This window comes from Pokkaliibacter sp. CJK22405 (assembly GCF_046614695.1).
In the GTDB taxonomy this organism is placed as follows: Bacteria; Pseudomonadota; Gammaproteobacteria; order Pseudomonadales; family Balneatricaceae; genus Pokkaliibacter.
The window spans coordinates 285,191-342,861 of record NZ_JBKKHQ010000013.1; the positions used below are offsets into that span (position 1 = coordinate 285,191).

Below are 57,671 nucleotides of genomic sequence, written 5' to 3' on the forward strand. Positions count from 1 at the left end.
AGTGGGCCGCTTCCAGCCCGGTGATATCGCTGATCTCGACCCGGACATTGAACATCAGCCCATCGCCGATCGTGATCAGGACTGCATCTGCCTGATTGCCACCGATGCCCCGCTGAAGTTCAGTGGTTTCGTACCCCGACTGCTACAGCCCTTCTTCGGCTTGTAAGCCAGTCACTCGATCAGGCCGAGCAGACCCTGTTGATAAAAAACGGTGTCTGCTCGTTGCTTTTACGCCAGGCGCTTACCTTCCCCCGACTTATCACGCCAGCAGCCACCTAACCTGCTCCAGATCAAGATTGCCTGTCTTTCATCGCTCTAGACTGACTCCAGCTTTTTCGCCAAGGCACGTCCGAAGCCTGATTCGGACCGGCACATCTGGAGGTGACTGCCATGAGCATCAACGAATTCTATGTCCCGACGGTTTCCCTGATGGGCGCTGGCGCGTACGCCAGGCTGCCTGAACGCATCGCCGCCCTCGGCGGTCGCAAGCCGCTGGTCGTGACCGATAAAGGCATGACGTCACTGGGCTACACGGCCAAACTGGTGGAATTACTCGGCAAAGCCGATATTTCCTGCGTGGTGTTTGATGAAACGGTGCCGAACCCGACCGATGCCAACGTTGCGGCGGGGTTGAAGGTGTATCAGGCCGAAGGCTGCGACATGCTGATCTCCTTTGGTGGCGGCAGTGCCCATGACTGCTGTAAAGCCATTGGTCTGGTCGCCACCAGCGGCGGCACCATTCATGACTTTGAAGGGCTGGATAAAGCCACAGCGGCGCTGCCTCCCTACATCGCCGTCAACACCACCGCCGGTACAGCCAGCGAGATGACGCGCTTTACCATCATCACCAACACCGCCAACCACGTGAAAATGGCCATCGTCGACTGGCGCGTCACACCGGATGTGGCCATCAATGACCCGGAACTGATGGTGGATATGCCGCCTTCGCTGACCGCAGCCACCGGCATGGATGCCCTGACCCACGCCATTGAAGCGTACGTTTCCACCGCAGCCACGCCCATTACCGATGCCTGCGCACTGCAAGCCATCAGCCTGATCGGCCAATACCTGCGCCGTGCGGTGGCACGCGGAACGGATATGGAAGCCCGCGACCGTATGGCCTACGCCGAATACCTCGCCGGTATGGCCTTTAACAATGCCAGCCTCGGCCATGTGCATGCCATGTCTCACCAGCTCGGCGGTTTCTACAACCTGCCGCATGGTGTCTGCAATGCCCTGCTGCTACCCCATGTCTGCCGCGCCAATCTGATGGCCCGCCAGCAGCGTTTCGCCGATGTGGCGCGGGCGCTGGGTGAAAACACAGAGGGGCTGTCCGTACGCGCCGCAGCGGCGCAAGCCATTGAAGCGATTGTCGCGTTGTCCAGGGATGTGGGCATACCCGAGCGCCTGAGCGATCTGGGTGTGAAGGATGAAGATATCGAAACCATGGTGGTGAATGCCCAGAAAGACGTCTGCGGCCTGACCAATCCACGCAAGTTTACCGATGCTGAAGTCGCCGCGATCTACCGCGCCGCGATGTAAACCTGCCTGATCAATAAAAAAGCCACGTCCTGGAACGTGGCTTTTTTTGTCAGTGAATGAGTCACCCTCTTTAGAAAAACGGCTCATTGTCTTCTTTTGGTGTCGGTTTCTGCTCGACCTGCAGCTTTTTATCTTCCTCATTACCGATAGTGCCGCCGGTTTCCTGCCCGGTTTTAATGGCCTGTTCGGCTTTTTTACTCAGCACCAGAATATCAATACGGCGGTTTCGCGGGTCGTTGGGGTCTTTGGGGTTAAACAGCGCCGAGGAGGCATAACCTACGATGCGGGTAATCTGATTTTCCGGATAACCCCCCTCGACCAGCGCACGGCGCGCGGCATTTGCCCGCTGGGTGGATAGCTCCCAGTTACTGTATTCGGCGGTGTCGTAATAGGACTTGGCATCGGTGTGGCCGCTGATGCTGATCTTGTACGGCAGGGTTTTAATCACATCGGCCAGGTTCATGATCACATCTTCAAAATACGGCAGCAGCTTGTCGCTGCCTTCCTTGAACATGGGCTTGTCCTTGGCTTCCTGAATCTCGATGCGCAAACCATCCTGGGTCAGCTCGAACTTGATCTGATCCTGATAGGGCTTCATTTCCGGGGTGTTTTCTACCTTGGTCTGCAATTCACGCAGCAAGGCCGCAAGGCTGGACTGGTCCTGCTGATCCTGTTTTTGTTCTTCGCTGACGTTATCTGCCTTCTTGCTGTCGAGGTTATCCACCGGCTGGGGGTCACTCGACTGCTTGGTCATCTGCTCAACGCCGGATTCCGTTTGGGTTTGCTGAGGGTTAAGTGTCTTTTGCGGAGCGACCGTGGGCGAGCCACCCAGATCAATCACATAAGGACTGGCATCAGAGAAGCCGATCGGGTCCTGAAAGTAGCTGGAGATGGCCTTGAGCTGCTCATCGGTCGCGCCACCCAAGAGCCAGAGCACCAGAAAGAACGCCATCATGGCGGTCATAAAGTCCGCAAAGGCAATTTTCCAGGCGCCACCGTGGTGGCCGCCAACCACCTTCTTGACGCGCTTAACAACAATAGGACGGTTATCCATCAGCCCGACCTGTTAGCGCTTGGTCGCTTCACGGATGGAAGCATCGAGTTCCTTATAGGAAGGACGATGGCCGGGCATCAGCACTTTACGACCAAACTCGGCCGCAAGCGCCGGTGGCAGGCCGGAAGAGAACGCCACCATACTGGCCTTGATGCTTTCATAGACGTTGAGTTCTTCCTTGGCATCGTGTTCCAGCAGGTTGGATAGCGGGCCGAAGAAACCGTACGCCGCCAGAATACCGAGGAAAGTCCCGATCAGCGCCGCTGCCACGTGGTGACCCAGGGCTTCCTTATCGCCATCGCCGATCATGCCCATGGTGACAACCACCCCAAGCACCGCCGCAACGATACCAAAACCGGGCAAGCCTTCAGCCACCTTGTTCACGGCGTGGGCCGGATGATCCAGCTCTTCCTTAAGGCTGTTGATTTCCATATCGAAGAGGTTTTCAAACTCATGGGGCGCCATGCTGCCCATGGACATGATGCGCAGGTAATCACAGACAAAGGTGATCAGGCGTTCATCTTTAAGAAGGTCCGGGTATTTGCTGAAAATGGTGCTGGAGTTGGGGTCATCCAGTTCATCCTCCAGCGAGAGCAAACCGTCGCGGCGAGCCTTGTTGAGGATCTCGTACATCATGCACAGCACCGAGGTGTAATACTCGTGCGTGAAGCGCTCCTTGAACATGCTGGGGGATTTGGCCAGAACGATCTTGAAGATCCGGATCGGGTTGGCCTGCAAAAAAGCACCGAGTGCAGAACCGCCGATAATCAGCACTTCGACCGGCTGCACCAGCACCATCAGTTGCCCGCCTGCCATGACAAAGCCACCCAGCACACAGGCAAAAATAACCGCCATCCCCACCAGCTTGAACATAAACGCGCCAAACTCCGGACAAAATCTTGTGATTCACAGCGCCGTCAGATCCTGAAAACGACGCCATCGAGTTTTGAGAATCGCACAAAATGCCGCCGGGTGTGAGAGAGAAAATCGAATAAAGATGCCTTTTTATGTGACCCGCTGTTTACATAAGTAAAAGCGATTATTTACCCCGCATTCAGCGTAATTATTGATAGTTCAGCAAGACAATAAACCTCTCATGGCTGGAGGGAGAAAACTGCGCACTTTTTAACCATTTTTGCCGCTCGCCCGCTTCCGCCGTTATCGACTCACGGCTATACTCCGCGCCATTCCATTCTCGAGTAAACCCTCCATGCGCCTGGTCTCCTTTGATGCCTTTCGCAGTCTGCGTCTTCCCGACACGACCTACATCAAACCCGAACTCTTTTTCAGCCAGCTGCCCACGGTTCAGGAAGCTGACTGGGTGGTGTATCCCGAATACTGGCAGGTGAATTCGCTGGTGTTTGGTCTGAAAAAGCGGATTTTCCCCAGCCTGTCGAGCTACCTGCTCGGCCATGACAAGATCGAAATGACCCGTGCATTTATGAGCGTCGCGCCGCGTCATGTGCCCGACACCGAGATCATGGGCAATACGCCGGAAAATGCCGAGCTGGTATGGGACAGGATGCTGCTGCCGTTTGTCGCCAAAATCCCGCGCAGCAGCATGGGTCAGGGGGTGTTTCTGATTGAGAACCGCGCCCAGTGGAATCAGTACCTGAGCCAGACAACGGTGCTTTATGTGCAGGAGCTACTGCCGATTGATCGCGATATGCGCATCGTCTGGATTGGCAAGAAGGTGCTGGGGGGTTACTGGCGTCTGCAATCGGATCGCAGTTTTCACAACAACGTTGCGCAGGGCGGCCAGCTGGATTACAGCCCGCTGCACCCGGCGGCAGTGCGTCTGGTGGAAGAAGTCGCCACCAGGCTGGGGATCGACCATGGTGGCTTTGATGTCTGTATGGTGGGCGATCACCCTTATCTGTTCGAGTTCAACCGCCTGTTCGGTAATCAGGGCCTTGGCCCGCTAAACCAGCAACTGCCTGAGGCCATCATGCAGTATCTGGAAAGTCTGGATGATCAGGATGACCCGGACGATCCCCTGCATCCCAATCCGATCCTGCCGCTGGCGATGTAAGACTCAACGGGATAAGGACGGTCAACAGGCGTTAATCGTCCTCATCATCATCGATCACGGCATCCACACCGGCACCGACAATTTTCACCGGAATCGACACCACATCAATTGCCAGACTGGCCGTCGAACCTACCGCACTGGCCACACCGCAGCCTTGCAGGCTAACCACAGCACTCACCAGGCAGCAGAGCCAAACCGCTTTTTGCAGCCACGGTGAGTGTCCGGTCTTGGCATCAAAGCTCACATCGTTACCCCTCGCTGGCGCGTTTAGTCACAGGAGCTGTCACAGGACAGCCGCGGGAACAAGGGTTATCCCCTGTAGCATCACTCAAGGCAAGGGATGCACCGGGTTTACGACCTGATTCGGGGCAGAACTGGCGGCATCATCACACCGGCAACCATCAATCGTTGTCTCAGGCTTCCACCATCTCGGCCAGCTGGCGACCCTGTTGCTGCAGGCGATACATGCGCTGATAGCGGCCATCATCCAGTGCCATCAGTGCCTGATGATTGCCTTCCTCGACGATTTCTCCCTGCGACAGCACCAGAATGCGATCAGCTTCCTTGATGGTCGACAAGCGGTGCGCCACCACGATCAGGGTTACCTTGCCATGCAGGGCACGCAGCGCCTGCTGCACGATTTGCTCGGTTTCACTGTCGATATTGGCGGTGGCTTCATCCAGCAGCAGAATGCGCGGCTGGGCGGCCAGTGCGCGGGCAATCGCCAGCTGCTGGCGCTGACCTGTGGATAAACGCGTGCCACGCTCGCCCAACAGCGTGTCATAGCCTTCCGGCATGCGCTCGATGGTCTCATGCAGGTGCGCAGCACGCGCCGCTTTCTCGATATCCGCCTGCTCCAGACCACGATTCATATCGATATTGTCGCGGACACTGGCGGCCAGCACGAAAGGCTCCTGCGGGATCAGGCCAATACCTTCGCGCAGGGTGTCGTGGGCATAATCACGCAGGGTGACATCATCAATACGCAGCGCCCCCTCGGTGACCGGATAGAACCCCAGCAGCAGGCTCAATAAGCTGCTTTTGCCACTGCCGGTATGGCCGACGATGGCGAGCCATTCGCCGGGTGGCACCTCAAGATTCAGCTGTTTCAGCACCGGATGTTCACCGTCATAGCTGAAGCTCACATCCCGCAGGCTCAAACTGCCGGCGCTGATCGGCGTGGTTACCGTGCCAAACTGCCCTTCTTCCTGATCCAGCAGACGCTGAATGCGCTCACCCGCCACCATCGCCTGTTGATAAAGATTAAAGCGCTGGGTGATTTCCATCAGTGGCTCGGTAAAACGGCTCAGGTAATTCACAAAGGCATAGAGCACACCGATTTCGACCACGCCGTTAAGGGACTCCCAACCGAATACGCCGATGACGCCTGCCAGCACCATGACAGACAGAAAATCGATGGCCGGGCGCAGCAAAATCGCACCGATCCGGATGGTGCGCAGCTTGGCGCTGTACAGGTCGGTATTGGTGGTATCAAAACGCTGGCGAAAGCGGCGCTGCTGGTTGGTCGCCTGAATAATCCCCATGCCCTGAATCGACTCGCCCAGATTGGCGTTGATGTCCGAGCGCAGCTGGCGGCTCTGTTCCACCGCCACACCGCTGAAGCGCTGGTAGAGATAGATAATGCCGAGTATCAGCGGAATCAGCGCCACCGCGATCAGCATCAGCTGTACATCCAGCAACGCCATGGCGATCAGAATACCGATCAGCATGATGGTGTTGCCAAGCACCGTGGAGAGGAACTGCACATACAGATCCTTGATCGCCTCGGTATCGTTGGTGATTCGGCTCACCAGCTGGCCGGTGACGGCATGGTCAAAGTAGGACAGCGGCAGGCGAATCACGCGGGCAAACACCCGCTCACGGATATCCCGCACGGCATTGAGCGCCAGGGTACTGAAGGTCAGGGTCTGGCGATAACGCACAACCGCCGCAAGGCCCTGGGTAAAGACATAGGCCAGCGTCAGTCCGGCCACCGGCCAGAACGGGAAGCTGTTTTCGGTCAGGTAATTGTCGATAAACACCTTGGCCAGGAGCGGCCCGGTCACATCAGCGGCGGTGGCGATGATCAGCATGCCGATGGCGAACATCAGCAGAGGCCGGTCCTTGTAGACGTAACTCAGCAGCAGGCGAAAAGCATTGCGGGCGCTGGAGGATGAGGACTTAGCCATGGGTATTCTCCTCCGTGACAGCGTGCGCGTGGGATTCTTCCGCCAGAGATTGCTCCAGTTGCTGATAGCGCCACATCCGCGCATACCAGCCTTCCTCGGCCAGCAGCTGGCGGTGATTGCCCAGCTCACGGGGCTGACCGGCCATCAGCACCAGAATCTGCTCGGCGGCGACCAGTGCCGACAGGCGATGGCTGATGATCAGCGTCGTACGGTCTTTGCGGGCTTTTTGCAGATGCTGAAGGATATGCGTCTCGGTGTTTACATCCACCGCCGACAAGGCATCGTCCAGCACCAGCACAGGCGCATCCTGCAGCAGCGCCCGGGCAATGGCGAGGCGCTGGCGCTGGCCACCGGAGAGCGTCACTCCCCGCTCACCGACCAGGGTGTCGTAACCTGCTGGAAAACGCAGGATATCGTCATGAATGGCGGCAATTCTGGCGACTTCTTCGACCTTTTCACGGCTCGCTTCAGGATTGGCCAGGGCGATATTTTCAGCAATGGTGGCGGTAAAGAGGAACGGGTCCTGCGGCACATAGGCAAAGCTTTGGCGCAAGGTGCGCAAGCGATAGGCCGGTAGCGGCTGATCACCCAGCAGAATCCGGCCGGAGGTGGGCTCCAGCTGGCGCATGATGAGCTGGATCAGGGTACTTTTCCCCGAGCCTGTCGGCCCGACGATCCCCAGAGTCGTACCGGCAGCGACATCAAGAGCAATCTGCTGCAACGCCGCAGGGCCGTTGGCATCGTGATGAAAGACAACGTCCTGCAGGCGCAGACTGGCGCTGGACAGCGTTTCCAGCGTGCCCTCATTGCTCAGGGTATCCGGCTCCTGCAGTAGCTCATCAACCCGGTGATAGGCCGCACTGCCACGCTCGATAATGTTCATCAGCCAGCCCATGGCGAACATCGGCCAGATCAACTGCCCGAGATACATAGTAAAGCTGGTGAGCTGCCCCAGGGTTAGTTCGCCCTGATTGATCAGCCAGGCGCCAAAACCCAGACTTAACAGAAACGCCGAGGACATGGAGAGCTGAATCACCGGGTCATACCAGGCTTCGGTACGCTGCACGGCGTAGTTGGCTTCCGCGGCCTTATCCGCCACGGCGTTGAACATCCGGCTTTCCTGCGCTTCGCGACCCATGGCCTTCAGCAGCCGCACTCCGGCAATGGCTTCCTGAGTACGGTTATTCAGGGCAGAGAACTCCTGCAGGGAGCGCTGGAAATGGCGGTGCATGATGCGGGAAATACGGTAGAAGCCCCAGGCCATAAAGGGAAAAGGCAGCAAGGCGACCAGTGCCAGACGCCAGTCGATGACGACAAACATCATGATCAGCACCAGCACAAAGGTCAGCAGTCCATCAAAGCCGGAAAGAACCCCTTCACCAGCGGCCATCTCGATGGCATCAATGTCATTGGTGGCGCGGGCCATCAGATCGCCACTGTTATGACGGTGGTAAAACGAGGCGCCAAGACGGCTTAAGCGGTTATAGAAGCGGCGACGAAGCTCGGTGCCCAGCTGGTAGGATGCGCCATAAAGCCGAACGCGCCAGCCATAGCGAAAGCCGTAAATCAGGCCGCCGATCAGCACCATGGCGCCCACACGCCAGAGCAACTGACGGGCACTCAGGGTGCCATCGCGAAGACCATCGACGGTATGCCCGGCGATGTAGGGAATGGTCATGCTCATGACGGCCACGGCCGCCAGCATCATCAGGGCAATCACATAAGCGCGCCGGTGATCGAGGAAGAACCAGCGCAGCTGTCGAAATAAATCCATGATTCTCTCAGGTTCTGCATTACCTACAGTGGCTGTGGGTAAAAATCGCAGGAATGACAAGTGAACGGTCGTTCAGTTTACCCTGTGGGGAATTCGGTTTCAGTGCCAATCCCTGCAACATCCTGATTTTTTACTGCGACAGGCAGAGCTTTAGCCGTGTTTTGCGGCAAGTTCGCCAACACTTCAGCCAGAATGGCACCGGCATCCACCCGCGCGCGCAGCTTGCCCAGCAACAAATACAGCCCCGCCAGACGGCGATGCAGGAACAGCGCATCCGCAGGTGGCGTGTGCCAGCGGCCCTGCTGCATGCTCAGAATCCGGCCTTTTTGCTGTAGGCGCGAGGCCAGGGTCGACTGGCCAAAATCATAGGCTCCCGGCGTCGTCAGTGGCTCACAGGCCAGGGAGAACAACGCCAGCACAGCCGCTTTCTGGCTGCCTTCCACCTCGCCGGCAAAATAGCCAATCCCCTGCGCCGCCGACATCAGCGCCTGCGGGTCCTGCGCAATCACCGCAGAGAACAGCTGCCGGTAGGCGGTTTTCAGGTTATCGCCATAGCGTCTTGCCGCGCCGAAATCGAGCAGCACCAGTTCATCGCCCTGCGCCGTCTCGCGGATCAGGTAGTTGGCGTAGTTCGGGTCCGTCTGCACGATGCCCAGCTCAAAGAGTTCACGCAGACACAGGCGTAACAGGGACGCCCCTAAAGCATCGCGACGAGGCTGACTCCAGTGGCAAGCCATATCCACCGGCATGGCATCGATGTATTCCATCACCAGCACATCGGTTGTGGATAATTCCGCTACCGGCGTGGGCGCCGATAACGCCGTTTCCTCACTCAGCCAGTGGTGATATTCCGTAAGAAAACCCAGTTCCTGTTGATAATCGGCTTCCTGACGCAGCTGAAGTTTCAGCTCTTCCAGTAGCGGCGCAATCGCCACACCTTTGGGTACCGCGCCAGAGAGGCGAATCAGCGTGCCGAGATTTTTCACATCGGACTCGATACTCTGGCGCACCCCCGGATACTGCACCTTGACCGCAACCTCGCGGCCATCCGTCAGGGTGGAGCGATGCACCTGACCGATGGAAGCCGAGGCAATCGGGGTGAAATGAAAGCGGCGGAAATGGCGCTGCCAGTCTTCGCCCCATTCACGCTCCAATACCTGATTCAGCGCCAGCATCGGCATGTGATAGGCATCCGCACGCAGCCCTTCCAGGGCTTGCGCCAGTGGCGTCGGCAGAAATTCTCCGGCATCCAGTGATAGCAGCTGTCCAAGCTTCATGGCAGCGCCACGCATGGTGGCCAGCGTTTCAGCCAAACGCACCGCGTTAGCCGGTGTCATCAAAATATGCTGGGTGGAGGGAAATTCGCCTTTACTCAGCCGTCTTGCCCCTTCCCAGGCGGCGGCTCCGGCCACCCGTCCGGCCAGAGAACCCAAATGCGCCAGTCGGGACAAACGCTGTTGAGGAAGAGTGCGGGATTTATGCTCGCTCATGGCAATACCTGTGATGATTGCGCGACGGGCGATGCCCTCCGTGGTTCATCACCTTTCACAATTCAGACTCGATGAGTGCAGAAAGAAGAAAAGAGTTATTTTATAACCATTCGCCTCGGGCCCACGTAGCTTCCACTGGTGTCAAAGCCACGCAGTCTGTAACCACGACCGGCATTTGGCGCAATTACTGTTGACCCTGACTTCTCCGGCACCGCAAAATGTGCAAGCTTTATGGAATACCGGTCTTTACCCGCGAACCCTGTGCTAAAACGTTGGCTTAACCGTCGGCCAGCCCTATAAGTTCAAGGATTTAGGTCGATTTAGGGACAGTCCTGCACCGGGGGCAGGATCGGCTGGAGAAAATTTCTGTGATTTTGGTCTGGATTGTACTGCTACCGCTGCTGGGAATCGGAGTCACCCTGTTGTGCAGTCGGCTGCCTCGCAGTCTGGCCGCACTGGCAACGGCGATTGCCCCGCTCACCGCCCTCGGACTGACCCTGAGTCAGGCGCCGACCGTGCTTAAGCATGAGGTGATCCGCTTTGTCTGGCCCTGGCTGCCGGACCTTGAGCTGAACATTGCCCTGCGTATGGATGGCCTGTCCCTGCTGTTCATGTGCCTGGTGCTGGGGATCGGCGTGCTGGTCATCCTCTATGCCCGCTATTACCTCTCCTCCAATGATTCCATGCCACGCTTTTACAGCTACTTCCTGCTGTTTATGGCGGCAATGCTCGGCATCGTCATGGCCGATAACCTTGTACTGCTGTGGATGGCCTGGGAAATCACCAGCATCAGCTCCTTCCTGCTGATCAGCTTCTGGTGGCATTCCACCGATGCCCGCAAAGGCGCGCGAATGGCATTAACAGTGACCGCCGCCGGTGGTCTCGCTCTGCTGGCGGGCCTGTTATTGCTGGGTCAGGTGGCGGGCACCTATTCGATTCATGACCTGCTAGGCAAAGGCGACCTGATTCGCCAGAGCGAGCTCTATCCCTGGATTGCCGGGCTGATCCTGCTTGGCGCCATGACCAAATCCGCCCAGTTTCCCTTCCATTTCTGGTTACCGCAGGCGATGGCGGCACCGACCCCCGTCAGTGCCTATCTGCACTCTGCGACCATGGTAAAAGCCGGTATTTTCCTGTTGCTGCGCTTTTATCCGGTGCTGGGTGGTACGGATCTCTGGTATTCCGTGCTCAGCCTCTGCGGCATGGCGACACTGCTGCTCGGCGCCTACTTCGCCCTGTTCCAGCATGACATCAAGGGGCTGCTGGCCTATTCAACCCTGAGCCATCTCGGCCTGATCGTCCTGCTGATCAGTATCGGCTCGCCGGTCTCCACCGTGGCGGCGCTGTTTCACATCATCAACCACGCGATCTTCAAGGCCAGCCTGTTTATGGCGGCCGGTATCATCGATCACGAAAGCGGCTCGCGGGATATGCGCAAGCTCAACGGCCTGTGGAAATACATGCCCTACACCGCCACCCTGGCGATGGTTGCGGCGCTGTCCATGGCCGGTGTTCCGCTGCTGAACGGCTTCCTCTCCAAAGAGATGTTCTTCGCTGAAACCCTGAACCAGTCGATGCTCGGCTCGCTGTCCTGGATGATTCCGGTGCTGGCGACGCTGGCGGGCTTGCTGTCCGTGGCCTATTCCCTGCGCTTTATTCACGATGTGTTCTTTAATGGCGAACCTGTTGGCCTGCCCAAAACGCCGCACGAACCACCGCGTTACATGAAGCTGCCGGTCGAGATTCTGGTCGCCCTCTGTCTGCTGGTTGGCCTGTTGCCGGATGCCACCGTGCGCCCGATTCTGAGCGCCGCCTCTGCAGCCGTGCTGTCAGAAGTGCCGGATTACAGCCTCGCCCTCTGGCATGGGATTAATCTGCCGCTGGTGATGAGTCTGCTGGCCATGGCAGGCGGTATTACGCTCTACAGCCAGCGCAAAAAGCTCTTCATGTTTCAGCACCAGTTTGAAGCGGTGGATGCCAAGCAGGAATTCGAGCGCGGCGTGCAGCGGGTGGTCAGTATTGCCAGCCAGCTGTGGAGCAAGATTGAGAACGACTCCCTGCAACGCTATCTGACCTTACTGATCGTCTTTGTGCTGGTGGTACTGGGGATTGGTCTTCGCGAATTGCACCCGCTTGGCGGCGACAAACCCCTGCTGGAAGTCGATGCCGTCACTTTCGCCGGTGGCCTGATCATGATGCTGTGCGCCATTGTCACCGTGGTGCTGAACCGCAGCCGCTTGCTGTCGCTGCTGTTTTTGTCCGTCACCGGACTGATGGTTTCCCTGACCTTCGCCCGCTTCTCGGCGCCGGATCTGGCCCTGACTCAGCTGGTGGTGGAAGTGGTCAGCGTCATTCTGCTGATGCTGGCGCTGTTCTTCCTGCCCTATCGCACGCCGAAGAACTCCACGCCGCGCCATCTGGTGCGGGACATCTCCCTGGCGCTGATTGCCGGTGCGCTGATTGGCAGCCTGAGCTACGCCATGATGACCCGCGATATCAGCAGTCTGTCGCAGTTCTACCTCGACCACGCCAAAACCGAGGGTGGCGGTAATAACGTGGTGAACGTGATTTTGGTCGACTTCCGTGGCTTTGATACCCTCGGTGAAATCACCGTACTGGCGCTGGCAGCCCTTGGTATTTATCGCCTGCTGGAATACCTGAAACTCTACAAACCTTCTGCCGATGCCACTGGTCGGCGCTTTGAGTACAAGCGCGACTCGGTGATTCTCAACATTGTGGCTCAGGGCGTATTACCGCTGGCGTTGCTGGTGTCGGTGTATATCTTCCTGCGGGGCCATAACGAGCCGGGCGGCGGCTTTATCGCCGGTCTGGTGACTGCCTGCGGCATCATGCTGCAGTACATCGCCCACGGTGTGCAGTGGCTGAAATCCCGACTGGTGCTGCGCTATCCGTTAATGCTGGGCCTGGGGGTGGGTATCGCCAGCCTGACCGGTCTTGGCAGTTTTGTGTTTGATCGCCCCTTCCTGACGTCCTGGTTTGACCATTTCCATATCCCGCTGATCGGCGATATCGAACTGGCCTCCGCCATGGCTTTTGACCTGGGTGTCTACCTCACCGTGGTGGGAGCCACGCTGATGATGCTGGCCAACCTTGGCAAGCTCACCACGTCCCACCGTCCTCATGATCAGGAGAACCTCTGATGGAAATGCTGCTTTCCGGCTGTATCGGCATTCTGACCACAGCAGGCGTGTTCCTGTTACTGCGGGCACGAACCTTTCCCGTGGTTATCGGCCTGACCATGCTGTCCTACGCCGTTAACCTCTTCCTGTTCAGCAGTGGCGGGCTGAGTGAGGCCTCAGCGCCGATTCTGGGTGAAGCCAGTGTCTTTACCGACCCGCTGCCTCAGGCGCTGGTGCTGACGGCCATTGTTATCGGCTTTGCCATGACCGCCTTCGTGATCATCCTGGCGATGCGCGCCCGTGCCGACCTGGGTAACGACCACGTCGATGGCCGTCTGCCGGATGATGCACTGGATGAACAGCCCGTGCCTGTCCGCGAAGCCACGCGAGCCACCCATACACCGAAATACAACAGTGGCATCAAGGCCCGTAAACCCGGTGGTGCGGAGTACAAGGGATGATGCATTTACCCATTTTTCCGATTCTGCTGCCGCTGCTGGTCGGCGTTGTGATGTTGCTGCCGCCTCTGTCACGCTCGCGCAATGCCACTCGTGTGATCGCCGTTCTGAGCCTGCTCGGCCAACTGGCGCTGGCGCTTTGGCTCGGTCATGCCGTTAATGAAAATGGCATTCTGCATTACGCCCTTGGCGACTGGCAGGCACCCTTTGGTATCGCACTGATGGTCGACAAGCTGAGCGTGCTGATGCTGGTTGTGACTGCCGTTCTGGCGCTGGGTGCCCTGCTGTTTTCTCTGGGCGGTAGCGATGGCGAGGGCAGCTTCTTCCATCCGCTGTTTCAGTGGCAGTTGCTGGGTCTCAATGGCGCCTTCCTGACCGGCGATCTCTTTAACCTCTTCGTCTTCTTTGAAGTGCTGCTGATGGCCTCTTACGGGCTGATGATGCATGGCGATAACCGTCAGCGTACCCGCGCGGCATTGCATTACGTGATTCTCAACCTGGCCGGCTCCAGCCTGTTCCTGTTTGCCCTCGGCACCCTTTATGCGAGCCTCGGCACACTGAACATGGCCGATATGGCCGCGAAAATTGCCGAACTACCACAAAGTAACCTGCCTCTGGTGCATACCGGCGGTTTGCTGCTGATGATCGTTTTCGCCCTGAAAGCTGCCGTCCTGCCCTTGCACTTCTGGCTGCCACGCACCTACAGCGAAGCTCCCGCCGCCGTCGCCGCGCTGTTTGCCATCATGACCAAAGTCGGCATCTACTCCCTGCTGCGCGTGTTCAGTTTGCTGTTCGGCAATGAGGCAGGCCCGCTGGCCGGAATCGAAACCCCCTGGCTCTGGCCACTGGCGCTGCTGACCATGGCTGCCGGTGCCATTGGCGCCCTCACCAGCAATAACCTGCGTCGCCTGAATGCCCACCTGATCGTTATGTCCGTCGGGACGATTCTGGCGGTGATTTCCCGCCAGTCGATTGAATCCACCTCAGCGGCGCTGGTGTATCTGGTGCATTCGACGCTGATCAGCGGCGGACTGTTCCTGCTGGCCGCACTGATTGCCGAGCAACGTGGCCGCAGCGGTGACCAGTTCGTCGCCGGTCGCCCGACAGCGCAGCCCCGGTTATTGGGCAGTCTCTTTATCATCGGTGCGATGGCGATGGTCGGCATTCCGCCGTTTTCCGGCTTTGTCGGCAAGGTGTTGATGATGATGTCGACCCGTGAACAGGGTCTGGATACCGCACTACTGTGGAGTACGCTGCTGGGTGCCAGCCTGGTGATTCTGGTGGCGCTATCACGCGCTGGCAGCACGCTGTTCTGGCGTGTGAATTCCGATAAGCCCGCTGGCCACAGTGCAGCGCTGCCCCTTTTGGGCGTGCTGGTTTTACTGGCCGCCGCACCGCTGATAACGCTGTTTGCCGGTGAACTGCATGCCTACACCAACGCGATTGCCCAGCAACTGGCGCAGCCGCAGGATTACATGCGCGCGCTGCTGTCTGATCAGGGAGTCACGCCATGACACGCTTACTGCCTTCACCCTTTTTCAGCCTGGTACTGCTGCTGACCTGGCTGGCCCTGAATAACTCAGTTGCACTGGGCCATTGGGTGCTGGGGGCCATCATCGGCTTTGGTCTGCCGATTCTGCTGCGCCCGTTGATGGACCAGCGCACCTATATCCGCTCCTTCAACGGCATGCTGCGCTTTATTCTCAACCTGCTGTATGACGTGGTGATCGCCAACTTTGAAGTCGCCATTCGGGTACTGCGCTCACCCAAACGCCTGCAACCGGCGTTTATTCGTTTCCCGCTGGAGCTGACCCACGATCTGCCCATCACCGTGCTGGCCTCCACCATTTCCCTGACTCCCGGCACCGTCAGCGCAGATATCACCGAGGATCGCCGGTTTCTGGTGATCCACGTGCTGGATCTGCAGGAGGATGAAGAAACATTGATCGCAGGCCTTAAAAAGCGCTACGAAGCCCCACTCAAGGAGATCTTCGCATGCTGAAAACCGTCCTTCTGATCGTCATGCTGATGGTGACACTGGCGCTGATCCTGAACCTCTGGCGCATGTTTAAAGGCCCGGATGTCGCGGATCGTTTACTGGCGCTTGATACGCTTTACATCAATGCCATTGCGCTGATCGTGCTCTTTGGTCTGTGGCGGGACAGCTCCTTCTATTTTGAGGCGGCATTGCTCATCGCCTTACTGGGCTTTATCAGTACGGTGGCCCTGTGCAAATACCTGCTTCGCGGCGACATCATCGAGTAAGGAGTGATCATGAGTCTGTGGATAGAAATACTGATCGCGGCGCTACTTCTGATCGGCGGCGTCTTTACCCTGATCGGTGCTTACGGTCTGGTGCGCCTGCCGGATTTTTACACGCGCCTGCACGCACCGACCAAAGCCACTACCTTAGGCCTCGGAGCCATCCTGATTGCGTCGATGATCGGCGTATCGGTTGAACATGGCGGCATTAGCGTCCATGAAGTGCTGATCACGCTGTTCCTGTTTATCACCGCACCGGTCAGCGCCCACATGCTGGCCCGCACCGGTATTCACATGGGCACCGAACCTGTGGAAAAAACCCGCCATGCCGATGACCGTTTTATCGCTGCGGGCTTGCAACACCGGGGGAATCCATCGGTTCTGCCGAACGATCCCCCCGAGAGCGCGCCAAAAGAATAACTTTTCACGGCGACAGGCCTTCCTCAGGTTTCAGTGATAAGGAGCTGTGCCATACTCACAGCCTCGGACAGCCCTGCGTGAGCTGTCAGTTTTCGCCAAGAAGAGCGCATACACCGCTTTAAGCCCATGCGCCCTCGGCACAATCAGGTCGAGCCATGCGTAATATTCTGGTTATTGAAGACAGCCCACTGGTGCTGAAAGTACTCTCCCGGCAATTCAGCCTGGAACGTGGTCTGTCGCCCATTCTTTGCGCCTCTTATGCCGAAGCCAAGCTGATGCTGGAAACCTCGGCAGAACTCTTTGATGCCGCCATCGCCGACCTGAACCTGCCCGATGCGCCAAACGGCGAAATCGTTGATCTTATTCTTGCCCATCAGGTGCCCTGTATTGTGCTGACCGGTCAGTACGATGAGCAGCGCCGTGATGATTTCTTTATGAAAGGCGTCGTCGATTACGTCATTAAAGAAAGCCAGTTCTCTTATGATTATGTGTTCCAGCTGATCCACCGTCTGGAGAAAAACCGCAAGATCAAGGTACTGGTCGCCGAGGATTCCTCCTCTGCCCGTCACTTTATTACCCGCGTACTGGATTCCCACCGCTACCAGATTCTGGAAGTGGAAGATGGCCTTTCCGCCCTGAGCGAACTGGAAAAGCATCAGGATATTGACCTCTTGATCATCGACCATGACATGCCAGGCATGCTGGGTTTTGAGGTGGTCAAACGGGTGCGCCACAAGATGAAGCGCGACATCATGATCCTCGGGATTTCTGCCGATCCGAAAGGTTCCCTGAGCGCGATGTTTATTAAGCACGGGGCCGATGATTTCCTGCGTAAACCTTTCTGTGCTGAAGAGCTGACCTGCCGCGTCATGACCATGGTGGAACGCCGGGAAATGACCCAGGCGTTGCGTCAGGCGGCGCTGTTTGACTCCCTGACCGGCCTCTACAACCGCCGCGCTTTCTTCAGTGAAGGTAAACGCGTGCTGGCCAGCGCAGTGCAGTCAAAAAGTGACATTAGCGTGGCGATTCTGGATATCGACTTCTTCAAGCTGATCAATGACAGCCTTGGCCATGCCGCAGGCGACAATGCCCTCAAGCTCTTTGCCAAGGCCCTGCGTGAACATTGCCCGAATGACACCCTGGTGCGCCTTGGCGGCGAGGAATTTGGCCTCCTGAGCCGTGACTCCGGCGAGCAGGTTGAGCAGCGCCTGAACGGGTTGCGTGACCACTGCACCCGGATGCGGTATGTCTCCGCAGCACAGGTACCACTGAACTTTTCTGCCGGCATCTATACCGCCGCCGATCTCTCCCTTGAGCAGATGATGCTGCACGCCGACAAGCTGCTGTATGAAGCCAAGGAGCACGGTCGTCAGCAGACTCGTCGCAATGAAAGTGTGGCCACCAGCTAGCTGAGCGATTCTTACTGACGCGTTCCCTCCACTTGTCAGCCATTTCGCCGCTTTACCTGTCTTATCGGCACCATCATCACTGCGTTGCCGAAGAAAACTGTCACATCCTCATTATCTGAAAGGCGTATACTGACGGCTTATTCTTCTGCCCTGGGAGCGCGCCTCATGACCCGTCGTCTGATCGTCAGTGATATGGATAAAACCCTGCTCAATGCCGATCACGCCCTGGCGCCTCTGACCCTGCAAACCCTGCGTGAACTTCATGCGCTGGGCCATGTGATTACTCTGGCTTCAGGCCGCCATCATCAGGATCTTGCCAGCTATCGCCAGCAGCTGGGCTTTCCCACCTACGTGATCAGCAGTAACGGCGCGCATCTGTATCAGCCTGATGATCAGCTCATCAGCGAAACCCTTATCGAGCCTGAGCTGGTCAAAGCCGCCAGTGCGCTGCCACTGGACGAAGCCATCGGTATGAGCATCTATACCCGTGATGGCTGGCTGATTAACCGCCCGGACCCGGAGCTGGCCGAACTGCATCAGCACACCGCCTTTCGCTATGAAGTGACGCCCGGTATCTACGGTTACGACGGTGATGATGCGGCCAAATTGCTCTATGCCGGTACGCCGGAGCAACTGGCCGTTCAGGAAGGCCGACTGCGGGAAAACTTCGAGGGCAAGCTGCACATTACCTACTCTCAGCCCCACTATCTGGAAGTGATGGCCCCCGGCGTTAACAAAGGCACCGCCCTGTCACGTCTGTTGGAAGAGCTGAGCCTGACCACCGCGGATTGCCATGTGTTTGGCGATAATCTGAACGATCTGGAAATGCTGCAACTGGCCGATCATGCTCACGTCATGGCCAATGCGCATCCGCAGCTGGCAGGCCAGATTCCCCATGCGAAAATCATCGGCCACCATGATGAAGAAGGCGTCGCCCGTCAGTTACGCGCCAGCTTTAACCTCGACTAATACCGTAAAAACCACTCATCTTCCTTGTCAGTGAGAAGCCACATAACGTTGTGGCTCCTCTTTTGGCGGCAGCGCATAGGCGCTACGAAGCCGCTCGGCTTCCTGCCGTGGCGCCAGGCCAAATAAACGCCGAAACTCCCGCGAGAACTGTGATGGGCTTTCATAGCCCACCGCATGGCTGGCCTGAGCCGCCGACATCCTTTCATGCAGCATCAGCAAGCGCGCCTGATGCAATCGCGTCATCTTCACGTACTGCATCGGTGAATAGCGGGTAACGCTTTTGAAATGCTGATAAAAACTCGGCTCACTCATCCCAACCAGCGAGGCCAGAGTTGTCACCTCCAGCGCCTCAGCGTAGTGATGATGAATATGCTCCAGCACCTGGGCAATTCGGCCAAAATGGCTGTGCTGCACCATCGCCTGTTGTAATTGCCGGCGTTGCTCACCACAGAGCACCCGGTAATAGACTTCTGCCAGCGCCGCTTCCCCAAGCATCCGGGCTTCCATAGGATCAAGCAAGACTCGGAGTAACCGCTCAAGGCTGGCTGATAAGGCGGCATCCATCGTGGAAGCCATCATTGCGGAGGCCACCGGCATTGCCTCAATGGCCACTGAAACGTCCTGCCCGGCACTAAGATGCTGCTGCGCCCGCTCCATTTTCGCGAGGATCGTCGCAGCCAGAGGGATGTCCAGCTGGCAGTAAAGCGCCAATAAAGGCTCCTGCGCCGATGCCTCGGTTTCCATGGAAAAAGGAATGGGCAAGGTGACTGCCAGAAATTGGCCCTCTCCGTAGACGTAGCAATCATCGCCCCAATAACCGCGTTTACAGCCCTGAAAGACAAACACGATCCCCGGATCATAGAGTACCGGCGTATGGGTTAAGGGGCGATTGGAGCGCAATAAACGAAGGGATGGCAAAGCCGTCAGGTTATAGCCTTCCTCCGGCGCCAGCTGCTCGGCCAGTGTTTTCAGAGTGAGTTCAGCTACCATAAAAATCTGCCCTGCCAGACCAGCACAATGGATGAATTGCCAAGCTTAATCCGAGGCAAAACTGCTGCAAGTAAAAAATAAGACTTTATAGTTTTAGGCAATTTATACCGAGTATTCGGTCTTATTCGAACAGCTCATAATCTCTAGCATGGCTTCTGTCGTTAACACAGAGGAAAAGATGATCCATGGCGAACAAGACCCTACTTATCACCGGCGTCAGCAGCGGCTTTGGCGAAGCCCTGGCAAAAGCAGCTCTTGAGGCTGGTCACAACGTACTGGGAACCGTACGCCGGGAAGAAGACCGGCAACGCTTTTGTGCCCTGTCGGCCAAAGCCAAGGGCGTTCTGCTCGATCTTGGCAACAGCGAGCAGATAATTCCGACGGTGCAGTCCTTTATTGCCGAACACGGCCCCGTGGATGTGCTGGTCAATAATGCGGGTTACGGTCATGAGGGCGTGCTGGAAGAATCGCCTCTTTCGGCGATGAAAGCGCAGTTTGAAGTGAATGTCTTTGCAGCCGTGGCGATGATTCAGGCATGCCTGCCCGGTTTTCGCCAGCAGGGCCACGGCCATATTCTTAATATCACGTCCATGGGCGGCTTTATCACCATGCCGGGGATTGCCTATTACTGCGGCAGCAAGTTCGCCCTGCAGGGCATCTCGGAGGTGCTGAGTGATGAGCTGGCACCGCTGGGGATTCATGTAACGGCGGTGATGCCTGGCTCATTTCGCACCGATTGGGCAGGCCGCTCAATGCAGCGCTCACCGCGCTCTATTGCCGACTATGACGGCATCTTTGACCCCATCCGTGAGGCTCGTCAGCAAAAAAGCGGCAAGCAAAATGGAGACCCGGCCAAAGCAGCACAAGCAATGTTGTCCATTCTGGAGGAAGCACAGCCACCGGCCCAGCTGGTACTGGGCAGCGATGCATTGTCACTGATGCGAAAGAAACTCACCGCCTATGAAACCACGCTGGAGCAATGGCAAGGTCTCAGTCAAAGCACGGACAATCCGCTCTGATCAGGCATCAGGGGCAATAAAGCAGACCGCCGCTCAATGGCGGCGGCTGTTCAGGGAAATAACGTTATCGGGGGAGCCGCTCAGGGCGTGGGCTTTGATCTGCTGATAACTGAACTCCAGCATGCCAAGCCAACTTTCCGAGAACAGCTGCAGCGGACGGAAACCGCGGGATGAACCACCCCGGTGGCGCTCCACATCATTCACGCGCAAGCCAAAATTGAAGGCATCTTCCTGACTCCTGGGAAGATGGCCGAGTTTTTTGGTTTCCTCTTCCAGATGCTGGGACACATCACGCAAATGCGCCATCACACTGGCATCGTAACCCTGACGGTACACCTGCTGAATGCTTAGCTGGTCTACCAATGCGCCGAGTACGTCTTTGGTGCTGTTGTCATCCAGCATGCACACAGCCAGCACTTCGCGCCATAAACGCTCCCTGAACAGCTCAGGGAAATGGCTGATATCGTCAAAATCGACATCCGTAAACAGCATGACGTAACGGCTGTACTCTTCCATCGCCAGCACACAGCGGCCCTGCGGCAATGTCACCAGATGGGCATACCAGTGCATACCATCAGGCTGAATATCCAGCTCGGCAGACAAAATCGGCTTCATATTGCCCGCCAATGCCTTGCTCAGATAAATCTGGATCATTGCGTTCTCCTGTTCATTCAGCGCCACGGCAGAGTCATCACGCCCTGTGGCCGCCCTGATAGTCTCTACCCTAGCCGATCCCGCGACAGGCTTCATCCGCATTTTGCAGTCTCCCTGCCACCCTTCGACAGAAAACAGCTGCGATTAACCGAAACCTTCATTAACAGCCTGAAGGATTTAGCGGGTACGTAGCGGGCAAAAAATCCCCAAGAGTCTACACAGGTGCCATGACAAAACCGTGGCAGCCGTTTTACCAAGGATTCCCCACGCGGGAAAAGGTCATGATGATAGGAGGAGTTATGTCGACTCAGACAACTGACAAACAGCTTAATCGCAAGAAAATCGCCGTACTGGTTACAGATGGCTTTGAGCAGATTGAGCTGACCTCACCCATCAAAGCATTGAAAGAAGCGGGCGCCACTGTGGATATCATTTCGCCCAAGAAAGGACAGGTCAAAGGCTGGAAGTTCACTGAATGGGGCGATTCTTTCGCTGTGGATAAAGCCCTCTCGGAAGCCAATGCCAAAGACTACGATGGCTTAGTGCTGCCGGGCGGAGTGATTAACCCTGACAGTCTGCGTACTGAGGCTAAAGCCATTACCTTCACCCAGTCATTCTTCAGCGATGGCAAACCCATTGCCGCTATCTGCCATGGTCCGCAGCTGCTTATCGAAACCGGGGCACTGCAAGGTAGAACACTGACTTCGTTTCAGTCACTGAAAACGGACCTGAAAAATGCTGGTGCGCGCTGGGAAGACAGAGAAGTTGTCACTGATAAAGGCCTGGTGACTTCCAGAACGCCGGAAGATCTTCCCGCCTTCAACCGGAAAATGGTGGAAGAGTTTCGTGAAGGCACTCACGCCGGCCAGAGAACCTTATAAATTCACTCTCTCTGGTTCAGGCAGAAACCGCGCTGGTTAGCGCGGTTTTCTTTTGCCCTCAGAAAACCTCAGGCGGCCAGAGGAATTCTGGCGATCACCTTGATCTCGAAATCAAAACCCGCCAACCAGTTCACGCCCACCGCGGTCCAGTTAGGATAAGGCGCCTCACCCAGCACCTGCTCACGCACGGCCATCACGGTGCCTATCTGCGCTTCCGGGTCTGTATGAAAAGTCGTGACATCCACCACATCGTCCAGGCTGCAGCCGCGGCCCGACTCATTAACGGCGCCGCGCTCTGGATCGCCGCCAGTGAAGAGCCGGAAGCCACCGTCGGCAAAGCCGTCGATGCGTTTATGCTGCTGGCGCAGGGGTTACTGGCCTAAAGCTTTATTTTCCGATACAGAACGAGCTAAAGATGCGCCCAAGCAGATCATCCGGACGGAACTCGCCGGTGATTTCGCTCAGGGTATCCTGCGCCAAGCGCAAGTCTTCAGCGAGTAACTCACCTGCACCGTAACCTGCCAATTGCAGACGCCCTTCTTCCATCGCCTGAGCCGCACGCTCCAGTGCATCCAGGTGGCGACGTCGGGCGATAAAGCCGCCTTCGGTGGTGCTGTCAAAGCCCATGCAGTCTTTGAGGTGCTGGCGCAGCGCATCCATGCCCTCGCCGTTGTGGGCAGAAAGGCGAATCACTGGCGTGTCACCAGTTGTGGATAAACCTGCCGCTTCACCGCTTTGGTCGATCTTGTTACGCACCAGGGTGAGCTTGCTGCTATCTGGTAAAGTATCCACAACCCCTTCGGCTTCCAGTGCCGCCCAGATCGCTTCTGGAGACTGATCAGCCTGGCGTTGTGAATCAACCACCAACATGATGCGATCGGCGTCTCTGATCGCCTGCCAGGCGCGCTGAACGCCAATACGCTCCACCTGGTCTTCTGTTTCACGCAAACCGGCCGTGTCGATGATGTGAAGCGGCATACCATCGATCTGGATCTGCTCTTTGAGGATATCCCGCGTGGTGCCTTCAATATCGGTGACAATCGCCGACTCCCGGCCCGACAAGGCATTCAGCAGGCTGGATTTACCGGCATTCGGACGCCCGGCAATCACCACTGTCATGCCTTCGCGTAAAATAGCGCCTTGCGTGGCTTCGGCCAGAATCGCAGCCAACTCGTTCTGCAACAGTTGTAGCTGACCGGCAACATGGCCATCCGCCAGAAAGTCGATTTCTTCTTCAGGAAAATCTATCGCCGCTTCAACGTAGATACGCAGCTGTATCAGCCCTTCTACCAGTTGCTGTACACGGGCAGAGAAAGCTCCCTGCAATGAGCGTAATGCACAGCGCGCCGCCTGTTCTGAAGCGGCATCGATCAGGTCAGCGATAGCTTCGGCCTGCGCCAGATCCAGCTTGTCATTGAGAAAGGCCCGCTCGGAGAACTCACCCGGGCGAGCCAGTCGCGCACCGAGCTTGAGTAAACGCTTAAGGAGTAAATCCAGTACAACAGGGCCACCATGACCTTGCAGCTCAAGGACATCTTCACCTGTGAAGGAGTTCGGGTTGGGGAAAAAAATCGCCAGTCCCTGATCAAGCTCAAGTCCATTGTCATCAAGAAAAGGCGTGTAGTGGGCATAACGTGCCCTGGGGATAAAACCAATCATGGCTTCGGCGATACTGGCAGCTCTTGGCCCAGAAACACGAAGAATGCCGACGCCACCCCGTCCGGGCGGCGTTGCCTGGGCAACAATGGTATCGGTATCCAGCACTGCCGAGCTCCTATTTTATCCACGACATGATCAAAAAACGCATTATGCCTGATTATCCACAGGCGACAAAAAAGGCCCCGAAGGGCCTTTATTCACAACCGGGTGGCTCAGGCTTTGCTGCCTTCACCCTCGATGCGACGAGTGATGATGTACTGCTGTGTAATCGACAGGCAGTTGTTCACCACCCAGTACAGTACCAGACCTGCTGGGAAGAACAGGAAGAAACCGGTAAAGACGATGGGCAGGAACTTCATAATCTTGGCCTGCATGGGATCCGGCGGTGTCGGGTTCAGTTTCTGCTGAATGAACATGGTGCAACCCATGATGATAGGCAGAATAAAGTACGGGTCACTCACGGACATATCGTGAATCCAGCCGAAGAAAGGCGCATGACGCAGCTCAACGGATTCTGACAGTACCCAGTAAAGGGCAATAAACACTGGCATCTGGATCAGGATAGGCAAACAGCCGCCCAGCGGGTTGATCTTCTCTTTACGATAAAGCTCCATCATCGCCTGAGACATTTTCTGGCGGTCATCGCCAAACTGCTCTTTCATGCGCTGAATCTGCGGAGCAAATTTGCGCATTTTGGCCATGGAGCGATAGCTCATCGCGGAGGGATAGAAGAAGATCGCCTTCACTACCAGCGTGGTCAGGATAATCGCGATACCCCAGTTGCCGACGATGCTGTGGAAGAACTTCAGCATGGCGAACAGCGGCTGACCAATAAACCACAGCCAGCCGTAATCCACGGTCAGGTTCAGGTTAGCAGCGATATTTTTCAGTACATCCTGATTTTTCGGACCGATATACAGGGAGGCGTCCACAGAAGCCTGCTGGCCGGGAGCGACGGTAAAGCTTGGCTCAACCACACTGATAACGTAGTTCGAACCCGATTTACGACCGGTATAGTGGTTTACGCCTTTATCCTGATCACCCGCCTGTTCTTTCTCGGCATTAGTGGTAGGAATCCAGGCTGTCAGGAAGTAATGCTGGAGCATGGCGACCCAGCCATCCTGAGACTTCTTGTCGAAATTCTCGCCGTCTTTCAGATTTTCGAAAGTGACTTTTTCGTAGTTTTTATCCTGCGTCGAGAAAACCGGACCCAGATAAGAACGCAGGCCCATACCGTGATGTTTACTCGGATCTTCCGAACCATCACGCTTCAGCTGGCCAAACATGTTGGCAGTAAATGCAGCCTCTGAAGTGTTGTTGATCAGGTAGCTGACCTTGACCAGATTACTGCCCTTTTCCAGGGTAAAGCGCTTGGTAATTTCAACGCCTTTGTCAGTGGAGGTATGCAGATCAACGTTCAGCGTGTCCTTATCGCCCAGCTCATAAGACTTGGCTGTAGCGGTGTACATAGGACGACCATTTTTGCTGGCATCAGGACCATCGGTACCAATCAGACCACTCATGGCGGTGTAAGTACGGGTGCTGTTGTTTTCCAGCATGACAAAAGGCTTCTCTGGAGAATCCAGTCGCTCTTTGTGATTAGGCAGGGCTGCGTAAAGAATATCGCCGCCTTTCAGATCAATGCGCAAATCCAGTTTGTCGGAGCTAACACTGATCAGGCCACTGGAGATCTTGTCGCTGTTGGACGCCGAACCTGCCGGAGCAGTCGGTGTATCGCCAGCGGAGGAAGATGCAGATGGGAGATCGTTGCTGGCCGCAGGGGCATCAACACTGGGCATATCAGCCGAACTGATGGTCTCGGAAACATTAGCGGTTGCCACAGGCTGACCGTAATCTTCGTTCCACTTAATCACCAGCACATAAGCGATGAATGCCAGAGCACTCATCATAATAATCCGTTTTAGATCCATCGTGTGATCGCCAATGGTCGGGGTTTAATCAGACTGGAGTGGGAGCATCGGGCAGCGTGCAGACAAAGCTGGCTACCAGTAATTCCTGAGGCGTACCGCCAACTGAAAAGACAATTAACGAGTGGGAGCACCTTCACTCAGAGCAGCCGCTTTTTTTCGCAATCGTTGCCAGAGTCTGGCAAGTATCTGACGTAACTCTTCATTGGAGAGATCGCCAAGCCCCTGTCGGGCGATTATGACGAGGTCCAGCGCGTCCAGACGAGTATGCGTGACTCTGAAATGCTCACGAATAACCCGCTTAATCCGGTTGCGCTGGTTTGCCCGTCTGACATGCTTTTTGGCGATTACCAACCCAAGTCGTGATCTTTCTTTACTGCTTGGCCTTGCCAGAATCAGCAGCGACTTGTCGGAAGCTTTAACGAGAACATCGTCAAAAACTTCCTTGTAGTCCCTGCTGTCAAGCAAACGAGCCTGGCGGGGAAAGGAAAAATCAGACATTAAATAACCGTCAGGTCAGGGGTGGTAACCAGCCAATGCATGCTTAGGCGCAAAGACGCTTGCGGCCTTTAGCGCGGCGAGCAGCCAGTACTTTCTGGCCGTTCTTGGTTGCCATACGAGCACGGAAACCGTGAGTACGCTTGCGTTTCAAAACGCTGGGTTGGAAGGTTCTTTTCATGGTGAATAATCCGATTTAGTGCACTTAAACCTAGGTCATTTTACCGAATAGCCCCCCTCCCCATGAGTATTCACCGGATGGGCAGACAACGGTAAGCGCGGAATTCTAGAGGAATCCCCTGCGTAGTTCAAATGAAAGCGTACAAAAACTGATCGACTTCCCAGTGCAATCCTTTCAACAGGCCTGACTGTCTTTGTTACTTCGGTGTTTTCTGGACCCTTCTGATGAATCGCTGCATGACTGTCATCCTGATCTGGTTTTCAGCCTTATCCAGTCGCGTCATTGCCATTTTCAAATCTTGTGTTTGTGAACTCATACCCTGAGAGGTGGATGATCAGTCAGGGGTCGTGATTCTGCCTTCTGAGATAGAGGGCTGTTTCAGTGAGCAAGGAATTTTTTTATCAGAAATTACATTTTATCCCTGTCTTATTTATTAATAGTCATTCAATAAGGGCATTAGCCCTTTAAGAAGATAGTAGTTGTAGTAATGATGAGGGGCGCGAGAATCTGTGGATAAGGTATCTTAGCCCAGAAACTGCGCCTCTTTGCAGTTGTACACAACTCTGGGCTGAAAAGGTGACTTCAGGGTGTTTTTTTTGTCCACACCCTGTGTGTAAAACCCTGCCTTATCAACAAGGATATTCCACCCTCCACTTATGCACACCCTGTAACCTTGTCTGTGGACGGTTTTCTGACAGAGCTTAGGCCATTTTTTCGCCAATAATGTGGATAACTGAATGCCCTGCAGGTAGAATCCCCGGCCCTGTTACGAATTAAATACTGCGGTTATTTCGAGGTATTCGCGTGGTCGTCGAGTTTTGGCAACGAAGTCTGGTACGCCTGCAGGAAGAGCTGCCTGTTCAGCAATTCAATACCTGGATCCGTCCATTGCAGGCGGAAGAGGATGAGTCCGGTCAGTTAAAGCTTCTGGCACCGAACCGTTTTGTGATGGACTGGGTATCTGACAAGTATCTTCAGCGCATCAAAGAAGTGTTCAAGGATGCCTGTGAGGGTGACAGCTATAGCTTGTATCTGGATATCGGGCAGGTACGTCGTGGAGCCTTAACAACACGTGCTCCTCAGCCTGTTCGTCCGACGACGTTAAGCGGCCGTAGTCAGGAACCTGCTCAACCCTGGCGAGCACCGGCTCCAGCACCAAAACCTGCTACTCCTGAACCCGAACCAGCACCTACCTATAAGGCAGAGCCTCAGCAGAGTAGCCTGAGCTATATGCCAGCGGCGGAAGAGCCCGCTATTGAGGTTCTGGATGATGCCATGTACACCCGTGAGCGCACGGTGGATGTCGAAGGTGGTATTCGTCATCAAAGTCATTTGAATAAAGCCTTTACCTTTACCTCCTTCGTTCAGGGTAAATCGAACCAGCTGGCGCTGGCTGCGGCTAAACAGGTCGCTGATAACCCTGGTGGTTCCTACAACCCTTTATTCCTTTATGGTGGTGTTGGTCTTGGTAAAACCCACTTGATGCATGCAGTGGGCCTCGCCATGCTGGAGCGCAATCCCAACGCCAAGATTGTCTACTTGCACTCTGAGCGTTTCGTTGCTGACATGATCAAGGCGCTGCAGCTGAATGCGATCAATGACTTCAAGCGTTATTACCGCTCAGTTGATGCTTTGCTGATTGACGATATTCAGTTCTTTGCCAATAAAGAGCGCTCTCAGGAAGAGTTTTTCCATACTTTCAATGCTTTGCTTGAAGGTGGTCAGCAAATGATCCTGACCTGCGATCGTTATCCTAAAGAGATCAGCGGTCTTGAAGAGCGCCTGAAATCCCGTTTTGGATGGGGCTTAACAGTGGCTGTAGAGCCTCCTGAGCTGGAAACCCGTGTGGCGATCCTGAAAAAGAAAGCCGATGAGGCCAAGGTGAACCTGCCGGATGATGCTGCTTTCTTTATTGCCCAGAAGATTCGTTCCAACGTTCGAGAACTTGAAGGTGCGCTTAAGCGCGTTATCGCTAATGCCCATTTTACCGGCAGTGCGATTACCCTGCCTTTTATTCGCGAGTCGCTGAAAGATCTGCTGGCTCTGCAGGATAAGCAGATCAGTATCGACAACATCCAGCGTGTGGTTTCCGAGTACTACAAGATTAAAGTGGCAGATTTGCTCTCCAAGCGTCGTAGTCGCTCTGTTGCCCGGCCTCGTCAGGTAGCAATGGCTCTGGCCAAGGAAATCACTAACCACAGTTTGCCGGAAATCGGTGATGCTTTCGGCGGACGTGATCACACAACCGTACTGCATGCCTGCCGCAAAATTGCCGAGTTGCGTGATGAAGATGCTGAAATTCGTGAGGATTATCAGAACCTTCTGCGCTCTCTGACGGCCTAAGACCTCTGAAGCAACTGGTGCTCCTTTTCAACTGTTCAGGGAGTGCCGGTACTGATACCATCGTCTGTCTGATACGCCTTTGGGTGAAACCACGAAGACCTAATGGAAGCCTGAGATGAAATTTGTCATTTCCCGCGAAGCCCTGCTCAAACCCTTACAGCTGGTAGCTGGTGTGGTAGAACGCCGACAAACCCTGCCTGTACTGTCCAACGTATTGCTGGTGGCTGAGGCGGATCACCTCTCATTGACCGGTACTGACCTGGAAGTCGAACTGGTAGGTCGTGCCAAGCTGGAGCAGCCTTCTGTCGCTGGTTCCATCACCGTGCCTGCACGCAAGCTGATGGACTTGTGTAAGTCCCTGCCTGACGGCTCCATGATTGAATTTGAAGTGCAGGAGCAAAAGCTGATCCTGCGCTCTGGCCGTAGTCGTTTCACCCTGTCAACGTTACCTGCCAGTGAATTCCCCAGTGTTGAAGACAGCCCCCAGGCTTTTGAGCTCACTCTGGAGCAACAGCAACTCAAGCGCCTGATTGAACGTACTTCTTTCGCCATGGCGCAGCAGGACGTTCGTTACTATCTGAACGGTATGCTGTTGGAAGTCGTTCAGGGTCGTGTTCGCTCGGTATCGACCGATGGTCACCGTCTGGCGACCTGTGCCACGGATCTGGATGTGAGCCCTCCTGAGAAGATTCAGGTCATCGTTCCACGCAAAGGTATTCTTGAGCTGGTTCGCCTGATTTCTGATCCGGAACAGCCTGCACGCCTATTGATTGGTAGCAACCATCTGCGTGCCCATGTGGGTGATTTTGTCTTCACTTCGAAACTGGTGGACGGTCGTTTCCCTGACTATGAGCGCGTTGTTCCCCGTAACGGTAACAAGACGCTGATTGCTGATCGTCAGGAACTTCGTACTGTACTTCAGCGCGCAGCCATTCTCTCCAACGAGAAGTACCGTGGCGTACGCCTTTTGCTCAACCCTGGTCAGTTGCAGGTATTTGCTAACAACCCCGAGCAGGAAGAAGCCGAGGAATCGTTACTGGTTGAATATGATCACGAGAATCTCGAGATCGGCTTTAACGTGACCTATCTTCTGGATGTGCTGAACGTCGTGAGTGAGCCGCAGGTGAAAATCATTCTGTCGGATGCCAACTCCAGCGTGCTGGTTCAGGAAGCTGAAGATGATGACTCTTTGTATGTCGTCATGCCGATGCGTCTCTAACCCTTTCTCTTTTATGCACAATCTTATCCACAGCGGGTGATAGCATTTTGTCTATCACCCGATTGGAAGTTCATCACCTCCGAAACCTCCGCCACGCGGCTTTTTCGCCCTCATCAGGGGTTAACCTGATCTGGGGGGAAAATGGCAGTGGCAAGACCAGCCTGCTCGAAGCTATCCACATGCTGAGCGTGGCGCGTTCCTTTCGTACTCATAAGGTAAAGTCGGTTATTTCCCAGGGGGAAGCTGGCTGTACGTTGTTTGCTCGCATTCGTCACGCTGACTCAGAGCTGCCTGTGGGGATTACCCGGCGATTGGATGGCGATCATGAAATTCGTGTAGGCAGCAGCACTCAGACATCCCTGGCTGAGCTGGCTCGGGTTTTACCACTGCTGGTCATTAATCCGGATGCCTTTCGTTTGCTTGAGGGGAGTCCGGCTGAAAGACGCCAGTTTATGGACTGGGGTGTCTTTCATCAGGAAAACCAGTTTTATGATGCCTGGAGGCGTTATCAGCGTGCGCTTAAACAGCGCAATAGCCTGCTGAAGTGTGGTAAAATCGACCCTCAGTTTCTGGCGGTCTGGACCTCTGAACTGGTGCTGCAAACGGCGGTAATTCATGCATTACGACAGACGTATCTTGAGCGCTTTGCACCCGTTTTTCAGAGCTATTTGTCGCGTTTAACCTCACTTGAAGACGTGACCTTGCATTACTACCCCGGTTGGGATGCCAAACGCGATTTCGAAGAAGTATTGGCCAGTGGTATTGGTCGTGATGCCGAGCTGGGGTTTACCCAGCAAGGTCCGCATCGGGCTGATATCCGGATTAAAGCCAGCCAGAAGGCCGCTGTCGACATTTTGTCCCGTGGCCAGCAGAAGATGGTGGTATGTGCTCTAAAACTGGCTCAGGGGCAGTTGCTGGCTGAACAGAAGCAACGTCAGCCAGTCTATCTGATTGATGATTTGCCCGCAGAGCTGGATCGCACCCACCGGCGATCCTTATGTGAATTAATAGAAGCCTTGCAGTGCCAGGTATTTATAACCTCGGTTGATGCCGAGATTATGGATGATTGCTGGAGCCCGGACTGCAAGGTGCAACGATTTCAAATGGAAAACGGGTGCTTGCAGGATGCCTGAGCACCTCAAGCCAACTGTATCAGGAGTAATCCATGAGTGACGGCGGAAATTACGATTCGTCCAGTATCAAAGTCCTGAAAGGACTGGATGCGGTACGCAAACGTCCCGGTATGTACATTGGTGACACTGACGACGGCAGTGGTCTTCACCACATGGTCTTCGAGCTGGTGGATAACTCCATTGACGAAGCACTGGCAGGTCACTGTTCACAAGTCGAGGTGACTATTCATGCCGACGAGTCCGTTTCTGTGGCTGATGATGGCCGTGGTATGCCTGTTGATATCCACAAGGAAGAAGGGGTTTCTGCCGCTGAAGTTATCATGACGGTATTGCATGCCGGCGGTAAGTTCGACGACAACACCTATAAGGTTTCCGGTGGTCTGCACGGCGTGGGTGTTTCTGTTGTTAACGCGCTGTCAGAAACGCTGGAACTGCGTATTCGCAGAAGCGGTCAGGTCCATGAGCAGCTGTATCGTCATGGTGTTCCCGATGCGCCTCTGGCCGTTGTTGGCCAGACTGAAAAAAGCGGTACCTATGTCCGCTTCAAGCCGTCCGATCAGACCTTCACCAATATTCAGTTCCAGTTCGATATTCTCGCCAAGCGTCTGCGTGAGCTGTCTTTCCTGAACTCTGGTGTGCGTATTCTGCTTAAAGATGAGCGCAGCGCCCGTGAAGAGCTGTTCCATTATGAGGGTGGATTGCGGGCTTTTGTTGAGTATCTCAACAAGAACAAGCAGACCCTCTGTGAAGTCTTCCATTTCAACACTCAAACTGATGACGGAATCGGTGTTGAGGTTGCATTGCAGTGGAATGATGCCTACCAGGAAAGCATTCACTGCTTCACCAACAATATTCCTCAGCGTGATGGTGGTACCCATTTGTCGGGTTTCCGTGCGGCGCTGACACGTTCCCTGAACAACTACATTGAGCAGGAAGGTGTACTGAAGAAAGCCAAGGTTGCCACCTCGGGGGATGATGCCCGTGAAGGCTTAACCGCAATCATTTCTGTTAAGGTTCCCGATCCCAAGTTCTCTTCTCAGACCAAAGATAAGCTGGTGTCCTCGGAAGTGAAAACGGCAGTTGAGCAGCAGATGGGTCGTCTTTTCTCCGACTTTCTGCAGGAGAATCCAACGGAGTCCAAATCAATTGTCGGTAAGATGATTGATGCAGCCCGTGCTCGTGAAGCGGCGCGTAAAGCCCGTGAGATGACGCGACGTAAAGGTGCTTTGGATATAGCGGGTCTTCCCGGAAAACTTGCTGACTGCCAGGAGAAAGATCCTGCGCTGTCTGAACTGTACCTCGTGGAGGGTGACTCCGCGGGCGGTTCTGCCAAGCAGGGTCGTGACCGCAAGACCCAGGCGATTCTGCCGTTGAAGGGTAAGATCCTTAACGTTGAAAAAGCCCGCTTTGATAAGATGCTGAGCTCCGCCGAAGTCGGCACACTGATTACTGCGCTGGGTTGCGGTATTGGCCGTGAAGAGTTCAATCCTGACAAGCTTCGCTATCACAGCATTATCATCATGACCGATGCTGACGTCGACGGCTCACACATCCGTACATTGCTGTTGACCTTCTTCTTCCGCCAGATGCCTGAGATCATTGAGCGTGGCCATGTGTACATAGCTCAGCCTCCGCTGTTTAAAATCAAGCGCGGCAAGCAGGAGCAGTACCTGAAGGATGAGCCTGCTCTTGAAAACTATCTGACTCAAGGCGCGCTGGAGAACTCGGCACTCCATGTTAACGAAGAAGCGCTGGGTATTACCGGTGAAGGCTTGCAGACACTGGTTGCTGAGTACCGCACGGTGATGTCGATCATTGATCGTGTCTCTCGTATCTATCCTAAAGAGATTCTTAAGAGCGCAATCTATGTGGAGCCTTTGACTGTTGAAGGTCTACGTTCTGAAGATCAGGTTCGCCAGTGGACTGACAAGCTGGTGACTAAACTTCAGCAGCAGAGTAACGGTAGTCTTTATGTGGGTAATGTCGTCAAGGATGAGGAGCGTGATGAGTTCCTTCCTGAGATTGTTATTACCTCTCATGGCTTAACTTATCCTCATAAACTGCCGCATGATTTCTTCATCTCACGTGAGTACCAGGCCATTGTGAAGTTGGGTGCCCAGCTTCAGGGACTGATTGAGGAAGGTGCTTACGTAGCGCGTGGTGAGCGTAAGCGTCCCGTTTCTTCTTTCGAGGAAGCGTTGGAATGGCTGACTACCGAGGCTAAGCGTGGCTATAGCATTCAGCGTTACAAAGGTCTTGGTGAGATGAATGCTGAGCAGCTTTGGGAAACGACCATGGACCCTGAGTCTCGTCGTATGCTGCAAGTGTCTATCGAAGATGCTATCGCCGCAGATCAGATGTTCACGACACTGATGGGCGATGACGTTGAACCACGTCGTGCCTTTATTGAAATGAACGCCTTGAACGTAGCGAACCTCGATATCTGATTTGAAAATCCGGATATGTTCCACGTGAAACAAGCCTCCTTCGGGAGGCTTTTTATTGATTCACTTTAGATCTGGGGTTCTATTGGCTCGGTGAATTGAAGAAGGAATGAATATAGTCATGCTTGAGCTTTCTTTATCTGAGGCGCGCCGAATAGTACTTGATGCCCAGAGGCTTAATAAGCAGCCTCATGCCAAGGGAATTAATGGTACCGAGGAAATCGTTAAACACCTCGGCTATGTTCAGATTGATAGTATTAGTCGAGTTCAGCGAGCACATCATCATATTATTTGGAGCCGCCATAAAGGCTACCAGACAGACCACTTGACGAAATTAGTGGAGCAAAAACGACTCTTTGAATACTGGGGTCATGCAGCAGCATTGCTACCGATTAAGAGCTATCGGTTTGCCAAACATCGTATGGAATACTTTCGAGCGGCCAATGGTCATTGGTTTGAGAAGAACTCAGAGGTAATGAGCCAGGTGTTGAAAGCGATTGAAGCTCAGGGAGAAGTACATACGGGATCAATCGATATCGAGAAGACGCAGCGATCTGATCCTTGGTGGGGATGGTCGCCTACCAAACAATCATTGGAGCAGTTATTTCATGAAGGTTATCTGGCCTGCGTAAGGCGTGACGGAATGCGAAAAATATACGATATTTCGTCCCGGGTTATTCCCCAAAACATTCTTTGCGAACGCGCAACCGCTGAAGAAACCGGAAGGTATATGATTACTCGCTACCTTACTAACCATGGATTAGGAAGTAAGGAAGACATTACTTTTTTGATGCGAGAGTTCCGGCCGCTGCTAATCAAACTGCTCGATATCATGGTGGCGGAAAAGACTCTGGTACCTATCAACGTCGAGGGTAAAAAGCATTTTATTGCTGCTGAAGTTTTGAGTGCTAGAACTTCGCCCATCAAAAATCAGCTGCATATCCTTTCTCCCTTCGATCCATTACTGATTAATCGACAGCGCTTTAATCGCCTTTTCGGTGCTAATTATCAGCTCGAGTGTTACCTGCCTGAACCTAAGCGCAAGTATGGTTACTTTAGCCTTCCTCTGCTATTTCGCGATCAAATGCAGGGACGTTTAAACTGTTTCAGAGATCAGAAGCGGTCTGCGTTAGTGCTCGAAAATGCCTTCCTTGAGCCTGGGTTAGGGTCCAGTATTCGACATTCTTTTAAAGAATTGCTTGAGTCGGCTATAGGGCCTTTCGCCGTATTCAATGAATGCCAGGTCATTGATTGGTCAAAGTTCCACGTGAAACACTATTAAGCATATACATGTGAAGCTGCCTGTTTTACTTGATAGACGTTTCACGTGGAACAAAAAAGGCCAGCAAATGCTGGCCTTTTTACTACCTTGAAGTGGCTAAGATTAACTACTCAGGTGAGAAATATCCGCTACATGCAGGAACAGCGAGCGAAGTTGCTGAAGCAGTGCCAGACGGTTAGCGCGAACTTTTTCATCGTCACACATCACCATCACATCTTCAAAGAAGGTATCGACAGGGGCTTTAAGTACCGTCAAACGCTTCAAAGCTTCGGCATAATTACCTGCTGCAAACAGAGGTGCAACGTCGGCTTCAACGGCCTGCAGAGCGTCAAACAGTGCTTTCTCTGCCGCTCCTTCAAACAGATCAACAGAGACCTGTTGGCCGTCAACCACGGCATCCGCGTTTTTGCTGAGCAAGTTAGAGACTCGCTTATTGGCCGCTGCCAGTGATTCTGCTTCAGGCAGAGACTGGAAGGCAGACACTGCACGGGCACGACGAGCAAAGTCCAGAGGTTTGGTAGGCTTCAATACCAGTACAGACTGATAAATAGCCGCGCCCATGCCTTCATCTTCAAACCAGGCCTTGAAACGATCCAGCATAAAGTCGAGCACCTTCTCGACCACTTCCGCCTTGGCGACTGTGATTCCCTGATGCTGATTTACCGCATGCTCAAGCAGGGCCTTGAGATCAAGGTCCAGCTCTTTCTCTACCATAATGCGAAGTGCACCCAGGGCAGAACGACGCAGAGCAAAGGGGTCTTTAGATCCGGTAGGCGGCTGGTTGATACCGAACAAACCTGTCAGTGTATCCAGACGATCGCCCAGAGAAACTGCTGCGCCTGTCAGTGTCGCAGGCAGCTGATCGCCAGCAAAACGAGGCATGTACTGCTCGTCCTGGGCACGAGCAACTTCCTCGGCTTCACCGTCTTTAGTGGCGTAGTGGAAGCCCATCAGGCCTTGCAGCTCAGGGAATTCCAGCACCATCTGGGTGACCAGATCACACTTGCTCAGCATGGCGGCACGGGCTGCCCAGTCAGCATTGTGATTCAGCTGGCTGGCAATCAGGCTGGCGATGCTGGCAACGCGCTCAGATTTCTCAAACAAGGTGCCCAGATCTTTCTGGAAAACGATGTTTTTGAGCTTGTCCTGATAGCTGTCCAGACGGTGTTTTTTATCTGTCTCGAAGAAGAAAGCCGCATCAGCCAGACGTGGGCGAACAACCTTTTCGTTACCAGCGATCACCTGAGCTGGATCTTTCGATTCCAGGTTGGCGATGGTGATAAAGCAAGGCAGCAGGTTGCCTTGAGCATCGGTAACGGTGAAGTACTTCTGGTTGCTCTCCATGGTGGAGATCAGCGCCTGGGCAGGCACTTCCAGGAAGTGCTCTTCAAAACGCCCCATCAAGGCCACTGGCCACTCATTCAGTGCAGTCACTTCATCCAGCAGTGATGGATCAATCTTCGCGGTACCACCCACTTTGGCTGCTTCTGCTTCAACCGCAACGCGAATTTTTTCACGACGAGCTTCATGATCTGCCAGCACATAACCTTCATCCTTGAGTACGGTGAGGTAACTGCCGGGCGTTGGAATATCGAGGGTACGGTTGCAGTGGAAACGATGACCACGGGTTTCACGGCCAGACTTCAGCCCCAGCACTTCGCAGTCGACCACTTGCTCGCCGAACAGTGCAACCAGCCAATGAGCAGGACGAACAAACTCAACACGGCTAGCACCCCAGCGCATACGCTTGGGAATAGGCAACTTGTCGATGGACTGCTGAATCAGACCTGGCAGCAGGCTGGTAGTCGCCTTGCCCTGTTCTACCTGATTAAAAATGTAGTAGGTGCCCTTCGCGGTTTCTTCCTGAGCCAGTTCGGCAATGGTGACACCGCAAGAGCGAGCAAAACCTTCGACTGCTTTTTCAGGCGCGCTGATGGCAGGACCGCTGCGCTTGATTTCACGATCAGGCTGAGAGGTCGACAGCTGCTCGATGATAAAAGCCAGACGACGAGGCGCGGCATACGTCTTCACTGCACCGTGAGGAATGCCCGCTGCAGCCAGACCATCAATAACGGTTTGGGCGAATGCATCACGCAGTGTGGTCAGGGCTTTGGGAGGCAGCTCTTCAGTGCCCAGCTCGACCAGAAAATCCAGATGTTCCATTAGGCTTCCTCTTGAGACTGTGCAAGGACTTCGTCACGGATGGCAGGGTCTGCCATGGGGAAGCCAAGGCGCTTACGCGCATCGAAATAACTGTGGGCAACACCGCGTGCCAGCGTACGCACACGCAGGATATAACGCTGACGCTCGGTGACGGAGATCGCCTGACGGGCATCCAGCAAGTTGAAGGTATGAGAGGCTTTCAGCACCATCTCATAAGCAGGCAGAGGCAGCTGTACTTCCAGTAGCTTGTTACATTCACGCTCGTAGTAATCAAAGTTACTGAACAGCGTCGGCACATCAGCGTGCTCAAAGTTGTAGGTTGATTGCTCAACTTCGTTCTGGTGATAAACATCGCCATAGGTGACGACGGTGCCATCGGGCGCTTTACACCAGATCAGGTCGTAAACGGAGTCAACGCCCTGCAGGTACATGGCCAGACGCTCAAGACCGTAAGTAATCTCACCGGTGACCGGATAACACTCAAGGCCACCCGCCTGCTGGAAGTAGGTGAACTGGGTGACTTCCATGCCGTTCAGCCATACTTCCCAACCCAGACCCCAGGCACCCAGTGTGGGCGATTCCCAGTTGTCTTCGACGAAGCGCACATCGTGAACGGAAGTATCCAGACCCAATGCATGCAGTGAGCCCAGGTACAGCTCCTGAAAGTTTTCAGGTGAAGGCTTCAGTACCACCTGGAACTGGTAGTAGTGCTGCAGACGGTTGGGGTTTTCGCCATAGCGGCCATCGGTAGGACGACGGCTCGGCTGAACGTAAGCAGAGCGCCATTTCTCTGGACCAATGGCACGCAGGAAAGTCGCTGGGTGGAAAGTACCGGCGCCGACTTCCATATCCAGGGGCTGCACAATCACGCAGCCTTGGTCGGCCCAGTATTGTTGCAGAGCCAGAATCAGGCCCTGAAACGTACTGATATCAGGAGTTGCTGGGTGGGTCACAGAATCACCATGAAATTGAAAATGAAGAGCGAATTTTGTGGGGTGACAGTATACATCATGGCTGCACCCTGCCCTAGAGCGCGTATGGACAGGCTGACAGTGCGTTATGGGAGGATGGATGTGGATGAGTGAGGGTTTCGGCCTGTGCGGTCGCTTGTGAATAATTTGGCAGGTTTATAAAAAGTAAACGCTGTGGATGAAGTGACTTTTATAATGCGCGATTTTTATCCACAGATTTGGTTATCCATACAGTATTTTATTTTTTCTTATTGATAATCAGTAAGTTAAGCAGATTTTTGTAAATAGTCTTGTGGATAACCTGAATATAACTTGCTTGGAAGGCGTGAATAGCCAGAAAGACGCAGTGGTTCAGATCAACGGGCAATAGCACCCCACTGCCCTGCACCCAGGCGGACAAGATCGGCCCCGCTCAGCTCAATTTCCAGCCCTCGCCGACCGGCACTGACGTAAATCGTTTCCTGAGTCTGTGCGCTATCATCCAGCACCAGCGGTAGCCGCTTCTTTTGTCCCAGCGGACTGATTCCTCCCACCACATAGCCTGTGGCTCTCTCCGCTTCGGCAGGTGTCGCCATTTCTGCTTTCTTGCCCTTAAGTGCACTGGCGATGGCTTTCAGATCCAGCTTGCAGTTTACCGGCACAACAGCCACAGCTAGTTGTTTACCATCCAGCTTGACCATCAGGGTTTTGAAGACGCGCTCCATGGGTAAACCGAGCTTTTCAGCGGCTTCCTCGCCGTAGGACTCCGCTTTGGGATCATGAGTGTAGCTGTGGGTCGAAAATGCGATACCGGCCTTCTCAGCCTGTTTGATGGCAGGTGTCATCAATAGCTCCGAATCAGTGACGCCAGAACATGGGTGTAAAGAGGACAAGCAAGGTAAAGACCTCCAGCCGGCCCAATAGCATGGCCACACAGAGAATCCATTTGGCAGCATCAGGCATGGTGCCAAAGTGCGCAGCCACTTCACCCAAGCCTGGACCCAGATTATTCAGACAAGCGCCTACTGCGGACCAAGCGGTGACCTGATCGAGACCTGTTGCCAGCAACGCCAGCAGCAGCACCACAAAGACGATCAGATAGACGGAGAAAAACCCCCAGACTGCCTCGACGACACGGTCAGAAATTGGCCGCTTGCCAATCTTGACCGGGAAAACCGCCGAGGGGTGAATCAGGCGATAAATCTCTCTCAGGCCCTGGCGCAGAATGATCATGATACGAATGACCTTCATACCACCGGCGGCAGAGCTGGCACAGCCGCCCATAAAGGCGGTGACAAAGAGTAGAAACGGCAGAAGACTTGGCCAGTGGGCGAAATCTGCAGTGGCAAAACCTGTTGTCGTGGCAATCGAAACCACCTCAAAAACACCACGCCGAAGGGCTTCGTCAGGGGCGTAGGTTTTGGCATAGATCAGCACGCTAACGGTGAGCAAACAGATGCCGCCGAGGGTAATCAGAAAGAAGCGGCATTCCGGGTCCAGCCAGTAATGTTTGAGACTACGCTGACGATAGGCCAGAAAGTGCAGGCTGTAATTGATGGTGGAGACCAGCATGAAGAACACGCAGATGGCCTCGATCAGGCCGCTATCAAAGTAGCCGATACTGGCATCGTGGGTCGAAAATCCCCCGATGGCGACGGTGGAAAAGGCATGGCCCACGGCATCAAAGAAACTCATGCCAGCAGCCCAGTACGCCAGCAGGCAGGCGACGGTCAGGCTGAGGTAAATCACCCAGAGCGCTTTTGCTGTTTCGGTAATACGGGGGGTCAATTTGGAGTCTTTTACCGGGCCCGGCGCTTCCGCCCGATAAAGCTGCATACCACCGATACCGAGCATCGGCAGGATGGCCACAGCCAATACGATGATTCCCATGCCGCCAAACCATTGTAGTTGTTGGCGATAGTAGAGAATGGAGGCCGGCAGGATATCAATACCGGTAATCACAGTCGCGCCGGTGGTGGTCAGCCCTGACATGGACTCGAAAATAGCGTCGGTCACGCTAAGGTTAGGCTGCAGGGAGATGGCCAGCGGAATGGCACCGAACAGACCCAGAACCAGCCAGAAAAGCACAGTGATGACGAAACCGTCGCGGGTACGAAGCTCCTCGCGTACTCGGGCAACCGGCAGCCAGATGAGCACACCGGTCAGCAGGGTAAAGATAAAGCCCCAGATAAAGGGCATGGCATGGCCATCGCCGGCGAACATCGAGACAACCACGGGTGGCAGCATGCTGATGCTAAACACCATCAGCAGAATACCGAGAACGCGAAGAATGACCTTCCAGTGCATGGTCGACCTCAGAAGAAGGTGAAGTCGACCTGGAACAGACGTTCCACTTCAGGGATGTACTTCTTGTCGACAAGGAAGAGGATGACGTGGTCATCGTTCTCGATCACCACATCATCGTGGGCGATGAGTACTTCATCGCCACGCACCAGTGCACCGATGGTGGTGCCGGGCGGCAGACGCAACTCGCCAATGGTACGGCCAACCACTTTGGAAGAGTAACGGTCGCCATGGGCAATGGCTTCCATGGCTTCGGCCGCGCCACGGCGCAGGGAATACACCGCCGCCACGTCGTGACGACGTACGTGGGTCAGGAGCGTACCGATCGTGGTTTGCTGGGGAGAAATCGCGATATCGATGACACCGCCCTGCACCAGATCAACGTAAGCAGGATTGTTGATCAGCGTCATGACGGTTCGAGCGCCCAATCGCTTGGCCAGCATCGAGGCCATGATGTTGGCTTCGTCATCGTTGGTGAGTGCACAGAACACATCACAGTCTTCGATATTTTCATCCAGCAGCAACTGGCGGTCAGAGACACTGCCCTGCAGCACGATGGAGTGATCAAGCCGGTTCGCCAGGAAGCGACAGCGCTCGATATTGCGCTCGATAATCTTGACCTGGAAATTGTGCTCCAGTTTCTCCGCCAGACGCGCACCGATGTTGCCACCGCCGGCAATCATAATTTTGCGGTACGGGCGATCCAGCTTGCGAAGCTCACTCATGACGGCGCGGATATCTTCACGTGCAGCAATCAGAAAGACTTCATCATCGACTTCAATCACAGTGCTGCCCAGCGGTGTGATTGGTGAGCCACGGCGGAAAATCGCGGCGACGCGGCAATCCACCTTGGGCATGTGCTCGCGCAGTCGGGCGATTTCATGGCCTACCAGCGGGCCGCCATAAAAGGCTTTAACGGCCACCAGCATGAGTTTTCCATCAGCAAAATCCAGTACCTGCAGTGAGCCTGGCGTTTGAATCAGGCGCCAGATACTGCGGGTCACTTCCTGCTCGGGGCTGATCAGCACATCAACGGCGATAGCCTTTTCGGTGAACAGCGTATCGCGTTCGGTGAGGTAGTCGCTCTCGCGTACTCGGCAGATTTTTTTCGGCGTCTTGTAGAGCGTCTTTGCCACCTGACAGGCCATCATGTTGACCTCGTCACTGTTGGTGACGGCAATCAGCATGTCCGCATCTTCACAGCCCGCTTCCTCCAGCACGCTCGGGTAGGAGGCTTTGCCTTCCACGGAACGGATATCAAGGCGATCCTGCAGTTCACGCAAGCGCTTGACGTCGGTATCTACCACGGTGATGTCATTGGCTTCGTTGGCGAGGTTTTCGGCCAATGTGCCGCCAACCTGTCCTGCGCCGAGAATGATGATCTTCATGGAATCGCGTTACCTGTGAATGAACTGTCCGAAAAGAAATCCGTCAGTACGGATGATTAACTCTGAGGTTATGCCTTGGCAAGCCGGGCGTAAAAGAAGCCATCGTGACCTTCAAGGGTCGGAAACAGCTGACGGCCAAACGGCTGCTCAATGCCCCATGCAGCTTCAATCGGCAGGCAGGTGGCATCCTCATGTTGCTTCATAAAGCGTTCGATAATGCGGTTGTTTTCCTGCGGCAGGATCGAGCAGGTGGCATAGACCAGCGTGCCGCCGGGAGCGAGCATCTGCCAGAGGTTATCCAGAATACTGAGCTGCAGGCTGGCCAGCGCCAGAATGTCGTCGCTGGTGCGCAGGGATTTGATATCGGGATGGCGGCGAATGACGCCGGTCGCCGAACAGGGAACATCGGCCAGAATGGCATCGAAAGGTTGTCCGTCCCACCATTCCTGAGTGGCGGCATCACCTTCGATCAGTTCTGCACCCAGCCCCAGGCGCTCAAGGGTGTCCTGAGTGCGCATCAGGCGATGGGGTTCGATATCCATTGCCTGCACCTCAAGTTCCGTTTCCGCCGCTGCGGCCAGCTCCAGCAAATGGGCTGTCTTGCCGCCGGGAGCACAGCAGGCGTCGAGTACACGACCGCTGAGAGTATCCAGTAAAGGTGCAGCCAGTTGTGCGGCTTCATCCTGCACGCTCACCAGACCTTCTTCGAAACCTGGCAGCTGGCTGACATCCATCGGCTGGCTCAGGGTCAGGCCGAAGGGGCTGTGCTGGCATTTCACTGCGGCGATTTCTGCCTCGGTCAGCAGAGTCAGATAATCATCCCGGCTGATTTGTGAAACGTTGACACGCAGGGTCATTGGCGGGCGATCGTTATTGGCGGCGATGATCTGCTGCCAGTGTTCTGGCCAGGCATGGGAAAGCTTGGCGGTCATCCAGGCCGGATGAGCGTAATCAAACTCGGATTTACCCTGCAGATGCTCAAGGATCTCGTCTTTTTCACGCTCATAGCGGCGCAGTACACCGTTAACCAGCCCTGTCGCCCAGTGTTTATCGATGTTGCGGCAGACTTCAACGGTCTGGCTGATCGCTGCGTGAGAAGGCACACGCATGTATTCGAGCTGATAAAGGCCGACCATTACCAGAATATTGACGTCGATATCGCGGCGCTTGAAGCGCTTCACCAGCAATGCATCCGTAATACATTGCAGACGGGGCAGCCAACGCATCACGCCGTAGCAGATTTCCTGCACCAGCCCCTGATCGCGGGTATCTTCCTGCTCTTCGGCATGGCTTAGGGCGGCGGTCAGCGAGAGGCCGCCGTCCAGTACATCCAGCAGAATTTCTACCGCCTGATGACGTGCATTCATGCCTCGGCCTCCTGAGTAAATACCTGTCCGGGGGCAAAGAGTTCAGCCTTGCCGTTAAGAATGTCGGCGCAGCTCATGGCACGGCTGCCGGGCAGTTGCAGCGTCGTGAGTGCCAGTGCACGGCCATCACCCGAGGCAACGAGGATGCCTTCTTTACCGGCGCTGAGGATGCTGCCTGCTGCGGCACCGGCCTTACCGGGCGCCAGACGGGCGGCATGAACGCGAATACGCATGTCGCCGAGATCGGTATAAGCAATCGGCCAGGGATGCAGACCGCGGATCTGGCGATCAATCTCGGTGGCATTCTTATGCCAGTCGATGGAGCCTTCCTGCTTTTCCAGCTTGTGCGCGTAGGTTGCCAGGCTGTCGTCCTGAATCTCGCCTTTCATCGGGCCTTGTGCCAGCTGGTTCAGCACTACACCCAGAGCCTCTGCACCCAGAGAGGCAAGACGGTCATGGAGCATGCCGCTGGTTTCCTTGCCATCAATCGGTGTGGTGAGGGTATAGAGCATCGGACCGGTATCGAGGCCCGCTTCCATCTGCATGATGGTGACGCCGGTTTCACCATCGCCACTGAGCAGCGCACGATGAATCGGCGCAGCACCGCGCCAGCGTGGTAACAGGCTGGCATGAACATTGATGCAGCCAAGGCGCGGAGTATCCAGCACTGCTTGTGGAAGAATCAGACCGTACGCGACGACGATCATCAGATCAGCGTTAAGGGACGCCAGCTCCTGTTGTGCTTCTGCCTGACGCAGACTGACCGGTTGAAATACCGGAATGTCGTGGGCCATTGCCAGCTTTTTCACCGGGCTTGCCATCAGCTTCTGACCGCGACCGGCAGGGCGATCTGGTTGGGTGTAAACACCGACCAGCTCATGTGGACCGGCAATGACGGAGGCCAGGCTGGTGGCGGCAAATTCCGGCGTACCGGCGAACAGGATGCGTAGTGGCTTGGTCATGATCTTCTGGCTATATCTGCGAGCCGCTAAGGGTAAACGATTATTTCGGGAGTTGATAGAAAACCAAGGGTAGACCAGACTCGGTAGCGATTCTTCATCTTCATGACAGGGAGACACCATGAGTACGCTTGCGCTACCGACCTTTGCCGATGTTCAGGATGCTGCCAGGCGTCTCAAGGGAATCGCTCATCGAACCCCTGTCATGACCTCGTCCCAGCTTGATACCGCCTACGGCGCTTCAATCTTTATCAAGTGCGAGAACCTTCAGCGCATGGGCGCCTTCAAGTTTCGCGGTGCTTACAACGCCCTCTCGCGTCTGGATGCAGCCCAGCAGCAACGGGGGGTTGTGGCATTTTCCTCAGGCAATCATGCACAGGCTGTGGCGCTGGCAGGACGTGAGCTTGGAATCCCTGCCACCATAGTGATGCCGGAAGATGCGCCCAAAGCCAAAGTCGCCGCGACAAAGGGTTATGGCGGCAAAGTGGTGTTCTATAACCGCTACACCGAGGACCGTGCTGCCATCGCTGCGCAGCTGGCGCAGGAACAGGGGCTGGCGGTGATCCCTCCTTTTGATCATCCGGACATTATTGCCGGACAAGGTACGGCGGCGCTGGAGCTGTTTGAGGATGTCGGGCCTCTGGATATCCTGCTGGTGTGCACCGGTGGCGGTGGCCTGATGGGCGGCTCTGCCCTCGCCGCTGTGGGAATGGCACCTGGCTGTGAAGTGATTGGCGTTGAGCCTGAGGCCGGCAACGATGCCCAACAGTCGCTGGCAGCAGGCAGGATCATAACGATTGATACACCGAAAACGCTTGCCGATGGAGCCCAGACCCAAGCCATGGGCGCCCTCACCTTTGCGCTGATGCGTGAGCATGTCAGCCAGATTATGACCGTCGATGATCAGGCACTGATTGACACCATGGCCATGCTGGCCGGACGCTTCAAACTGGTGGTTGAGCCCACCGGCGCCCTGGCTACGGCGGCCTTGAAGCCATTGGGTGCTGATCTGAAGGGAAAAAAGGTGGGCGTTATCATCAGTGGCGGTAACGTTGATATGCCGACTTATTCCCAGCTGCTCGCCAAGGCAAACAGTTATTACTAAGCCTCTTTTATTATCAAGCCTTGTCTGAACTCACGCTTTTAAACCGGGCTTAAACATCTGCGTTCTTATCAGGAGAGTAACCATGCCTCATATCGTGATTGAGTATGCTGCGGACCAGCTTGATGGCCGTGCCCTGTTGGCATCGGCTTTTGAGGCGACGCTGGCTTCCGGTCTTTTTGGCCGGGAGGATATCAAGGCGCGACTGATTCCCTGTCAGGATTACATCGATGGCGGTGGTGAGCGCCCTTTCGTGCATGTCAGCGTGCATTTGTTACCCGGACGCAGCAGCGAACAGCGCTATAATCTCGACTGCCGGATTCTGGAAGCCTTGTCACCGCTGATTCCGGGTCCGGTCTCTCTCAGTGTCGAGAGCATTGAAATTGATAAGCCCAGCTACGCTAAAGTGGTACGTTAGCCAGGTCGTATCAGGCATAAAAAAAGCGCTCTCAGGAGCGCTTTTTAGCAGGTGATAAACCTTGAATGGTTTATCGGATCAGGCGCTGGCGGCCTGTTTGTGCTGCTTTTCCAGCTTCTTGCGGATACGGGTACGCTTCAGAGGCGAGATGTAATCCACAAAGAGTTTGCCTTCCAGATGGTCAAGCTCATGCTGAATACAAACAGCCAGCAAACCTTCTGCTTCCATAGTGAAAGCCTTGCCGTCACGACCGATGGCGTTGACACGCACCCGCTCAGGGCGCGTGACTTCTTCATAGAAACCGGGGACAGAGAGACAGCCCTCTTTCATGGTTTCCTGCTCTTCGGTCAGAGGTTCCACCTCAGGGTTGATGAACACCATTGGGTCATCACCCTCGTCTGAGACATCAATCACGACCAGACGTTTGTGATAATTGATCTGACTCGCCGCAAGACCGATACCAGGAGCGTCATACATGGTCTCCAGCATGTTATCGATCATGGTCTGCAGTGATGGGTCCTGAATCTCTTCGGGAGCCATCGGCGTGGCTTTGGTACGCAGACGTGCGTCGGGGAATTCGAGTATTTCCAGTAATGCCATAAAGTGGCCCTGATAGTTAATTACGGGACGAAAGCGTCATTTTGACCACTTATCTGTCCAGGATATTCCTGATGCTGAAGTCATGGCGCCAGGTATCCGTTCAATAGTTGGCTTAGGGTTGCTTAATTTCTATTATATCGGCAGCCTTTGGCTAATTCACCCGGCGATCAGGGGAAATCGACGTTTGGCGTCATTACTCTTGCCCGGGCCGCTTTTAATTCAGTGCCTCGTCAGTTGGCTCGGGGTGGAAAAGGACCTGATATGCGCACATTCTTCGTTGCCCTGTTGTTGCTGTTGTCCGCCACTGCCTGGGCGGAAAAACCCACCCTGCGAGACGGAGCTCCTAAAACCTATACGGTGGTTAAGGGCGATACCCTGTGGGGCATTACTGGCCGCTTTTTCCAGAACCCCTGGCTGTGGCCGCAGCTCTGGGCCAAGAACCCGCAAATTGAGAACCCGCATTGGATCTACCCGGGTGACACCATTCATATGGTGTATGTGAATGGTCAGCCACGTCTGGTGGTGAAGCGCGGTGAAGCGGGTGCCAAAGCCAGCGCCACGGGTAGCAAAGTCAAATTGGTACCTGAAACCCGTGTGTCCCTGCTGTCGCCCATTCCGACCCTGCCACCCGAAGTGATTGGACCCTTCCTGCGTGACAACCTCATCATTCAGCCCGGTGATCTGGATTCCAGTCCCTACGTTCTCGGTACAGATGATCAGCGTCTGCTGAGCTCTGCCGGACAAACCCTTTATGTGCGTGGTGTCTTACCGGAGGAAGCCGGAGAATGGCGCTTGTATCGCCCTTCCACGCTGCTGAAGGAAAAGGTTAATGGCAAAGATGTTGCCTTCGGTCAGGAAGCCAAGTACATCGCCACCCTGAAGCTGGACAAGCCCGCGGAAGACAGCGATATCAGCACCTTTACCGTGCAGTCCATCGCGGAGGAAGTTCGTATTGGCGATCGTCTGGTGAAAGTCCCCGCCAATGATGCCTATGAAGCCTTTGCTCCTGCCTATCCCATGGACACCGAGCTTAATGGCCATATTCTGGCGCTGGCTTCCGGCGTGGCCTATACCGGTCGTGATGACATCGTGATTCTTGACCGTGGTGCGGATTACGATCTGCAGCGCGGTACCATTCTGCAGATCAACGCCGCTGGCGAAACCGTGAAAGATCCGGTGTCCGGTGACCCAGTCACCCTGCCCGATTCTCGCGCGGGTGTGCTGCTGGTCTTCAAGGTCTTTGACCACACCAGCTATGCACTGGTGATCAAGGCTGAACGCACATTGCACGTCGGTGATAAAGTCGTCGCACCGGATTTCTGAAGGATCTGACGACGGCCAACGTTTTATAAACTCAGAAAGGAGTGCCAGGACGGCGCTCCTTTTTTGATCCTGTTTTAAGTCGATTTCCAGGGAAGGAATATGATTGGCGAACACCAGTACCCCTATCTTTTATGGCAATGGCTGCCCGGTTGCGGCCCTAAACGCTGGCAGGCATTGGCCGCGCATTTTCCCCGCTGGCCGGAACCTTTGCTCTCCCCGGATGCGTTACTGCTATCCAAACTCCCTGCTCAGGCCGTTACGGCATTAGGCTCCAGAGACAAGCCCTGGCAGGCCGCGCAGGATCAGCTCAATGAGTGGCTGGCGAAAGATCCGCAGCATCATCTGATTACCTTTGCGGATCCGGACTATCCGGCGCTGTTGCGTCAGATCAGTGATGCCCCGCCTGTACTCTATGTTCGTGGACGGCGGGATGCACTGACGTTGCCGCAGATTGCCCTTGTCGGAAGTCGTCATGCCAGTCATCAGGGCAATACGACGGCACGCGCCTTTGCCCGGGATTTGGCCAGTCAGGGCATGGCGATTACCAGCGGTTTGGCGTTAGGCATCGATGCGGCGGCTCATCAGGGGGCGCTGGATGCCAAAGGCATCACCTTGGGAATCATGGGCACGGGTGTTGATCGGCTCTACCCGGCCAGCCATTTGCGTCTGGCGCAGGAGATTCTGGAGGCCGGCGGTGCGCTGGTGTCAGAGTTTCCACTGGGAACCCAGCCACAACGGGCCTTCTTCCCTCGCCGTAACCGGCTGATCAGTGGGTTAAGTGTCGGAGTGATCGTTGTGGAAGCGGCGCTAAAAAGCGGGTCTTTATCCACAGCACGCCATGCCATGAGTCAAAACCGCGCGGTATTCGCTATTCCTGGTTCTATCCACAACCCGTTGAGTCGCGGCTGCCATGCCATCATCCGTGAAGGGGCAACGTTACTGGATAGCACGGAGCAAATCGCCGATGAGGTCGTCAGTCTGCTGGCCTACCATTATCAACAGCAACCCTGGATGAGCCAGACACCGTCATCTGCCTTGAATTTATCCAAAGAAGTCAGCCAATCCTTACCGCAGAAGCCCGATAATTCATTGATGCCGGAGTCGCAGGAAAACCATCCGCTGTGGGGTTATCTGGACGATGTACCGCGTAGCGTTGATGAGCTGGAGTCGATGGCACAGTTACCCATCGAAGCGATTCTTGGTCAGTTACTGGCCTGGGAGCTGGAAGGCAAAGTGGCACTGGAGGCTGGGGGTTACGTGAAGGTGTTCAGGCTCTGACTATTCGTGATCAAAGTGAGCCGCCAACGTGACGCCAAAGCTTAAGCACAGCAGCACGCAGTGCCTGCTGATAGGGTCTGCCCACACTGAGCTTACGTACGCCAGCGAGTAATGCTTCATCCTGCTGCTGCCACAGCTGGGCAATCAACCATTCACACATGCTGGCGTCACAGCCCTTTTTGAGCGCTGTGAGCAGCAGTTTGTCGAGCGCACTGCGGCTACGCCACAGCTCTCGATTACCCTGACAGAACGCGTCCAGATCACTGTTGTCCTTGGTGCAAAACGGCTCAGGCGTTAACGCTTGTTGCCAGAGCAAAGCACAGGCCAGCGCTGGCTCCATCGTCTTAAGTGGTCCCGAGAGCATAAGGGGCAGCTCCTTCAGGCAGTGCTGACGGGCTTCAACCACCAGTGCGGTACCGGCAGAGTTAAGTGGTTTAAGTAACAGGGCGCTGAACTCACCACTGGTGCTGTCGCGGCGCAGGCCCAGGCTGGCCAGCTGATAACCGCAGGCACGCCAGAAAGCCAATAACGGCAGGCTTAAACCAAAACTGGTGCCGATGATATCCCAGCCACGCTGTCTTCCCTGTTGCTCCTGAGCTGCGAGTAAGGCGCGGCCTATGCCTTGGCGCTGCGCTTCTTCGCGCACCGCGATGCGTTGAACACGTCCAAAGCGGAGTGAGGCGGCATCCCGCAATCCTGCCTGAAACAGCAACGCCTGAGGTAGCAAGTCACCCGCGGGGCGGCGTTCGCCGCGCCAGATGGCCTCGGCAAGAGCGGGTTCGATGGGGCCTTCCTGACGGCATAACAGGCAACCAGCCCAGCTGTCATGGGCGCTGGAAGGCATCCCCAGTGCCAGCGTATCAGGATCATCCAATAGCCATTGCAGGTCTCTCGGTGTGGTGCGGTAATGGGCCTGAACCAGTAAGCCGAAGATATCCCGCAGCACCGCTTCCTGATCCAGCTCCTCTCTGAGCGCAATGGCAGCCTGTCGCTGCTGCGGCTGTGAAGCCGGCTCCGGCCAGCGCGTCGGTTCGGCATCCAGCAGTAACAACTGATGAGTCAGCGCTTCAACCGGATCACCCTGCTGCCAGCGCACAGGCGCTGTCAGGCTGCAGTGTTTCCAGGCGGGATAATTGTCCTTGAGGTGCTGACGAAAACGGATTGCAAAGCCACGTCCTGTGCCTTCATAACCATGCACGGTGGTGGCCATGACCACGCGTGGATAGTGGGCACACAGCTGCTGCAGTACATGAGCAGGTATCGCCGCAGCTTCATCAATCAGCAGTAGCGGCGTGTCAGGCAAGGTTTCCAGCAGGCGGTCGACGGGGACAAAACGACAGGCACTACTTGCTTCCTGCGCTTCCACGGTGTTCAACACTTCACTGACGTTGGTAATTGCCGGCGCCGTTAGCAGTGCTGGCTGTGCGCTATGAAGAGCTCCTTCACTGGCGAGCTGAGCGATCGCCAGTCCCAGTCCGTGGGATTTGCCCCGGCCCCGGTCGGCTTCAATCACCAGCGGACGACGGGCTCGGCCTTTGGCGCTGGCAACAATCTGGGCGACACAACGGGCCTGATCCCCGGTCCGATAAGGATCAGAGATCCGCTCACGCGCAGTGGCTGGGTGACTGAGGAACTCAGGTAAGCGCCAGATGCCCTGTTCAGCGCGCACAAAGGTCGTTCTCATGGCATGAAGCAGGCGCTGCCAGCGTTGCAGAAAGCGGCTGTTTTGCGTTAACCCATCTGGCTGATCAGGGGTGAGCAGAATCAGCAGGCCGCCGGCGCGAATCATGCCGCTGGCCATACCGATGGCATCGACATCGATCGCACTGCTGTCGGTGACGCGAAGGTCGATGATCAGGCTGTCAATTTCCTGACCCAGTTCGCGCTGCAATTGGCGACGGGTACAGGGCAGCGTATCCGGTAACACTTCCAGAGCCGACGGGGCCAGCAGCCGGGTTTGCTGACCCAGTAAAGGACTCAGCGCCGCCAGTTCAGACAGGCAGGAGGCTTCAATCAGGACAGGCAGGCGAAAACGCTGAGTTCGCGCTACAAGAAGTGCGTTCTCAAGGGCTGCGCTGAGGGTTGAAAAGCCTTGGGTCATGGTGGTCTCCTACATGGCGCCAAGCCTACCTGATCCGGACTAATTTTGGCAGGAAACCGGCGCCGGGGATGAGCGCAGCGCCAATGACTGGTATTCTTGGCCCTCACCGGCAGTGATCCGTCTGCCGTTATCGATTTCAGATCGTCGAGTGATTGGCCTGAGCCGCGGTGTTCATGTGCTGATCGGTGTCATGCGGAAGATTACGCTCATGTCTCCTCTCTTTCTTCGTCGTGCCGTCGAGACCCTGTCACTGGGTGGCGTGCTTGCCTATCCCACCGAGGCCGTGTGGGGTGTGGGCTGCGATCCCTGGAACCCGGATGCCTTTGTCCGCCTGCTGAGGCTAAAGCAGCGCCCTCCTGAAAAAGGGGTGATTCTGGTCGCCGCGACGATGGAGCAGATTGCTCCGCTTTTGCTGCACGTTACCCCTGAACAGCGCGAGAAGCTGAATGCCACCTGGCCTGGCCCCTGTACCTGGATTATGCCGGACCCGGAAAACTGGATTCCGACCTGGATCAAAGGCCAGCATGACAAGGTGGCGGTACGGGTAAGCTCCCATCCGGTGGTGCAGGCGTTGTGTCATGCCTGGTATGGCCCGCTGGTCTCGACCTCAGCTAACCCTTCCGGCGCTGAGCCTGCGCGCTCACGACTGCGGATTCAGCAGTATTTTGGTGGTCGCGTGGATGGCATTCTGCCGGGCGAGCTTGGCAAGGAAGCCAAGCCTTCACGGATTTTTGATCTGGAAAGCGGCAAGCAGCTACGCTGAATGCGATTCGGTGATCAGGCCCCTCGGGCAGTGAATAATTGATTTTAGACAGCGACTGGGCAGCGACGGCTGTTACAGCACAGGAGAACTTCATGGCTCCGGATAGTCAGGCTGTAAAAGCCTATCTGCTGGCTCTGCAGGATCAGATTTGCGAGGCGCTGGCAGCGGCCGATGGCGAGGCCCGGTTCATTGAGGACAGCTGGGATCGCGATGCAGGCGGTGGTGGCCGTTCACGGGTACTGACCAACGGTGCCCTGATCGAAAAAGGCGGTGTGAATTTTTCCCATGTCATGGGGGATAACCTGCCCGGTTCTGCCACGGCGCATCGCCCGGAAATGGCAGGACGCAGCTTTGAAGCCATGGGCGTGTCACTGGTAATTCATCCCAATAATCCTTACGTCCCCACTTCCCATGCCAACGTGCGTTTCTTCATTGCCCGCAAGGAAGGCGCGAAGCCGGTCTGGTGGTTTGGCGGCGGTTTCGACCTGACACCCTATTACGGCTTTCGTGAAGACTGCGTGCACTGGCATCAGACGGCGAAGGCGGCTTGCGATCCCTTTGGTGCCGAGCTGTATCCGCGCTTTAAATCCTGGTGTGATGACTATTTCTACCTGAAGCATCGGCAGGAAGCGCGTGGGGTGGGTGGCCTCTTCTTTGATGACTTTAACGAGCTGGGCTTTGAGCAGAGCTTTGCCTTTATGCAGTCGGTGGGAAATGCGTTTCTGCCGGCCTATTTGCCGATCCTGGAAAAGCGTCGTCATCTGCCTTTTGGCGAACGGGAAAAAACCTTCCAGAAATTCCGCCGTGGGCGCTATGTCGAGTTCAATCTCGTGTATGATCGCGGCACTTTATTTGGCCTGCAGTCTGGCGGCCGTACCGAGTCAATTCTGATGTCCCTGCCGCCGGAAGTGAACTGGGGTTATGCCTGGTCACCCGAGCCTGACAGTGAAGAAGCCCGACTGGCTCGCGAGTTTCTACCGCACCAGAACTGGCTGGAGAACACCTAATGGATCGTTATCTGGTACTGGGTCATCCCGTCGCCCACAGCAAGTCTCCCTGGATTCACCAGCAGTTTGCCGAGCAGACCGGTCAGGATCTTTGCTATGACCGCCAGGAGTTGCCTGTGGATGGCTTCGTGGAAGGTGTTCAGGCGCTGGTGGCAGACGGTGTGCGCGGAATGAACGTCACTGTGCCGTTTAAAGAACAGGTGCCCGCCCTGTGTCAGCATCTGAGTGAGCGGGTAAAGCGTGCAGGCGCGGCTAATACCGTCTATATCACTGAAGAGCAGACACTGGCCTGCGACAATACCGATGGCATCGGTATGGTGCGGGATATGCGCGAAAACTGTGGCTGGCAGATTGCCGGGCTGCGGGTGCTGGTGCTGGGTGCTGGAGGTGCTGTGCGCGGTGTCCTGGCACCACTGCTGGCGGAAAAGCCGGCACAACTGGTGATTGCCAACCGCACGGCCAGTAAGGCGCAGGCGCTGGCCGAACTCTTTGCTGATCTGGCTGAAGAAGCCTCCACAGCGATTCAGGGCTGTGGATTTGATGCCCTCGCAGGCCAGCAGTTTGATCTGATAATTAATGGCACCTCCGCCAGTTTGCAGGGTGATGTACCACCGCTGCCTGCGGATGTGCTGGATGCTAACGGCGCGGCCTACGACATGATGTATGGCGCGCAACCGACCGCTTTTCTGCGCTGGGTTCAGGCCCACAGTCAGGCACGTTGCCAGGATGGCCTTGGCATGCTGGTGGAACAGGCGGCGGAATCTTTCTGGATCTGGCGAGGCGTCCGGCCGCAAACAGCACCGGTGATTGCTAAAATTCGTCAGTCCTTACTTACAGGATAAGTATGACTAATTCTAAAGATTCCTCCCTTGAGGAAGCCCAGGCCGCTGTTATTGATGAGCAGGTGAATGCTCTTGAGCATCAGGCAGAAGAGCCCGAAACCCTGATCGCCGCTGGTGCGGCTGGCGATGCCTCGCTGGCTTTTGAAAGCTTTGATGAGCTGGATCTTGAACCTGCGCTGATCGCGGTACTTGAGCAGCTTGGCCTGACCGTGCCCACCGAAGTGCAGGCCGTGGCGATTCCTCATGGCCTGGAAGGCGATGATGTGCTGATCTGCGCCCATACCGGCACCGGCAAAACCCTCGCCTATGTGCTGCCCATGCTGCAGCGACTGATGGATCAGGAGCCGCTTGATCCTCAGGCCCCACGAGCACTGGTGCTGGTGCCCACGCGTGAGTTGGGCAATCAGGTGTACAAGGTGATCAATGCCTTTATGGCTTTCGCCGAAATGCGTGCCGCACTGCTGGTCGGCGGCACTCCCATGGGTGAAAACGTACGGTCCCTGCAGAATGCACCGGAGATTCTGGTCGCGACCCCCGGACGCCTGCTGGAGCTGGCCCTGCAGGGTGAAGTGGAGCTGCATGGTCTGCACGCCGTGGTATTGGATGAAGCCGATCGCATGGTGGAAATGGGCTTTGTGAAGCTACTGGCGGAGCTGATCGAGCGCATCGGCCACAAGCCACAAACCTGGCTCTGTTCTGCCACCCTGGATAACCGTGAACTGGAAGACTTTGCCGAAGCCGTGATGGATGCGCCGGTTGAAGTCATTCTGAGTGCAACTGAAGCGCCCTCCACCATCAGCCAGTTTGCGCTGCAGGCGGATAACGAAGAGCACAAGCAAAAGCTGCTGCTTGCCTTGCTGAACGACAAGAGCGTCAATCAGGCGGTGGTCTTCGTGAATACCCGCAAACAGGTTGATCAGATCAAGGAACTGGTCTTGCGTCAGGGCGGTCATTACAGCGACGGTTTGCATGGTGATCTGAACCAGGGTGGTCGCAGTGATGTACTGAGCCGCTTCCGTCGTGGGCGCACCAAGGTGCTGGTGGCAACCGATCTGGCGTCTCGCGGTCTGGATATCGACACCATTACCCATGTGGTGAACTACAACCTGCCGGAAGGCGCGGATGACTATATTCACCGAATTGGCCGTGCTGGTCGTGTCGGCGCGGCCGGTGTGGCCTGGAGCCTGATTGACAGCAATGACCTGCATTTGCTCGGTCGTATGGAACGCTATCAGGGCCTGACCATTCCCTGGATCTCCCTGCCCGGTCTGGCGCCGACCCGCGTGCTTAAGCCCAAGCCACGCAAGCCCAAGGTGAAGAAGGATAAGAAAGGTAAGCCGATCAAGACGGCTGGCGCCTTCCCGAAAAAGCGTAAACGCGCGGGTAAGCTTAAAGCCAAGAAAACCGGTAAAGCCTAAGAACCCCTGCATGCAAAAAGGCCATTCAGAATAACTGGATGGCCTTTTTTATTGCTGCTTACCGTTCAGGGATGCGCAGGCGGCGGTACGATTGCAGTAATGCTGGCCAGCTCTTCCTTGCTGATCAGGGGTACGGCGTCTGCGGTGGTTGCCGGTATGACCGCCACCTGTTTGAGCAACTGACGGAACTGGTCTTCCGGCATCGGGCGGCCGAGCAGATAGCCCTGCACCTCATCGCACTTGAAGTTCAAAAGACACGCCATCTGATCCTCGGTTTCGACCCCTTCCGCTACCACTTTAAGCTTCAGGGCATGCGCCAGACTGATGATCGACTGTACGATTTCGGCGCGGTTGTTATCGCCAATCAGGTTGTGGATAAAGGACTTATCAATCTTCAGCTGCTGCATGGGGAAAAGTTGCAGGTGGGTCAGACTGGAGTAGCCGGTGCCAAAATCATCCAGAGCGATATGAATCCCGAGAGTATTCAGCCGCGCCAGCGTATCCACGGCTTTGAGGATGTCCTGCATTTCCGCCGTTTCGGTAATTTCAAAGATGATCTTGCCGGGCTCTACGCCAAATTCCTGCAGACAGGCCTCGACTTCATCGACCAGGTCTTCCTGACGTAACCGCAGTGCCGACAGGTTGACGGCAATCGTCGGCACCTCAAGACCGCTATCCTGCCAGTGGCGAATATGGCGGCAGGCTGTGCGCAGTACCCAGGCATCGAGTTCGAAAATCAGGCCGAAACGCTCGGCGGTGGCGACGAAAATATCCGGCGGTACCATGCCGCGCTCGGCATGATTCCAGCGCAGCAGGGCTTCCGCCCCCACAATCTCACGGTGATTGGTGGTGAGTTTGGGCTGGTAATAGAGCATCAGCTTGTCATCGCGCAGGGCTTCACGCAGCTCCTGCTGCAGCTGGTACTCGGCCACAAAGGCTTTGTTCATTTCCTGCTGATAGAACTGATAGCCGTTCTTGCCGTGAGTTTTGACGTGGTACATGGCGGCATCGGCATTGGCCATCAGCTGGCTGGTACTTTCGCCGTCATCCGGGCCGATAGCGATGCCCATGCTGGCAGAGATTCCCAGAGGCTGTTTACCTGCCTCGTTGATTGCCGCCACGGCCCGCTGGACTTTGGCGCAGACCGAGACGATCTGGTTTTCCTCTTTGAGGTCATTCACCAGCAGGATGAATTCATCTCCCCCAACGCGGGCCAGCGTATCGGAACCGCGCACGATATTCTCGATGGCCCGTGAAGCCTTGCACAGAAGCTCATCGCCGACGTGATGGCCAAAGCTGTCGTTGACCACTTTAAAACCATCAAGATCGATGTAAATGAGCGCAAATTTCGTCTTTTCCCGCTGGCTGACATGGAGAGCCTGACTCACACGATCCTCCAGCAACATGCGGTTAGGCAGCTCGGTTAGGGGATCATGCAGGCTGCGGTGCAGCAGGCGGGCATTGGCTTCACTGAGGGAATCAACCAGCTTCAACGTGCTGTATTCCAGGTGCTGGTCGATCATCGAGACGATGGTAATCATGCCGAGCAACGTGAATGAAGCCAGCGCAACCCAGGCGGCCAGCCAGCCAAGGTTCAGATCCGAGGCGGCAAGACAAACGGAGTCTGCAGGAATAATCGCTGCTGCCATGCCGGTGTAATGCATACCGGCGACCGCGATGGCCATGACGCCAGCGGCGCCGAGACGATGTAACAGCACAAACTTGCCACGGGCGCTGCGTAACTTGAAGCAGATCCACATCGCCGCGATGGAGGCGACAAAAGCAATCAGAGCAGAGGCCGTAAACAACAGCGGATCATAGGTAATGGCCGGATGCATTCGCATCGCACCCATGCCGACGTAATGCATGCCGCAAATGGCGAGGGCCATAAAGAAACCCGCTGCCAGCAGGCGCGCCCACGACAGTTGCTGCTCGGCCACCACCATCAGTGCCAGTGCGCAGGCCATGACGGCCATTAGCCAGGACGTTGCCGTCAGGCTGATGTCATAGCCCATTTCGATGGGCAGGCTCCAGGCCAGCATGGCAATAAAGTGCATCGCCCAGATGCCGGTACCCATGGCAAGAGCGCCGCCCAGGATCCAGGGCCAGGTACGGGCGCGAATCCGGGAAACCAGACGATTAGCGATATCCAGTGTGGTATAGGACGCGGCGACAGCCACGAGAATTGAAAGGACGACCAGACGCCAGTCGTACACACCCGTCATAGGTTAAACCCCTTTAGAACTCTCTTGATCAATGGGTTGATCGGGGGCGGAGAGTAAACAAGCAAAAAATGTAAGTTCAGTGATTGAGTACCTGAGTAAAGCACTCAACCATGGTCAGAATATGTTACTGCATGGTCTGGAACGCACCTAGACGCACGACTTGTCGTTTGAGGTCGAATAGACGCAGGCAGACGCCACAGAGGCCTGATATGCTTTGGTTTCCATTCCAGATCGGCACGGGCCGATGTCAACGGGGTTTAACCCAATGCCACTGAAAGACTGGGGCCTTGCCCTGCTCGCCAACACTGCCTGGGCGCTTAATTACATTGCTGGCAAGGAAGGCGCGGATCACTTTTCGCCGCTGATGTTTACCGCGCTGCGCTTTACGGTGGTGTTGCTGCTGTTACTGCCTTTTCTGAAGCCAGTGCCGGGTCAGATGATGCAGATCTTCAAGATCGGTCTGATTCTCGGTGTCGGTCACTTCAGCATGATT

Annotated in this window: 50 protein-coding genes and 1 pseudogene (2 of these 51 running past the window's edge); 28 read left to right on the forward strand and 23 right to left on the reverse strand. The window is 55.5% G+C overall.

The genetic code is table 11. The features are described 5' to 3' along the window. Both ACKC9G_RS10175 and ACKC9G_RS10180 read left to right on the forward strand, forming a co-directional pair. Positions 1-166, forward strand: partial view of a ChrR family anti-sigma-E factor gene (locus ACKC9G_RS10175; RefSeq protein ID WP_411404911.1) — the 3' end only. The gene continues 566 nt to the left of window position 1, outside the view; the window shows 166 of its 732 coding nt (coding positions 567-732); the start codon falls outside the window, past its left edge; its stop codon occupies positions 164-166. Positions 167-390: 224 nt separating this feature from the next. Beyond that, positions 391-1,542 (forward strand): iron-containing alcohol dehydrogenase, encoded by a 1,152-nt coding sequence (locus ACKC9G_RS10180; RefSeq protein WP_411404913.1) that lies wholly within the window; start codon positions 391-393, stop codon positions 1,540-1,542. A gap of 70 nt (positions 1,543-1,612) precedes the next feature. Here ACKC9G_RS10180 and motB read toward each other — a convergent pair whose 3' ends face one another. After that, entirely contained in the window at positions 1,613-2,596 is a 984-nt protein-coding gene (gene motB, locus ACKC9G_RS10185; protein WP_411404915.1) for a flagellar motor protein MotB, read from the reverse strand. Between the two features lie 12 nt (positions 2,597-2,608). Continuing rightward, entirely contained in the window at positions 2,609-3,469 is an 861-nt protein-coding gene (gene motA, locus ACKC9G_RS10190) for a flagellar motor stator protein MotA (protein ID WP_411404917.1), read from the reverse strand. 337 nt (positions 3,470-3,806) lie between these two features. On the opposite strand from motA, the gene ACKC9G_RS10195 reads away from it, so the two are divergent. Further along, entirely contained in the window at positions 3,807-4,628 is an 822-nt protein-coding gene (locus ACKC9G_RS10195; protein ID WP_411404919.1) for an ATP-grasp domain-containing protein, read from the forward strand. 31 nt (positions 4,629-4,659) lie between these two features. Here ACKC9G_RS10195 and ACKC9G_RS10200 read toward each other — a convergent pair whose 3' ends face one another. From ACKC9G_RS10200 to ACKC9G_RS10215, 4 genes are all read right to left on the reverse strand, one after another. Beyond that, a complete protein-coding gene (locus ACKC9G_RS10200; protein ID WP_411404921.1) occupies positions 4,660-4,872 on the reverse strand; it encodes a hypothetical protein in 213 nt (70 codons plus the stop codon). A 169-nt stretch (positions 4,873-5,041) separates the two neighbouring features. Then, positions 5,042-6,817 (reverse strand): ABC transporter ATP-binding protein, encoded by a 1,776-nt coding sequence (locus tag ACKC9G_RS10205; protein WP_411404923.1) that lies wholly within the window; start codon positions 6,815-6,817, stop codon positions 5,042-5,044. After that, positions 6,810-8,591 (reverse strand): ABC transporter ATP-binding protein, encoded by a 1,782-nt coding sequence (locus ACKC9G_RS10210; protein ID WP_411404925.1) that lies wholly within the window; start codon positions 8,589-8,591, stop codon positions 6,810-6,812. Before ACKC9G_RS10210 ends, ACKC9G_RS10205 begins: the two co-directional genes overlap by 8 nt. 77 nt (positions 8,592-8,668) lie before the next feature. Beyond that, on the reverse strand, positions 8,669-10,081 hold the full coding sequence (locus ACKC9G_RS10215) for an ABC1 kinase family protein (RefSeq protein WP_411404927.1): 1,413 nt from the start codon (positions 10,079-10,081) through the stop codon (positions 8,669-8,671). A gap of 368 nt (positions 10,082-10,449) precedes the next feature. On the opposite strand from ACKC9G_RS10215, the gene ACKC9G_RS10220 reads away from it, so the two are divergent. The 8 genes and pseudogenes from ACKC9G_RS10220 (at position 10,450) to ACKC9G_RS10255 (ending at position 18,739) form a co-directional block, all read left to right on the forward strand. Next, positions 10,450-13,242 carry a monovalent cation/H+ antiporter subunit A gene (locus ACKC9G_RS10220; RefSeq protein ID WP_411404929.1) on the forward strand — a complete coding sequence of 931 codons (2,793 nt, stop codon included), beginning with the start codon at positions 10,450-10,452 and terminating at the stop codon, positions 13,240-13,242. Next, a pseudogene (locus ACKC9G_RS10225) lies at positions 13,242-13,562 on the forward strand (Na+/H+ antiporter subunit C); the annotation flags it as partial. The gene ACKC9G_RS10220 and the pseudogene ACKC9G_RS10225, both read left to right, overlap by 1 nt. Before the next feature lie 116 nt (positions 13,563-13,678). Beyond that, positions 13,679-15,193, forward strand: a complete 1,515-nt coding sequence (locus tag ACKC9G_RS10230; RefSeq protein ID WP_411404931.1) for a monovalent cation/H+ antiporter subunit D — start codon at positions 13,679-13,681, stop codon at positions 15,191-15,193. After that, positions 15,190-15,681: a Na+/H+ antiporter subunit E gene (locus tag ACKC9G_RS10235; RefSeq protein WP_411404933.1), complete on the forward strand. Its 492-nt coding sequence runs from the start codon at positions 15,190-15,192 to the stop codon at positions 15,679-15,681. Before ACKC9G_RS10230 ends, ACKC9G_RS10235 begins: the two co-directional genes overlap by 4 nt. Continuing rightward, on the forward strand, positions 15,675-15,944 hold the full coding sequence (locus ACKC9G_RS10240) for a K+/H+ antiporter subunit F (protein ID WP_411404935.1): 270 nt from the start codon (positions 15,675-15,677) through the stop codon (positions 15,942-15,944). Before ACKC9G_RS10235 ends, ACKC9G_RS10240 begins: the two co-directional genes overlap by 7 nt. Positions 15,945-15,953: 9 nt before the next feature. Beyond that, complete coding sequence (locus ACKC9G_RS10245) at positions 15,954-16,361, forward strand: Na+/H+ antiporter subunit G (protein ID WP_411404937.1); 408 nt, start codon at positions 15,954-15,956, stop codon at positions 16,359-16,361. A gap of 155 nt (positions 16,362-16,516) precedes the next feature. Continuing rightward, positions 16,517-17,770 (forward strand): diguanylate cyclase domain-containing protein, encoded by a 1,254-nt coding sequence (locus ACKC9G_RS10250; protein WP_411404939.1) that lies wholly within the window; start codon positions 16,517-16,519, stop codon positions 17,768-17,770. 165 nt (positions 17,771-17,935) lie between these two features. Continuing rightward, a complete protein-coding gene (locus ACKC9G_RS10255) occupies positions 17,936-18,739 on the forward strand; it encodes an HAD family hydrolase (RefSeq protein WP_411404941.1) in 804 nt (267 codons plus the stop codon). Between the two features lie 27 nt (positions 18,740-18,766). Here ACKC9G_RS10255 and ACKC9G_RS10260 read toward each other — a convergent pair whose 3' ends face one another. Continuing rightward, entirely contained in the window at positions 18,767-19,729 is a 963-nt protein-coding gene (locus ACKC9G_RS10260) for an AraC family transcriptional regulator N-terminal domain-containing protein (protein WP_411404943.1), read from the reverse strand. 185 nt (positions 19,730-19,914) lie between these two features. Between ACKC9G_RS10260 and ACKC9G_RS10265 the strand changes: the two genes are divergently transcribed. Next, positions 19,915-20,748, forward strand: coding sequence for an oxidoreductase (locus ACKC9G_RS10265; RefSeq protein WP_411404945.1), 834 nt, complete (start codon positions 19,915-19,917; stop codon positions 20,746-20,748). Positions 20,749-20,781: 33 nt separating this feature from the next. On the opposite strand, the gene ACKC9G_RS10270 is transcribed toward ACKC9G_RS10265, so the two are convergent. Beyond that, the gene (locus ACKC9G_RS10270; protein ID WP_411404947.1) at positions 20,782-21,402 is read right to left on the reverse strand and encodes a DUF6933 domain-containing protein; all 621 of its coding nucleotides are present in this window, start codon (positions 21,400-21,402) and stop codon (positions 20,782-20,784) included. 299 nt (positions 21,403-21,701) lie between these two features. On the opposite strand from ACKC9G_RS10270, the gene ACKC9G_RS10275 reads away from it, so the two are divergent. Then, entirely contained in the window at positions 21,702-22,283 is a 582-nt protein-coding gene (locus ACKC9G_RS10275) for a type 1 glutamine amidotransferase domain-containing protein (protein ID WP_411404949.1), read from the forward strand. Between the two features lie 68 nt (positions 22,284-22,351). On the opposite strand, the gene ACKC9G_RS10280 is transcribed toward ACKC9G_RS10275, so the two are convergent. Beyond that, positions 22,352-22,528 (reverse strand): Rid family hydrolase, encoded by a 177-nt coding sequence (locus tag ACKC9G_RS10280; RefSeq protein ID WP_411404951.1) that lies wholly within the window; start codon positions 22,526-22,528, stop codon positions 22,352-22,354. Here ACKC9G_RS10280 and ACKC9G_RS10285 point away from each other — a divergent pair. Further along, complete coding sequence (locus ACKC9G_RS10285; RefSeq protein ID WP_411404953.1) at positions 22,508-22,666, forward strand: hypothetical protein; 159 nt, start codon at positions 22,508-22,510, stop codon at positions 22,664-22,666. The two genes, ACKC9G_RS10280 and ACKC9G_RS10285, sit on opposite strands and share 21 nt — an antisense overlap. A gap of 4 nt (positions 22,667-22,670) precedes the next feature. On the opposite strand, the gene mnmE is transcribed toward ACKC9G_RS10285, so the two are convergent. From mnmE to rpmH, 4 genes are all read right to left on the reverse strand, one after another. Next, a complete protein-coding gene (gene mnmE / locus ACKC9G_RS10290; protein ID WP_411404955.1) occupies positions 22,671-24,047 on the reverse strand; it encodes a tRNA uridine-5-carboxymethylaminomethyl(34) synthesis GTPase MnmE in 1,377 nt (458 codons plus the stop codon). A 107-nt stretch (positions 24,048-24,154) separates the two neighbouring features. Beyond that, a complete protein-coding gene (gene yidC / locus ACKC9G_RS10295) occupies positions 24,155-25,873 on the reverse strand; it encodes a membrane protein insertase YidC (RefSeq protein WP_411404957.1) in 1,719 nt (572 codons plus the stop codon). Positions 25,874-25,987: 114 nt separating this feature from the next. Beyond that, entirely contained in the window at positions 25,988-26,371 is a 384-nt protein-coding gene (rnpA, locus tag ACKC9G_RS10300; protein WP_411404959.1) for a ribonuclease P protein component, read from the reverse strand. Between the two features lie 43 nt (positions 26,372-26,414). Next, the gene (rpmH, locus tag ACKC9G_RS10305; protein WP_104152938.1) at positions 26,415-26,549 is read right to left on the reverse strand and encodes a 50S ribosomal protein L34; all 135 of its coding nucleotides are present in this window, start codon (positions 26,547-26,549) and stop codon (positions 26,415-26,417) included. Positions 26,550-27,353: 804 nt separating this feature from the next. Between rpmH and dnaA the strand changes: the two genes are divergently transcribed. From dnaA to ACKC9G_RS10330, 5 genes are all read left to right on the forward strand, one after another. Next, positions 27,354-28,892, forward strand: a complete 1,539-nt coding sequence (gene dnaA / locus ACKC9G_RS10310; protein WP_411404961.1) for a chromosomal replication initiator protein DnaA — start codon at positions 27,354-27,356, stop codon at positions 28,890-28,892. 115 nt (positions 28,893-29,007) lie between these two features. Then, positions 29,008-30,111: a DNA polymerase III subunit beta gene (gene dnaN / locus ACKC9G_RS10315; RefSeq protein WP_411404963.1), complete on the forward strand. Its 1,104-nt coding sequence runs from the start codon at positions 29,008-29,010 to the stop codon at positions 30,109-30,111. A 47-nt stretch (positions 30,112-30,158) separates the two neighbouring features. Continuing rightward, positions 30,159-31,244 carry a DNA replication/repair protein RecF gene (gene recF, locus ACKC9G_RS10320; RefSeq protein ID WP_411404965.1) on the forward strand — a complete coding sequence of 362 codons (1,086 nt, stop codon included), beginning with the start codon at positions 30,159-30,161 and terminating at the stop codon, positions 31,242-31,244. A 32-nt stretch (positions 31,245-31,276) separates the two neighbouring features. Then, positions 31,277-33,691 (forward strand): DNA topoisomerase (ATP-hydrolyzing) subunit B, encoded by a 2,415-nt coding sequence (gene gyrB / locus ACKC9G_RS10325; protein ID WP_411404967.1) that lies wholly within the window; start codon positions 31,277-31,279, stop codon positions 33,689-33,691. Between the two features lie 118 nt (positions 33,692-33,809). After that, entirely contained in the window at positions 33,810-34,970 is a 1,161-nt protein-coding gene (locus tag ACKC9G_RS10330) for a winged helix-turn-helix domain-containing protein (RefSeq protein WP_411404969.1), read from the forward strand. Positions 34,971-35,072: 102 nt separating this feature from the next. Here ACKC9G_RS10330 and glyS read toward each other — a convergent pair whose 3' ends face one another. From glyS to fmt, 7 genes are all read right to left on the reverse strand, one after another. After that, positions 35,073-37,133 (reverse strand): glycine--tRNA ligase subunit beta, encoded by a 2,061-nt coding sequence (gene glyS / locus ACKC9G_RS10335; RefSeq protein WP_411404971.1) that lies wholly within the window; start codon positions 37,131-37,133, stop codon positions 35,073-35,075. Continuing rightward, positions 37,133-38,086 carry a glycine--tRNA ligase subunit alpha gene (gene glyQ, locus ACKC9G_RS10340; RefSeq protein ID WP_411404973.1) on the reverse strand — a complete coding sequence of 318 codons (954 nt, stop codon included), beginning with the start codon at positions 38,084-38,086 and terminating at the stop codon, positions 37,133-37,135. Before glyQ ends, glyS begins: the two co-directional genes overlap by 1 nt. 374 nt (positions 38,087-38,460) lie before the next feature. Beyond that, entirely contained in the window at positions 38,461-38,928 is a 468-nt protein-coding gene (gene ybaK, locus ACKC9G_RS10345) for a Cys-tRNA(Pro) deacylase (protein ID WP_411404975.1), read from the reverse strand. Between the two features lie 13 nt (positions 38,929-38,941). Beyond that, positions 38,942-40,390 carry a TrkH family potassium uptake protein gene (locus ACKC9G_RS10350; protein WP_411404977.1) on the reverse strand — a complete coding sequence of 483 codons (1,449 nt, stop codon included), beginning with the start codon at positions 40,388-40,390 and terminating at the stop codon, positions 38,942-38,944. Positions 40,391-40,398: 8 nt separating this feature from the next. After that, the gene (gene trkA, locus ACKC9G_RS10355; protein WP_411404979.1) at positions 40,399-41,775 is read right to left on the reverse strand and encodes a Trk system potassium transporter TrkA; all 1,377 of its coding nucleotides are present in this window, start codon (positions 41,773-41,775) and stop codon (positions 40,399-40,401) included. Positions 41,776-41,843: 68 nt separating this feature from the next. Next, a complete protein-coding gene (gene rsmB, locus ACKC9G_RS10360) occupies positions 41,844-43,142 on the reverse strand; it encodes a 16S rRNA (cytosine(967)-C(5))-methyltransferase RsmB (RefSeq protein WP_411404981.1) in 1,299 nt (432 codons plus the stop codon). After that, a complete protein-coding gene (fmt, locus tag ACKC9G_RS10365) occupies positions 43,139-44,104 on the reverse strand; it encodes a methionyl-tRNA formyltransferase (protein WP_411404983.1) in 966 nt (321 codons plus the stop codon). Before fmt ends, rsmB begins: the two co-directional genes overlap by 4 nt. Positions 44,105-44,222: 118 nt before the next feature. Between fmt and ACKC9G_RS10370 the strand changes: the two genes are divergently transcribed. After that, entirely contained in the window at positions 44,223-45,206 is a 984-nt protein-coding gene (locus ACKC9G_RS10370) for a threo-3-hydroxy-L-aspartate ammonia-lyase (RefSeq protein WP_411404985.1), read from the forward strand. An 82-nt stretch (positions 45,207-45,288) separates the two neighbouring features. Then, positions 45,289-45,621 (forward strand): 5-carboxymethyl-2-hydroxymuconate Delta-isomerase, encoded by a 333-nt coding sequence (locus ACKC9G_RS10375; RefSeq protein WP_411404987.1) that lies wholly within the window; start codon positions 45,289-45,291, stop codon positions 45,619-45,621. Between the two features lie 78 nt (positions 45,622-45,699). Here ACKC9G_RS10375 and def read toward each other — a convergent pair whose 3' ends face one another. Then, on the reverse strand, positions 45,700-46,221 hold the full coding sequence (gene def, locus ACKC9G_RS10380; protein WP_411404989.1) for a peptide deformylase: 522 nt from the start codon (positions 46,219-46,221) through the stop codon (positions 45,700-45,702). A 261-nt stretch (positions 46,222-46,482) separates the two neighbouring features. On the opposite strand from def, the gene ACKC9G_RS10385 reads away from it, so the two are divergent. Further along, positions 46,483-47,544 (forward strand): LysM peptidoglycan-binding domain-containing protein, encoded by a 1,062-nt coding sequence (locus ACKC9G_RS10385; protein WP_411404991.1) that lies wholly within the window; start codon positions 46,483-46,485, stop codon positions 47,542-47,544. 99 nt (positions 47,545-47,643) lie between these two features. Continuing rightward, a complete protein-coding gene (gene dprA / locus ACKC9G_RS10390) occupies positions 47,644-48,822 on the forward strand; it encodes a DNA-processing protein DprA (RefSeq protein WP_411404993.1) in 1,179 nt (392 codons plus the stop codon). A gap of 10 nt (positions 48,823-48,832) precedes the next feature. On the opposite strand, the gene ACKC9G_RS10395 is transcribed toward dprA, so the two are convergent. After that, positions 48,833-50,923, reverse strand: a complete 2,091-nt coding sequence (locus ACKC9G_RS10395) for a GNAT family N-acetyltransferase (RefSeq protein WP_411404995.1) — start codon at positions 50,921-50,923, stop codon at positions 48,833-48,835. 208 nt (positions 50,924-51,131) lie between these two features. On the opposite strand from ACKC9G_RS10395, the gene ACKC9G_RS10400 reads away from it, so the two are divergent. The 4 genes from ACKC9G_RS10400 to ACKC9G_RS10415 all read left to right on the forward strand — a co-directional run bounded on the left by ACKC9G_RS10400 (position 51,132) and on the right by ACKC9G_RS10415 (position 54,953). Further along, positions 51,132-51,686 (forward strand): L-threonylcarbamoyladenylate synthase, encoded by a 555-nt coding sequence (locus ACKC9G_RS10400; RefSeq protein ID WP_411404997.1) that lies wholly within the window; start codon positions 51,132-51,134, stop codon positions 51,684-51,686. Positions 51,687-51,778: 92 nt separating this feature from the next. Beyond that, the gene (gene hemF / locus ACKC9G_RS10405) at positions 51,779-52,693 is read left to right on the forward strand and encodes an oxygen-dependent coproporphyrinogen oxidase (RefSeq protein ID WP_411404999.1); all 915 of its coding nucleotides are present in this window, start codon (positions 51,779-51,781) and stop codon (positions 52,691-52,693) included. Beyond that, the gene (gene aroE, locus ACKC9G_RS10410; RefSeq protein ID WP_411405001.1) at positions 52,693-53,535 is read left to right on the forward strand and encodes a shikimate dehydrogenase; all 843 of its coding nucleotides are present in this window, start codon (positions 52,693-52,695) and stop codon (positions 53,533-53,535) included. Before hemF ends, aroE begins: the two co-directional genes overlap by 1 nt. A gap of 2 nt (positions 53,536-53,537) precedes the next feature. After that, positions 53,538-54,953 (forward strand): DEAD/DEAH box helicase, encoded by a 1,416-nt coding sequence (locus ACKC9G_RS10415; protein WP_411405003.1) that lies wholly within the window; start codon positions 53,538-53,540, stop codon positions 54,951-54,953. 65 nt (positions 54,954-55,018) lie between these two features. Here the strand turns inward: ACKC9G_RS10415 and ACKC9G_RS10420 are convergent, their stop codons facing one another. Next, complete coding sequence (locus tag ACKC9G_RS10420) at positions 55,019-57,178, reverse strand: putative bifunctional diguanylate cyclase/phosphodiesterase (RefSeq protein WP_411405005.1); 2,160 nt, start codon at positions 57,176-57,178, stop codon at positions 55,019-55,021. A 265-nt stretch (positions 57,179-57,443) separates the two neighbouring features. Between ACKC9G_RS10420 and ACKC9G_RS10425 the strand changes: the two genes are divergently transcribed. Continuing rightward, positions 57,444-57,671: the 5' end (the start) of a DMT family transporter gene (locus ACKC9G_RS10425; protein ID WP_411405007.1), read on the forward strand. 657 nt of this gene lie beyond the right edge of the window; only the first 228 of its 885 coding nucleotides appear in the window; the start codon lies at positions 57,444-57,446; the stop codon falls past the right edge of the window.

Bases quoted from the DNA above. Each gene is read 5' to 3' on its own strand.
- ACKC9G_RS10180 (WP_411404913.1), top strand. From the start codon at position 391: ATGAGCATCAACGAATTCTATGTCCCGACGGTTTCCCTGATGGGCGCT.
- motB (WP_411404915.1), bottom strand. From the start codon at position 2,596: ATGGATAACCGTCCTATTGTTGTTAAGCGCGTCAAGAAGGTGGTTGGC.
- motA (WP_411404917.1), bottom strand. From the start codon at position 3,469: ATGTTCAAGCTGGTGGGGATGGCGGTTATTTTTGCCTGTGTGCTGGGT.
- ACKC9G_RS10195 (WP_411404919.1), top strand. From the start codon at position 3,807: ATGCGCCTGGTCTCCTTTGATGCCTTTCGCAGTCTGCGTCTTCCCGAC.
- ACKC9G_RS10205 (WP_411404923.1), bottom strand. From the start codon at position 6,817: ATGGCTAAGTCCTCATCCTCCAGCGCCCGCAATGCTTTTCGCCTGCTG.
- ACKC9G_RS10210 (WP_411404925.1), bottom strand. From the start codon at position 8,591: ATGGATTTATTTCGACAGCTGCGCTGGTTCTTCCTCGATCACCGGCGC.
- ACKC9G_RS10215 (WP_411404927.1), bottom strand. From the start codon at position 10,081: ATGAGCGAGCATAAATCCCGCACTCTTCCTCAACAGCGTTTGTCCCGA.
- ACKC9G_RS10230 (WP_411404931.1), top strand. From the start codon at position 13,679: ATGATGCATTTACCCATTTTTCCGATTCTGCTGCCGCTGCTGGTCGGC.
- ACKC9G_RS10235 (WP_411404933.1), top strand. From the start codon at position 15,190: ATGACACGCTTACTGCCTTCACCCTTTTTCAGCCTGGTACTGCTGCTG.
- ACKC9G_RS10240 (WP_411404935.1), top strand. From the start codon at position 15,675: ATGCTGAAAACCGTCCTTCTGATCGTCATGCTGATGGTGACACTGGCG.
- ACKC9G_RS10245 (WP_411404937.1), top strand. From the start codon at position 15,954: ATGAGTCTGTGGATAGAAATACTGATCGCGGCGCTACTTCTGATCGGC.
- ACKC9G_RS10250 (WP_411404939.1), top strand. From the start codon at position 16,517: ATGCGTAATATTCTGGTTATTGAAGACAGCCCACTGGTGCTGAAAGTA.
- ACKC9G_RS10255 (WP_411404941.1), top strand. From the start codon at position 17,936: ATGACCCGTCGTCTGATCGTCAGTGATATGGATAAAACCCTGCTCAAT.
- ACKC9G_RS10260 (WP_411404943.1), bottom strand. From the start codon at position 19,729: ATGGTAGCTGAACTCACTCTGAAAACACTGGCCGAGCAGCTGGCGCCG.
- ACKC9G_RS10265 (WP_411404945.1), top strand. From the start codon at position 19,915: ATGGCGAACAAGACCCTACTTATCACCGGCGTCAGCAGCGGCTTTGGC.
- ACKC9G_RS10270 (WP_411404947.1), bottom strand. From the start codon at position 21,402: ATGATCCAGATTTATCTGAGCAAGGCATTGGCGGGCAATATGAAGCCG.
- ACKC9G_RS10275 (WP_411404949.1), top strand. From the start codon at position 21,702: ATGTCGACTCAGACAACTGACAAACAGCTTAATCGCAAGAAAATCGCC.
- ACKC9G_RS10285 (WP_411404953.1), top strand. From the start codon at position 22,508: ATGAAAAGTCGTGACATCCACCACATCGTCCAGGCTGCAGCCGCGGCC.
- yidC (WP_411404957.1), bottom strand. From the start codon at position 25,873: ATGGATCTAAAACGGATTATTATGATGAGTGCTCTGGCATTCATCGCT.
- rnpA (WP_411404959.1), bottom strand. From the start codon at position 26,371: ATGTCTGATTTTTCCTTTCCCCGCCAGGCTCGTTTGCTTGACAGCAGG.
- rpmH (WP_104152938.1), bottom strand. From the start codon at position 26,549: ATGAAAAGAACCTTCCAACCCAGCGTTTTGAAACGCAAGCGTACTCAC.
- dnaN (WP_411404963.1), top strand. From the start codon at position 29,008: ATGAAATTTGTCATTTCCCGCGAAGCCCTGCTCAAACCCTTACAGCTG.
- gyrB (WP_411404967.1), top strand. From the start codon at position 31,277: ATGAGTGACGGCGGAAATTACGATTCGTCCAGTATCAAAGTCCTGAAA.
- ACKC9G_RS10330 (WP_411404969.1), top strand. From the start codon at position 33,810: ATGCTTGAGCTTTCTTTATCTGAGGCGCGCCGAATAGTACTTGATGCC.
- glyS (WP_411404971.1), bottom strand. From the start codon at position 37,133: ATGGAACATCTGGATTTTCTGGTCGAGCTGGGCACTGAAGAGCTGCCT.
- ybaK (WP_411404975.1), bottom strand. From the start codon at position 38,928: ATGACACCTGCCATCAAACAGGCTGAGAAGGCCGGTATCGCATTTTCG.
- ACKC9G_RS10350 (WP_411404977.1), bottom strand. From the start codon at position 40,390: ATGCACTGGAAGGTCATTCTTCGCGTTCTCGGTATTCTGCTGATGGTG.
- trkA (WP_411404979.1), bottom strand. From the start codon at position 41,775: ATGAAGATCATCATTCTCGGCGCAGGACAGGTTGGCGGCACATTGGCC.
- rsmB (WP_411404981.1), bottom strand. From the start codon at position 43,142: ATGAATGCACGTCATCAGGCGGTAGAAATTCTGCTGGATGTACTGGAC.
- fmt (WP_411404983.1), bottom strand. From the start codon at position 44,104: ATGACCAAGCCACTACGCATCCTGTTCGCCGGTACGCCGGAATTTGCC.
- ACKC9G_RS10370 (WP_411404985.1), top strand. From the start codon at position 44,223: ATGAGTACGCTTGCGCTACCGACCTTTGCCGATGTTCAGGATGCTGCC.
- ACKC9G_RS10375 (WP_411404987.1), top strand. From the start codon at position 45,289: ATGCCTCATATCGTGATTGAGTATGCTGCGGACCAGCTTGATGGCCGT.
- def (WP_411404989.1), bottom strand. From the start codon at position 46,221: ATGGCATTACTGGAAATACTCGAATTCCCCGACGCACGTCTGCGTACC.
- ACKC9G_RS10385 (WP_411404991.1), top strand. From the start codon at position 46,483: ATGCGCACATTCTTCGTTGCCCTGTTGTTGCTGTTGTCCGCCACTGCC.
- dprA (WP_411404993.1), top strand. From the start codon at position 47,644: ATGATTGGCGAACACCAGTACCCCTATCTTTTATGGCAATGGCTGCCC.
- ACKC9G_RS10395 (WP_411404995.1), bottom strand. From the start codon at position 50,923: ATGACCCAAGGCTTTTCAACCCTCAGCGCAGCCCTTGAGAACGCACTT.
- ACKC9G_RS10400 (WP_411404997.1), top strand. From the start codon at position 51,132: ATGTCTCCTCTCTTTCTTCGTCGTGCCGTCGAGACCCTGTCACTGGGT.
- hemF (WP_411404999.1), top strand. From the start codon at position 51,779: ATGGCTCCGGATAGTCAGGCTGTAAAAGCCTATCTGCTGGCTCTGCAG.
- aroE (WP_411405001.1), top strand. From the start codon at position 52,693: ATGGATCGTTATCTGGTACTGGGTCATCCCGTCGCCCACAGCAAGTCT.
- ACKC9G_RS10415 (WP_411405003.1), top strand. From the start codon at position 53,538: ATGACTAATTCTAAAGATTCCTCCCTTGAGGAAGCCCAGGCCGCTGTT.
- ACKC9G_RS10420 (WP_411405005.1), bottom strand. From the start codon at position 57,178: ATGACGGGTGTGTACGACTGGCGTCTGGTCGTCCTTTCAATTCTCGTG.